Source organism: Sphingobium phenoxybenzoativorans (assembly GCF_018286635.1).
GTDB lineage: Bacteria > Pseudomonadota > Alphaproteobacteria > Sphingomonadales > Sphingomonadaceae > Sphingobium > Sphingobium phenoxybenzoativorans.
Genome location: NZ_CP073910.1, coordinates 3165455 through 3221903, shown reverse-complemented (window position 1 = coordinate 3221903; position 56449 = coordinate 3165455). Strand labels below are relative to the sequence as shown.

Here is a 56449-nt window from a genome sequence, read left to right as displayed (position 1 = left end):
AGACAAGAAACCAGAAAGCGATGCTTCCTGCTGTCTCCTTCCTCCCGAGGCGCCGCAAGGTAACGGTTACAGCGCCCTGCAAGACGGCCGATGTCATCGCAATCGCCACTGACCCTGAAGATATATTCGTTGCCCCCGGATTGCTCGCGATGGCGATGCCGGCAAAGCCTATCGCAACCGCAAGCCAATGGTGGAGTGCCACACGTTCGTGTAATATCAGCGCGGAAAGCAAGGTCGCGAAGATCGGCGCCGTGAAGCTAATGGTGACGGCAAGCGGTAGTGGGAGGAGAATGAAGCTCTCATAGGTAAAAAGTACCGCCAGAACGCCAAGTGCTGATCGACATAGGTGCGCGATCGGGCTTTTCGGAATCAGTGTAGCGATGCCCGATCGTCGCGCCGACCAAGCGAACACGAGTGGCAGCGCAAAGAGTGCGCGATAAAACAACATATCGACGGGGCCGCTGCCGCCATGTTGATTGGCGAGCTTGAACAGCATCGCGTAGATGACATACGTGAGTGCGAAGCCGGCGCGCAGTAAGAGCCCATATCCGACGCTCACGGCCGGATCGACATGGCGATCGCGGCCGGCCTGTTTCATATCGCGCTCTTTGACGGTCACCTCCGCGGGTGTCACCGCATCAGCACCAATTCTTCTGCCATGCTGGGATGAAGGGCTACGGTATCGTCAAAGGCGTCCTTTGTGAGGCCTGCCTTCACAGCGACGGCTGCTGCCTGGAGGATTTCCGGAGCGTCGGGCCCGATCATATGAAGGCCAAGAACCCTGTGCGTTTCCGGGTGGCAGACCATTTTATAGAGGGCGCGCTCGTTGCGGTCCGCGAGAACGTTGCGCATCGGGCGGAAATCCGAAGTGTAGATCTTGGCCCCTCCGAACTGTTCGCGTGCCTGTGCCTCGGTAAGACCGACCGCTGCAAGAGGCGGATGGCTGAAGACCGCGGACGGGATGCAGTCATAGTCCACCGAGCGCGGTTTGCCGCCGAATTCCGTGTCTGCGAACGCGTGCCCCTCGCGGATCGCGACGGGCGTGAGTTGAACGCGGTTGATGACGTCACCGACTGCGAAGATTGACGGGACCGCGGTGCGGAAGCGCTCATCTACAACGATCGCACCGACCGGGTCGAATTCGACCCCAAGGTCCTCCAGCCCCATACCGGCGCTGTTGGGCAATCGGCCCGTTGCGAACAGCACGCAGTCGGTCGGTATCTCTTCGCCGTTCGCGATCATGACGTTAAGTGACGCATCATCGGCCTTTTCGATGCGTTCAATCTGCGCCTCGAAGCGGATGTCGATGCCCTTCAAGGTCGAGATCTGGATCAAGCGATCCCTGATCTGCTCGTCATAACCCCGCAGCATCGTCGACGTTCGATTGAGGAGGGTCACCTTCGAGCCCAGCTTGTTGAAGATGCCAGCAAACTCGTTGGCGATGTAGCCACCGCCCGTGATGATAATCCGCTCGGGCAGGTGATCGATGTGAAAGACCTCGTTCGACGTGATTCCGAGATCCGTTCCGGGGATGGGCGGGAGCGCCGGGCGTGCGCCTGTCGCTATGAGGATTTTGGCGGCGGTAAGGACCGTCCCGTCGTCGAGGGTCACTTCATGTTCGCCGCTCAGCGTTGCTCTCTGGCCGTAGATGGTGACTCCTGCATTTCCGAGCGTCTGACGATAAAGGCCCTCGAGACGCATTACTTCGCTCAGGACGTTGTCCCGTAAGGTAATCCAGTCGAACTCCGGTGTCGGTACCCGCCACCCGAAGCGTCGAGCGTCACGGAGGTCCTCCGCGAAATGGGAGCCATAGACGAAAAGCTTCTTTGGGACGCAGCCTCGGATGACACATGTCCCGCCGAGAAGATGCTCCTCCGCGAGCGCCACACGCGCGCCATGACCAGCGGCGATGCGCGCGGCGCGCACTCCGCCGGAGCCGCCTCCGATGACGACAAGATCAAAATCAAACGTTGCCAAGCGAACTCACTCCTAAATTCAAACTGCGCCAGGTCTGTCGAAGCGGCGTGGAGCCCGATAAATCAGGCCGAATATCCTGTGCGGCGGGCGATCACGATCTGGAGGGAAGGTCTGCGAAGGCGGGCGCCCGTCCTTCGAGGTTGGCAGCGATCGCTTCAAGGTTCTCTGACCTGCCGAGAAGTCCGAGCTGTTCCTCGGCCTCCTGTCGAAGGAGATCGGCTGTCCTTCCATCGGCCATCGCGTTCATCAGCCGCTTAGCGGCTCGCACCGCCTGAGGGCTCTGCTCCGTAATATCCTTCGCGACTGCGGTAGCTGCGCGAAGCGGGTCTTCGTCGAGTTGCGTGACCAGACCGATAGCAAGCGCTTCTTCGGATGAGATGATGCGCCCGGTATAGACGAGCCGGCGGACAACATCGTCGCGCAGGAGCCCGCGCAGGAGAGCGATGCCTCCCATGTCCGGCACCAATCCCCACTTCAATTCCATGACCGATAGGCGGGCAGTCGGGGCCGCCACCCTCATGTCCGCGCCTAGCGCAATCTGCAGGCCGGCTCCGAAGACTGATCCATGAAGCGCAGCGATCACCGGCATAGGCAATGTCCGCCACGCCATGGCCGCGTGCTGAAAGATGTTCGAAGCGCCGTGTGATCGGGTAGCGAGCAGCTTTCGGTTTTCCTCCCGCGGGAGCGCCTGGAGGACGTCCAGGTCGATGCCGGCGCAAAAGGCTCGGCCTTCGCCGGACAGAACCACCGCGTGGACGTCGGCGCTCTCGGCCAAGGCCGACGCGACGCGGGCCAACGCCTCGAACATCTCCATGTCCAGAGCGTTCAGCTTCGCCGGCCGGGCGAGGGTGACCGTAGCAATTCCGCCCGCAACGTCTGTGCGAACCCGCTCACATCGAACGGTCATTTCCGACCTCGGGTTAATGTTCGCGGGTCCGGCGCCAAGTCAGAGTTCCATGGGATCGCGGAAGTGCTCCTTGAAGATCCGGTCCCTATGCTCCAGCAGGATCGGATCGAGCGCTTCGAGCACGACTGGATCGCTCGCGGTGAAGGTGGGGCGGAAGTCGTCAGGCATTGGGCAGTGGGGGCTTGGAAGCGGGTCGAAGAAGTTACCAAACGCAGTCCAGTAAATATCGACGGCGCTCAGCTGATCACCCACGAAATAGGGATTGCCTGCCGCATATTGCGCTTTGAGTTGGGTCGTCAGCGCACGCAGGGATTTGGCAACCCTCTCCCCGGCGTGGGCGACCTCTTCATCGGCATAGCCGTATTTGAGTCCCATCGTAGCGACCGGATTGGGCCCAGCTTCGTCGGCAAAGGCGGGCTGCACCATCTGAAGGCGCCTGTTCCAGGCGAGCCCCCCGCGACCGCAGATCTCGTTCGACAGGCCGATCGCCTGCGCGCGCAGCATGACCTCCGACGGAAGAAGCGCCGGAGACGGCTTGATGCGCTCGACGAGGAGCAGAATGTCTAGCCAGCTGTGAATCGGGCGCTCATCACGCCACGCGACGATCGGCGCGCTGTCGGCTGCGCCCCAGGCGCGGATCGGATCGTTCGGCTCGAAGACCGTCCAGGGCGCGGCCACATAATCGAGACCCTTGATCTCGAAGAACGTCTTCGCGGCCTGGCCCCATGGGCTCGGCATTCCCTGAACGAGCACGATCCTCAGCCCGGGGTGATTAACGATCTCGTCAAAGCTACGGTATTCCAGCATTATTCTGCCCTCTCCACGGTGGCTGTACGTTAGCGCTGCAAGAGGCTCTTGGCGGCCTCGACATGCTTGTTGGTCGTGTCCAGGACTCCCGCCGGTTCCGGGACTTCGATTCCGCGAATGCAGGCGGGACGGGCCGCCATTCGCGACTCCCATGCCATCAAATTGTCGAGGCCGGTGACGTCGACGCCCGCCCAATCGTAGAGACGAACCCAGCACCAGTGCGCGATATCTGCGATGCTATATTCGTCGCAGATAAATTCGCGGCCCTGCAACTGACGGTCGAGCACCTCGAAAAGGCGACGGCATTCACTCTGATAGCGTTGGATCGCGACCGGGATCTTCTCGGGCATATACCGGTAGAAAACGTTGGCCTGGCCCATCATCGGACCAACGCCGGACATCTGGAACATCAACCACTGGATGACGCGCGATTCCTCGTTGGCGTCGGTCGGGAGGAGTCTGTCGTACTTGCGAGCGAGATAGATGAGGATCGCGCCCGTTTCGAAGACCGCGAAGTCGCCGTTCGACCGGTCCACGATGGCGGGGATGCGTCCGTTGGGGCAAATCTTGAGATATGCCTCTTCCTTCTGCTCCTTGGCCGCGAGATCCATCGACTTCACGTCGTAGGGAACGCCGAGCTCCTCGAGCATAACGGAGGCCTTCCAGCCGTTTGGCGTCGAGGCGGTGTAGAGCAAGATATCGGGCTCGCTCATGGCGGCACTCCTTGGTTCGAGACGGCACGGCGAATGATCGCGTGTCGTCGTGTTTCATGTCGCCCGATCTACAGCACGCTGCCTGGTCACTTGGCACGCGATTGAAGCGCTTCATTCGCGACGCTCACGTCGGGCTCGGAATGATGGCGTCGGAGGACTCGTCAGCGCTCCGTATCGGTTGGTTGATGTCGTCTCCCTTTCTTGGTCGGGATGCTTGGCGCAGACAACCGTGGTCGAGAAACATTAGATTCGTGATGCGCTTTCGAGTGCGCTGGAGTTGTCGCCGCGGCAACGAGCACGCCGGCATGAGCCCGCAGATGCTACAGTGTGCATGTGTCTACGCGGCCAGCGGTAACGCGGAGGTGGCCAGCCTTATCCTTGTTGGAAGCGCCTGCGGTCGCGCTCCAGCTTGTCCAGTTCGCCGCGCATTTGCTCGACGATAGTCTTCTCGGATCGCTCGAGAACTTCGAGGCGCCCGCCTATGCCGAAGACGAGCGGCCCTTGGCTGGAGGTGAGTGATGCGGGCAAGCGCATCGAGATTGTCCCCATGCCTTCGGTCACCATACCGCGGGAGAAGAAATAGCCCTGCTGTTCAGCTTCCCGGACCATCTTCAGAACCTCCTCGAACTTAATCTGGTCGACCAGCGGATCATCCTGAGCGCGCGTGATCGCCACGAGCTTTTTGATCTCGGTTTCAGATCGACCGACGAGCAGGGAGATGCCGGCGGAGCTCCAGACGATATAGCGGCGCAGGGCCAACGAGAGGTGAAGCGCCTGATTGTGAGATTGGATGACGTGCAGGTAGCGCACGTAAATATCATTGCCTTGCGACAAGCTGACCAAGCCCGAAGTCTCGTCGGCGACGCGTTCGAGCATCTGCAGCATCGAGCCGTCCCGGAACGGCCCGGTGTCGAGCCATGCCCCCAGCATCGCTACCCTTAGCGTCGGTTGGTAGGTGTGCGTCGTATAATCGAAATCGAGGTAGTTCAGCTTGACCAGGCTGGCCAGCAGCACAGAGGTGGACGACTGCGGCATCTCCAGCCGTTCGGCGATTTCGTTCGCCCTCGCGCCGCGGCGTATTTCTGCAAAGAACTCCAATACCCTCAGGGCGCGCGCGGCAGACTTGATTGCGCTCGGCACGCCCGAGCCTACATCCTTGGGGGTTAAAACCGACGACCAGAAATTCTGTTTGCTCATCGAAAAGACCCAGGGTTCGGTGGTGAGCCCGGGACGATCATCAATCGATTTTCAGGTCCGTAACGGTGCTGCATGGCGGTAACAATCTCACCTCGACGCGTGGGTATTGCAAGCGGCTAAGTGAGAGTGGGATAATCGGAATAGCCGGCGTCGGAGCCGCCGAGGAGCGTCTCAGGATCGAGCTTCGCCAGAGGCAGTCCGCGCTTGAATCGTTCGACCAGATCGGGGTTCGCGACGAACGAGCGCGCGAAGGAGATGAGGTCCGCGTTGCCGGTTTCGATGGCATGTCGTGCCAGCTCAGGGTCGTAACCGTTGCTGCCGATATAGGTACCTTTGAAGAGGCTCCGAAGCCGGGAGTAATCGAACGGTGGCGTGTTGCGATCTCCCATCGAGGTGCCTTCAACGACATGGAGATAAGCGATTTGCAGGTCGTTCAGCTTCGCGGCGATATATTCGAAGAGCTCCTGGGCATCGTCGGTCGAGCTGTCGTTGGTTGGATTGACGGGAGCGATCCGAATTCCCGTTCGCATTCTCCCGACCTCCGTTGCGACGGCCTCGGTCACCTCCAGCATCAGCCGTGAGCGATTGGCGATAGATCCGCCATAGGCATCGGTTCGGGCGTTCATCCCCGTTTTGGCGAAGGCATCGAGGAGATAGCCGTTGGCACCGTGAAGCTCGACGCCGTCAAAGCCCGCCTCCAGCGCATGCGCGGCGGCTCGCCGGAAATCATCGACGATTCCGGGAATCTCGGTCAGCTCGAGAGCGCGGGGCTCGGCAGGGCGGACCATTTGCCCGCCGATCTTCATCTGCTGGTTGGGAGCGGGAATGGCCGACGGGGCGACGGGCGGCGGAAGGTCGTGCAACCGCGCGACATACGATATTCGACCGACGTGCCAGATCTGGATGAAGATACGGCCGTCTTTTTGATGGACCGCGTCAGTGACGGCCTTCCAACCCTTGATCTGGTCGCGGGTGTAGATGCCCGGCGCGTCGGGATAGCCGCGTCCCTGTTCGCTGATGGGGCTCCCTTCGGTGATAATGAGCCCGGCACTCGCGCGCTGCGCGTAATATTCCACTGTGCTGGCGAGTGGGACGAAACCTGGCCCTGAGCGCCACCGCGTCATCGGGGCCATGATCACCCGATTGGGGAGCACGATTTCCCCGAGTTGATACGGACTGAAAAGCGGGTTTGAGGCTTCTGCGTCGGTCATCGCGCGCTCACAAGGTTTGCGTATCAGGAACTTTTGGATCGGATTCGCACAGAGCGTCGGAAATCTCGCTTTCGGTCAATCCCGCCTCGAGAAGGACTTCTCGGCTGTGCTGCCCGAGCATCGGAGCGTGGTATCGCAGTTCGAACGGTGCGGCGCTGTAACTCGCAGGGCGCCTGATCGAATGATACTTGCCGGCGTACGGATGTTCGACCGTTTCAAAAAGCCCCACGGCCTTGACGTGCGGGTCATCGCCGATATCGGCGAGATCGATGACAGGCATGCACGGGATGTTGGCCTCATCGCAGAAGGCGACCCATTCGTCTGTCGTATGGAGCGGAGCTGCTTCAGCAATGAGTCCATAGAGAAACGGAAACCACGACGACCGTTCGCTAAGCAGAAGAAAACGGGCGTCTCCTATCAGGTCGTGACGCCCGATAAACGCGAAGAAATCCTGCCAGTTTTTGTCGGAATAGGGCATGATGCACGCAAAGCCGTCGGCGGTACGAAAGGGCTTTCGCTCACGCACCTGGATGCGAGCATATCCGGGCTTGCCGAGCGGAGGCTCGAAGGCTGCGCCGGCGAAGGTTTCCATGAGGTTGAATTCGATCGCGGTCTCGAACATCGGGACCTCGATCTCTTGCCCTTCGCCGGTCCTTTGCCGATCGAACAGGCCGGCGAGAATAGCGTTGGAAATCGCCAACCCGGAGATCTTGTCGCAAATGACGGACGGCGCGTAGCTCGGAGCGTCGGTGATAGGAATCGAGAGCGCGGCAAACCCGGATGCGGCCTGGATCAGGTTGGACTTGTAACGGTTTTGCGCCGGTCACTTATCTCATTATGCCACCTTGGCTTCGAATGCGAGCGGACTGATGCCACCCAGATATGAATGGCGGCGACGGGAATTGTAGAAGCCGTTGATGTACTGGAAGATGGCGGCTTCTGCCTGTCGCCGGGTTGGCCAGTTCCGCCGCCAGATCATCTCCGCCTTCAGGGATTTGAAGAATGTCTCGACGGCGGAGTTGTCGTAGCAATTACCCTTGCCGCTCATCGATGGACGCAGGCCGTAGGCCTGCAGCTTCTTCTGATAGTCATAAGAGCAATATTGGCTGCCGCGATCGGAGTGAAAAATGCAGCCCTTGGGTGGCTGGCGCAGGCGCACCGCCATATCGAGCGCCCGGATCGCCAGATCCTTTTTCATTCTGTCGCTGACCGCCCAGCCCACGACCCGACGGCTGTGCAGGTCGAGGATGACGGCAAGGTAGAGCCAGCCTTCCTGTGTCCAGACATAGGTGATGTCGCCCGCCCATTTTCGGTTGGGCGCATCGGTGGCGAAATCGCCGTCCAGCCAGTTCGCTGCGACGCCCAGGCGATGGTGGCTGTCCGTCGTGATCTTGTGCTTGCGGGTGCGGACCGGCTTGATCCCGTTGATCCGCATGAGGCGGCCAACCCGGCGTTCGCCAACGACGAGGCCTGCTTCCTTGAGCTCCATCGTCATCCTGGGGCGACCGTAGCTGCCAAGGCTCAGGCTATATTGTTCCCGGATATGAGCCAGCACCCTCATGTCTGTCCGTTCCCGATGGCTGATCGGGCGCGACCGCCAGGACCGATAGCCGCGCTCACTCACCTGCAGGACACGGCACATCAACTCCAAAGGCCAGCGATGCCGCCAGCTGTGCACAAAGGCGAACCTCACGGCCTTTGGCTCGCGAAGAACTGAGTGGCCTTTTTTAGGACTTCCCTCTCCTCCCTGAGAATACGGTTCTCCAGGCGGAGCCGTTCATTCTCCCGGGCCAGATCGGCCTGCGGCGCGGACACCAGATCCGACGGACTATAATGCGAAACCCATTTGTTCAGGGTCGATTTGCCGATCCCCAAATCCAACGCGACCCTTTCGCGCGGCAACCCGCTGGTCAGCGCAATGCGCACCGCCTCCTGCTTGAACTCTTCGCTATGCTTGATCATCTCGTCGATCTCCTTGAACGAGCCTTAAACTCTCAAGTGACCGGCACAAAACCGTTACAAGTCCAATCCAGCCGAGCAGATAGAGCGCCTGTGCGCGCCGGAATTTGAGCTGGACGATGTCGGGTATGCGCGCGTCGATGCCGAGCCCGACGATGAATCGTCGCCATTCGTCGGGTTCGTTGAACTGGATCATTCCGCCGGGGAGCCCGGGTGATGGCCATGGCATCACCAGCGGCGCGTCGCGCGCGGCGAGTTGAATGTGATCAAGGTCCAGATGTGCCTCCTGTCGGCGAGAACTTGGTGTTTCTGCCGATAATACCCGATCGTAGTCAGTCGTTTGAAGTCGTGCGGCGCTCACGCGCCGCCGAACTTCCAGACTGGGATGCCGAGCTTCTTGGCCTTGTCGGCAAGGTTGTCGTGGATGCCGGTGCCGGGGAAGTGCATCACGCCCTTCGGCACGATCTCCAGGATGTCGTCGTTGCGCTTGAAGGGTGCTGCTCGGCCGTGCTTCGTCCAGTCGGGCGCGAAGCCGATCTGCGGGACGTTGCGATTCTTTGCCCAGAGCGAGGCGATCTTCTCGGCGCCCTTCGGCGATTTGCCGTGGATCAGCACCATGTCGGGATGCTTCTCGTGGACCTGATCGAGCTTGGCCCAGATCAGCCGGTGGTCATCGAAGTCGAGCCCGCCGGTGACGACGATCTTCGGGCCCGGCGGCAGGAGTACCTCCTGGTCTGCGCGCTTCTTCGCCATCAGGAAGTCGCGGCTGTCGATCATCGCCGAGGTGAGATTGCGATGGTTGACCTTCGATCCGCTGCGCGGAAGCCAAGTCTTTCCGACGTGGCGCTCGTAGTGTTCCGCGGCTTGGTCGCGCATTAGCTCGAAGGCGTTCCGGCGCTCGATCAGCGTCATGCCCTCGGCGATCAAGCGCTCCAGTTCGACGGATTTCACCTCGCTGCCGTCCTGTTCGCGCTGCCCCCGCTTCTGGGCCTGCTCGTTGTCGTCCAGTTCCCGGCCGATCCGGTCGGTGGCGCGGTGGAAGACGTTAACGGTCGACCAGAGGAGATCGTCGAGGTCGGGTTCGAGGCGCGTGTCCTCCAGGGTGCCGATCAGGGCGTCGAAGATGTCGGCGACAGCGCCCGCGACCTGGTTGCCGTCGGGCAGTAGCCGCTGGTCGGGCTCGTCGGTGAAGGGTCGGTAGCCGTGGAGCTGGAGTTCGTTGAGGACATGGTCGGTGGGTGAGGATTCGTGGTGCGGTTCGAAGTCGTCGTGATCGCGCATGGGATGCTCCGTCGGTGGGACCGCGACCGTCGCGGCCTTCATGGCGACGAAGCCCACGGGCCGGACGGCCGGGCACCCGGAGCGCAAGCGCAGGGCTCGATGGCTAAGGCCGGCTATTTTGCCTCGCGATGGAAAGCGGCCATCAGGCCGCGCCGGAAAATAGTCGGCCGCCGCCATTGCCCGGCTGGCCGGCTTGTGGGCCGATCGCCCTCTCGAAGGCCGAGGCGCGGTCCCCCTCCGACGGATTGACGCATCCTCCGGGCACGGCGCCGAACCGCAGGCCCGTTCGCCTGCCGGCTATGCCGCCAACGCCATGAAGCGGGCGACGTCCTGCGGTGCGACCTGCAACCGGGCTTCCATGCGCAATGTGTCCAGGCCGAGGGTGCGCAGATCCTCGTTGAAGTCGCCCAGCTCAGGCGAGATGACAATCGCCTCGATCCCGACCGCGTTCGCCCGTTCGATCAAGCTATCGCGCGCCCCGTCGCCGGCCGGATCGTTGTCGCGGACGATGTAGAGCCGCCGCAGCGTGTCGGGGAACAGGATGGCGGCGAGATGCGCCGCTGAGAGCGCCGCCAGCATCGGCATTTCGGGAAGGACCTGGCGGAGCGACAGGACGGTCTCGATGCCTTCGCCGGCCGCCATCACCTCGCCGCGGAGGCCGAAGTGAACAGCGTTGCCGAGAAGATCGCCCATTGCCCGCCTCGGCGTGTCGATCGGCGCCTTGTCGCGTCGGCGGGGATCGAGCCAAGTGCGATGCGCCCCGGTGATCTTGCCGTCGAGGTCGGTGACGGCCGCGATCATCGCCGGCCAGGTCTCGGTCGGCGATTGCTCGTCGGGCCGATAGTAGCAGCGCGGGTGGAAATGCAGGCTTCCGGTTCCGCGTAAATTCGTAATGCCGCGTTTCCGTAAATACGCCTGTACGAGCGTGCCGTAGATTGGCTGCGACATGTGAACCAGCCGGCGCGCCGCTTCGGGGGAGCCCTGCGGGGTCGGGCTTTGCCGCGGTTGCTGGTGCGATTCCGGCTCCGGCGGTGGCATGCTGAGGAAGGTCCGCGCCTCGTGCGTGACGTCCTTGAAATCGACCAGGCCGCAGCTTTCGCGGATGACGTCGAGGAGATCGCCATGCTCGCCGGTCGCCGCGTCGGTCCATTTGCCGGCTGGGCCTTTGGGCGTGTCCTTCAGCCGGACGTACATCGAGCGGCCGGGCGTGTTACGCACATCGCCAACCAGCCAGTAGCCACCCTCGCGGCGTCCGCTGGAGAGGTAGTGCCGGCACACCGTCTCGGCACGATCGGCAAGGCGACGTGCAAGATCATGCGGATTTTGGGTCATGGTCGTTTCCCATGCGAAAAGGCCCGCCGTCTCCGGCGGGCCAGTCTCGCAAGTCGTTGACGTTATTCGGCCGCGACCGCGTGGGGAGCGGCGTCGGCGATCTCATCTTCCGCGAGCGGCTCGTCTTCGACCATGGCCGTTTCGCCGCCGATTGCCGTCGATTGTTCGTCCGCCTCAACAGATTCGTTGCTCACGGTGGGCTCGACATTCGACGCGCCCCGATCGGCGGTGCGCAACGGTTCGGGCAACCAGCCGGTATCGGCGAGCAGCGTCTCCGCCTCGGCCGCCATGTCGCCCTTCTTCAGATGCTCGATCCGATCGGCGGCGCGTTGCCCCTTCGCCTGGGAAACCGCCTGAAGGATGCCAGCCTTCGTCACCCTGCCGAGGAAGTTGTCCACGGTCGGCTTCCACCCGGCCGCCGCCATGTCGAGGTCGACCGACTGCGCCAGCCGGTCGGCATGGGTGGCCGCACGGGGCCGCCGGTTCCAGGGCTCGTACACCGCGTTGACCGAAAGGCTGACGATATGGGCGAACAGGCCCGCCTGGCTGTCGCCGTCCCATTCCTGCAGCGCGTCCCACAGGTCGGCCGATTCCTTGGGAAGCGCCTTCGACCAGCCTTCGTGCCGAGCCCGGATCTCCTCGGCCGATGCGCTGTCGTTGAGCCCCGGCGCCTGCGTCCCGAAGCTGACGCTCTTCAGATCGAGTTCGAGGCAGCTATCCGAGCCGTAGTGGTAGAAAGTCTTCAGCGTCAGGACGTGCAGGGCTGCGACGAAGGCGACGTCCGGTCGCTCGCCGAGTGCGTTGCGCAGGCCAAGCGTCCGGTGCGAGGTCAGCTCGGTCATCAGGCGGTCGGATATGGGCGAGAGACCCTCATCCTCCTCCGGCTCGGCGTCGGGCTCCGCCGTCGCGACGGCATCATCGCCCTCGTAGCTGGCGGCCATAGCCCGTTCGTCGTCACCGTCCGCGTCCGGCTCGGACCCAGGCTCGGCCGGCAATTCGTCTTCCGGTCGGACATAGCCGCGCTCGACGCGAAGCTGGCCGTCGGCGCCGATGCTGACGAAAGCACCCGCGCGAGCGATCTCGGCGGCGTCGAACACCGCGGGACGGTTGTCGAAACCCTCGATCAGCGTCTCCAGCTCCGACAGGCGCTCATCCACTTCATTCGGAAGCTCGGAGGCGTCCTGGTATTCCTCGGACAGCCGGTCGAACTCGGTCTGCAGCGCGTCGCGGCTCGCTTCCTCCTCGGCCGACAGCGGCATGGCCTCGCCGCGAAGCTGGCGCAGTCCGAAGGCGTGTCCATAGGCGAAGTCCGGCGCGACTTCGATCCACTTCCAGCCCTGGGCGGCGATCGCCTCGGCGTCCGCCTTCAGCTTATCGGCAACCATCTGGTCGATCAGCGGAACATCCTGCAGCCAGCCGCCATCATCGCCCTGGAACAGGTCGCGCAGCACCTTGCCGCCCGCCGCCACATAGGCGTCGAGGCCGATGAACTGCACCCGCTTGTCGGAAGCGCGGACCGCACCCTCGGTCAGCATGCGGCGGATGACGTAGGGCTGCTTGTCGTAAGAGGCTTTCAGCCGGTCGAACACCTGCTCCTGACGCTCATGGTCACCGGAGACGGTGAAGGCCATGAGTTGGTCGAGCGTCATGCCGTCGTCGACATAGACGTCGAGCAAGGCTGGCGAGACCGACGCAAGCTTCAGGCGCTGCTTCACCACGTTGACGGAAACGAAAAACGCGGCGGCGATCTCTTCTTCGGACTGCCCTTTCTCGCGCAGCGCCAGGAAGGCCCGGAACTGGTCAAGCGGATGCAGCGGTGCGCGCTGGACGTTCTCGGCGAGCGAGTCCTCCTCGGCGATGCCGCTTTCGCGAACGATGCACGGCACCGGCGCGGTCTTGGCGAGGCGCTTCTGCTTCACGAGCAGCTCCAGCGCCCGGTAGCGCCGGCCACCGGCCGGGATCTCGAACATGCCGGTCTCAACGCCGGCCTGGTCGACGACAGCGCGCACGCTGAGGCCCTGCAAGAGGCCTCGGCGGGCGATATCGTCGGCTAGCTCCTCCACCGAGACGCCGGCCTTCACGCGCCGGACGTTCGACTGGGAGAGCAAGAGCTTGTTGAAGGGGATGTCGCGCGAGGGCGAGAGGGTGATCTTCTGAACAGGGGTAGCCATCGGGATGTACTCCGCGACGAGCGCCGAAAGCCTCTCTCTCAGCACCAACTCGTCACGAAGCGCAGCGCCGCACTCTCACTCTGGAGCGCAGCGCCGCAGAACCGACGATCAGGAAAGACAGAAAAGCACGAAGCCGGAGACACGCTTTTCCGCATCTCCGGCTTTCCGGGAGTCAGGCCACCCGGTCGAGCAGCTTCTTCGCGCGCGCCTCCAGGTCGAGCCGGGCGTCCTGGTGGGTCTTGTCGCGCGCGACGGCGGTGATGCCCTGCACGAAGTCGAACACGCTCTCAGGTTTGCGCCCTTCCTCGGCCAAGACGGTCTCGATGATCTTCGCCGTCTCGGTCTTCGAGAAGCCGCGCTTGCGCAGAAACTCACTACGATCGTCGTCGGTGCGGGCCACGATCTTATCCCGCGCCGCTTTGATGCCGTTGACGAAGGCCATCGGCGAGGAATTGGCGAAGCGGGTTAACGCCGGCGCCGCTTCGTGGGCGAAACGCGAGGCGGCATATTTCGAGTGGCGGATGGTGATCTCCTCGAAATCCTCGACGCCCCAGAGATTGCGGTTCTGGCAGACGGCGCGGAGATAGAAGCTCGCCATGCCGAGCGTCTTCGCGCCAACCTCCGAGTTCCAGCAATAGAAGCCACGGAAGTAGAGGTCGGGCGAACCGTCGGGCAACCGCCCAGCCTCGATCGGATTGAGATCGTCGACCAGGAAGAGGAAGACGTCCCGATCGGAGGCGTAGAGCGTCGTCGTGTCCTGGGTGATGTCGACGCGCGGGTTGTAGATGCCCGTCGACCAGTCGAGCACGCCGGGCACCTTCCAGCGCGTGTCTCCGGTGCCGTTGCCGGCGATCCGCTGCACGGCCGCGACCAGCTCGTGGTCGAAGATGCGGCCATAGTCAGGGCCGGTGACGGCGCGCAGCTCGACGCGACCACCTTCGATCTCGAGCGTCTTCACCTGCTCGGCGCGATGGGACGTCAAGCCGTATTGCAGATTGATACCGGCCAGCGGCGCCGGAAGCTGCCGCAGATAGGCCGCAGGCGCGCCGACCAAGCCAGCGAGCTGGCCGAAGCTCCAATGGGTCGGGGCGATCGGCACGTCGGAGCCGGGCAGCATCAGCGCCAGGCGCTCGGCGTTGTCGCGGCTGGCCTCCACCCGGATCGCGGCGCTCTCGACGGTTCGGGTGCGGCTCCGCTCGGTCCGTCCATGCACGAAAGCATAGAGGTCGGACAGGGAGAGGAAGCGCTCGTCCGCCGGCCGTGAAAACCATTCGGAGGACACGCGGCCGATCTGCTCGCCGCGACTCACATCCACCTTGTAGCCGCCAGCGCGGTCGCGAGCGGCGTCCAGAATCTCCACATGGGTCATGGCTAATCTCCATGACGGGCGCCGGAGGCCTCTCCTCCAACCTTCAACCCGTCACGGAAAATCGGTCCGCACTCTCACTCTCGGGGCGTTGCGGGGTCTCCCCGCAGAAGGGGTCGGCCGAGACCTAGGGCTCGACCGCAGGGGAAGGCTTTCCCCTCAAGGACCAGTCCGGAGGCTTCGTCTATGCGTAAGGCGACACCGTCCCGACATGCTTGCGCGGTGCGTTGAACGGACCGTCGAGAAAAAAGGCGAGATATTCGGCCACCAAGCCCAGTTCGCCATTCTCCTCGCCAACGGGCGCTCGTGTAAAAATTTCCAGGGCTGTCGCCAGCAACCGGTCATAGGGCCGCGGATGAATGGCGAAGCGTGCAGAGAGCGGGTAGCCGAATTCGGTTGCCATCGCCGCGAAGATGGCGCGCTGCACATGCCCTTTGCCATCAAGAAACGGGTGGATATTCCCGAACCAGCAGAAGGTGTAGGTCAACGCTATCAGCTTGCCGAAGTCGTCAGTGCTCTCATCGCCAATCAGGTCGCGGGTTTGTCGCAGAAGCTGATCCATGCGGGCGGGCACCTCGCCCGGCAGGCAGAATTCATACTGGTTTCCAGGCTCCATTTGGCTGTCGGCGGAAATCCTCCGATTGGCCAGCGAGGTTCCAGCGGTGCCGCGATAGGCGCCGGCATATTCGCCGTGGTCCGGTGGTGCGAAAGACGCGAACAGCTCGCGATGAAGATCGCGCGGATCGGAGAAGATGGCCTGTCGGCGTTTGGGATCGGCTCCAATTTCCGCCAACAGCGCCGTGCATCGGGTCGTCATCGTGGAATCATAGGAGGGCGCGTTGTGAGCTTGCCAAAGCGGCGGTAGTGCAGTCATTCGATCTCTCCGGCGCGCGCGGCGCCTGCGTTTTTGACGGTGCAGCGCTGTCTAGTGCGAGGGCGCAGAGCTTTCACCGAAGGCGGCCTCGGCCTCCTTCAGGCAGCGATCCCAAAAGGCCATCGCGGCATGAAGGTTCGGTAGAACCGGTCTGCCCATGAGGTCGCGAACCTCGCGCGCATCGAAACCAGCGACGTGAGACACGCCACCCGGCACCGACGGATCGGCGACCACCGCAATCGGACCGAAGGCCTCGCTGCGCAGTTGCAGCCCACCCTGGAATTCCTTCAAGAGGGCATTGCGCGTCGGCTCGATGAAGTCGCCGAAGATCGGATCCCGCTTCCAGGCCGGCCACTGCACCTTACTCCAGGCACGCCGGTCGGTGTCGGCGCAGTCCACCTTCTCGAACACATGACCGACCGAGCGGAGGAGGGCTATGATCGCCACATATTGGGATTGATAATCGGCGACTGGCCGCATCATGCTATCGTCGCGCTGGAAACGGGCGACAAGGTCGCGGACGAAGTTGAGCTGGGCGCGTGCGACGAGCATCGTTCAAAGCGCCCGAAAGGCCGCTTCGATATCAGCGGCCGTGTTGGTGTCGTCGAATGCGTGCAGCACCGCACCAGTCTGAGTGCGGCCGCGGATTTCGATCTTCTCGGTCTCATGGTTGTAGGCGAAGACGTAGGTCTTACCCGCGATGTTCACCCACAGCATATTGGCGGGGCTCCCGGCGAAGCGGCGGATCCGGATGGAATCGGGCTCGCCGCGCCAGATGATTCCGCCGAGCAGCGCCAGGGCGATACCCTTCACCTTGCCGGCATGATGATCGGCACGCCCCATCACGCCGGCAGCGTATGTGTGCAGTTCTTCGACGTCCTTGGCAGTGATCGCCATGTTTCCTCCCCTGTAACGCGCCGTGCTCAGGCTCGGCGGAGCATGCGTTCGATCCGCACGCGCTGATAGCCGTGTGAATGGACCTGCTGGCGCAGTTGCCGAATGTCGCCGATATTGAAGGCCACGGCTGCTTTGAGCGGGCTGGCGAAGGTCGCATAATAGGTCCAGCGGGTGTCGGCAGGCAGCGGCGCGTTTTGCCTGCGGTCGGTTATAGCTACGTCGCGCGGGTCGCTGGTGCTGCGGAAAGCGTGGAACGTGACCCAATCTGGTCGCCGATAGCGCGCCGCCTTGCTGAAGGGCACGGACTGAACCTTCACGTCGGCTTGGTCGAGCACCCAGCCCTGCTGCTCCAGGATCTGGCGAACCATGTGACCGACCATCTGCTTGACGCGATCGGCCAGGATGTCCTCGCGGAATTCGGCGAGGAGCTGTTCCTCGATGCCTTCGACCGCGGGCTTACTGAGTTCGGACGCCGTCTCTAGCCGGGCGACGTTTTCGGGCAGGGTAACAAAGGCCCAGATGCGCTGACCAAGTTCGGACGCATAGAGCGACGCAAATTTCTCGGGGCTATAGGCAAACATGACAGGCCCTCCTTTACCGGGCAAATATGGACGGTTATAAACTCATGTCAATGGCGGGGCGACGAGCGCCCGCTGGTTCCGCCGGGGAGGCTGGGTTGGACTTCGAAGATCTCGTGACGGCCCTGGCGCCACCACCGAACCGGGTCGGAAAATCGGACGGTCCCGACGAACATCATCTTTACGAAGGCGCAGTCATGCTCGCCTACGCGATGCATCTGCTTCGCACGCAAGGCGCGCGAGACGTCCGCATCCATCCCGACGGCGAACACGGAAAGCAGTTCGACTTCGCGGCCTGGCTTGAACGGCGCGAGTTCGCGAAGATCTCCAGCCTCGGCAGCACGGTCTACGGCGGGGTTTATCGAAACCCGGCTGGTCGGACGATCACCGTCCATCCCAAGTCTGGGCTCGGCGACGTCGTCGCCGACGTCGGCAACGGCGTCATTTCGGCCGAGTGCAAAGGCGGCATCATCAACACGCGGCACCCCGGCCAGGTCTCGCGGCTCTATCGCGGCCTTTGCGAGACAATTGGGCTGCTGATGGCGACGCCATCGCGGGGCCGCCAAATCGCCGTTGTGCCGCTGACCGACAGCACCTTGCGCTTGGCCGAGCGGCTCGCGCCCCGCTGCGCATTGGCCGGCATCGAGATCGCCCTTGTCGGTAGCCGCGGCGAGGTCATAGACGTCAAGCCGGAGGTGAGTGTCGAACTGGCGGGCGAAAGGATCGCCTGATGAACGAGGCGGCGACGGGTCCCAGCAGTGCGATGATCTCCGCGATGTCGGACCTGTGGCGGTTACGCCCACCAGGGCCCAACAACATCCTGGCGCATCCGGCCTTCGAGCGGTTGCGCGAAGCGTGTCGTGACGGTTATTCGAACGCCGGCAAGAAGGGGCCGGCCTTTGCGCTTTCAACCGCTTTGCGGGCTCTCGGCCTTCCCTGTGGTCTGCAAAAGGAGACTGCCCATTTGGCCTTGCCGGTAGCAGAGGCGGCAAAGGGCCTTGATGCAGCACTGCGCGCGACAAGCGCCAAACGCGTCCATCTCGTACCGCTCGATCTGGCCGCCGATCTGCCATCGATCGCATTCGGTCCGGCGAAGCTCGGCCGGCTGACCGCGGACGAACTGCGGACCCTCGTTGATGCGGCCAGGCTGAAGCGGCTCTATCCGCGGCAGGATTTCGACGCCGAGCGCTTTTCCGAATTTCACTGGCTGGTTGTCGAGGAAACGGTGGCGCTCGAAGAGGAGCCCGAGGCTCGTGCCGTCCCGGTGCTGTTCATGGACCTGAGCCGAGATCTGGGCCAGATCGAGCCGCACAAGGGGCGATTTCCCGGCGCGGTCGAAGAGGCGCTGTTCTTCCTGCTGCTAGCGCCGTGGGAGAGCTGGTCGACGATGGCGGAGGTCGACTGGCGCGGCTTCCGTGTCCCGTGGGTCTACACCGTCGATGGCGACATCTTTGTCCACCTGAACACTCCGCCGTCGCCGGATACGCTGAGCTGGGAACCTCATATCTACGACGACGGCTATGGCGAGACCATCGAGGAGGAGCGGCCGGTCGAGCTGCGCCTCGAAGACGCCGCCGCAACTGAGTTGCCGGTCTGGGATCAGAGCCGCTGGGCGATTGTCGAACAGGCGAAGCAATCGGTTCTGTTCGAAACACCAATCGTTCACTTCCTGGTCCGCGCGTTCCTGGCGGAGGGCGTTGACGAGTTTCTGGCGCATGTCACGACGATCGAAGCCGCGTTGGGCCTGCGCGCCGACTATCAGAAGAACTTCCGCATGGCGCCCGATCGGCACAAGGGAATGAGCCCCACGAAAAGGATGCGGGGCCGTGTCGCCGGACTGCTGGGCGGCCGTCGCTACGCCGATCAGTATGAGCAGCTCTTCGACGTGCGCAGCGCCTTCCTGCACGGCCGCGCGATGGCAGCCATTTCGACCAAGGAACGAGTGATGGCCCGATCGCTAGCTCGGGAGGTGGTGGAAGCGCTGATCCTCGCCACCCAGGCCGGCCCTATCTCTTCGCGCGAGGACTTTCTCGACGACCTTCTCGATAAGGGCGCGCCGCTCCTCTAGCCGACAAGCCACGCCAAGGTTGAAAACTGTCAGAAAACTGTGTATATTTCTGACAGGAGAATCGCCATGCAGCGCCTGACCGAACAGATTCTTGAGCACGCGAAGCGGTTGCCGGAGGGCACGCCGGTCGCGGCTAAGAGCTTGCTCCACCTTGGCAATCGCGCCGCGGTAGACCAGGCCTTGTCGCGTCTGACCGAGCGGGGCCACCTGCTTCGGGCTGGGCGCGGTGTTTATCTGCTGCCGGTCACGAGCCGGTTCGGCACCCGGGCGCCGTCGGTGGAGCAGGCGGTCGAGGCGCTTGCCGCCCAGCGCGGCGAGGTCATCGTCTCAAGCGGTGCGGCGGCGGCCAACAGCCTCGGCCTTACGACGCAGGTGCCGGTCCGGTCGGTTTATCTAACCTCGGGGCGCACCCGGAAGATGAGCCTCGGCAAGCAGATCGTCGAGCTTCGCCACGCTCCGCGCTGGCAACTCGCCATGGCGCATCGGCCGGCGGGACAGGCAGTTCGAGCGCTGGCCTGGCTCGGCCCGGAAAGGGCCGAGTCGGCCCTCCAGACCCTGAAGCGCAAGCTACCGCCCGCCGCTTTCAGCGAGTTGGTGGCGGCCGCGCCTCAGCTTCCGACCTGGCTCGCGCGCAGCGTAGGGAAGGTCGCCCATGGCTGAAGCCTTCCTCCTTCTTGCGGCCGAGGATCGCCGAGAAGCCCTGAGCGTCGCTGCCGATCGCTCAGGCAGACCGGCGCACCTGCTTGAGAAGGATGCGTGGGTGGTGTGGGCGTTGGCGACGCTCTACGGTTCGCCGCTCGGCGAACATCTAGTCTTCAAGGGCGGCACTTCGCTGTCGAAGGCCTATGGCGTCATCCGGCGGTTCTCCGAGGATGTCGATCTGACCTACGACATTCGCGCGCTCGCCCCCGACCTTGTCGGCGACAATGGTGAAGCGCTGCCGAAAACTCGAAGCGAGGAAAAGCGCTGGACGAGCGCCGTGCGGGAGCGCCTGCCGGATTGGGTGGCGGGGACGGTTAAGTCGGTCATCGCCGAAGCGCTGGCGGGCAGCCCACTGTCAGCGGCAATCCGAGTCGATGGCGAGAAGCTCTTCATCGACTACGAGGCGACAACGGCGGGTTCGGGCTATGTGTCGCCGAGCGTCATGCTCGAATTCGGCGCGCGCTCGACGGGCGAGCCAGCGAGCCTGCGCGATGTCGTCTGCGATGCTGCCGGGCTGGTGGATGGCGTGGTCTTTCCAACCGCTCGGCCAAAGGTCATGCATGCCGAACGGACCTTCTGGGAGAAGGCGACCGCGATCCACGTCTTCTGCCTGCAGGAACGACTCCGTGGTGATCGTTTCGCGCGGCACTGGCATGACGTTGTGCGTCTCGATGAAGCCGGCTTCGCGGCCGCTGCCTTCGCAGATCGTGACCTGGCCAACGCCGTAGCCCGTCATAAGACGATGTTCTTTGCCGAGAAAGCCGCAGACCGCTCTCAGATTGACTACGCCGCAGCCGTGAACGGCGGCTTGCGGCTCGTCCCAACCGGCGACGGCGCCAATGCTCTCGCAGAAGATTACGCGCAGATGGTCGACGATGGGCTCCTCCTTGAGGAAGCCGAGCCTTTTGAGACGCTCATGGAGCGGTGCGCAGATATAGCCGCGCGAGCGAACAGCGCGGCAGCATAAGAAAAACGGGGCTGGGAGGCGGCGGTGTACATTTCCGAAATCTATGCGAGCGGCTTCCGGTGCTTCAATCCGACCGCTCCGTTGCAGCTTAAGCTCTCGCCTGGTCTCAACATTCTCGTGGGACCGAATGACGCCGGAAAGAGTGCCATTATCGACGCTGCTCGCTACGTATTGTGGACGCGTGGCGACGACTATATCCGCCCGGACGAGCACGATTTCCATGTCGACGCCGATGGCGCACGGGGTTGCGACTTCGTCGTTCGCTGCACCTTCGACGATCTCAGCGCGGATGAAGAGGCTCGGTTCCTCGAATGGTGCACCAACGAAAAGGGGAAGCTCCGTCTCCACGTCTGTATGCGGGGCGCTCGGCGCGTTTCTCCTGGCGGTGGCAGCATCATCTCCAGCCAGCACCGCGCTGGCGCCGAGGGCGATGGCCTGCCGCTCGACGGGGAACTGCGCGAGTATCTGAAGGCCACCTATCTCAAACCTCTGCGAGACGCCGAGCGCGAGATGCGAGCAGGGCGCCGGTCGCGCCTGTCGCGAATCCTCGGCGCCATGCCCACGATGGGGCCGCAAAGCAAACCCGCCGCGCAGGGCGGCGATGCAACGCTCCATGACACGCTCACGGCGGCTGATGTGGCTGTCCGAAACAACGCCGCGGTTGGCGGCGTCGCCAGCAGCGTCAACACGGATTTCCTCGACAAGCTTTCATTCGTGGACGATCGCCTCGTCGCGACGCTGGACCTCGGCGCTGGCGGTTCGTTCGATCAAATTCTTGAGCGGTTCGAACTCTACCTGAATGCCAAGGCGGGCACCGAGCGCATCCAGCGCGGCCTGGGCTACAACAACCTGCTATTCATGGCGGCCGAGCTGTTGTTGCTCCAGTCCCATCCCGATCAGGTACCATTTCTGCTGATCGAGGAGCCAGAGGCGCATCTACATCCGCAACACCAGACCCTCTTCATGGAAGTGCTCGCGGCCCGTGCTGCCAAGCCGGACCCCGACAAGGGCGAGACCCATCAGCAGGTCCAGGTGCTACTCACCACCCATAGTCCTCAGCTCGCGGCCGGCGCCGAGCTTGAGACCATGACGATGATCGTCGGCCACCGCGCCTTTCCGCTGGGCGCGACCCATACCCGGCTCGAAGTGGACGATTATGAGTTCCTTCGTCGGTTCCTCGACGCGACGAAGGCCAACCTGTTCTTCGCCCGCGCGCTGATTGTCGTCGAGGGCGACGGTGAGCACCTGTTGCTGCCGGCAATCGCTGAGAAGCTCGACCGTCCGCTCAGCCGTCACGGCGTGTCGATCGTCAATGTCGGCCACCGTGGTCTGTTTCGCTACAGCCGGATTCTGCAGCGTAAGGCCGAGAACGCTATCCCGGTGCCCGTGGCGCTGATCCCCGACAGGGACATCCCGCCGCCCGAAGCGAAAGTGGACTTGTAACGGTTTTGTGCCGGTCACCTATCTCATTATGCCACCTTGGCTTCGAACGCGAGCGGGCTGATGCCGCCTAGATATGAATGGCGGCGACGGGTGTTGTAGAAGCCATTGATGTACTGAAAGATGGCGGCTTCTGCCTGACGCCGCGTCGGCCAGCTCTGCCGCCAGATGAGTTCCGCCTTCAGGGATTTGAAGAAGGTCTCGACGGACGCATTGTCGTAGCAATTTCCCTTGCCGCTCATTGATGGACGCAGGCCATAGGCCTGCAGCTTTTTCTGATAGTCGTAGGAGCAATATTGGCTACCGCGATCCGAATGGAAAAGGCAGCCCTCGGGAGGCTGGCGCAGGCGCACCGCCATATCCAGCGCCCTGATCGCCAGGTCTTTCTTCATCCTGTCGCTGACTGCCCAGCCTACGACGCGACGGCTATGCAGATCGAGAATGACGGCAAGGTAGAGCCAGCCTTCGGACGTCCAGATATAGGTGATGTCGCCGGCCCATTTACGGTTGGGCGCATCTGCGGCAAAATCGCCGTCCAGCCAGTTCGCTGCGACACCCAGGCGATGGTGGCTGTCAGTCGTAACCTTGTGCTTGCGCGTGCGGACTGGCTTGATCCCGTTGATCTTCATCAGCCGCCCGACCCGGCGCTCGCCAACATCGAGCCCTACCTCCTTCAACTCCATCGTCATGCGAGGACGGCCGTAGCTGCCAAGGCTCAGCCTGTACTGTTCCCGGATATGGGCCAGCACTTTCATATCTGTCCGCTCCCGCCTGCTGATCGGGCGCGAGCGCCAGGAACGATAGCCGCGTTCACTGACATCCATGACACGGCAGAGCAGTTCAACGGGCCACCGGTGCCGCCAGCTATGCACAAATGCGAACTTCACGGCCTTTGGCTCGCGAAGAACTGCGTGGCCTTTTTTAGCACTTCCCTCTCCTCCCGCAGCACACGGTTCTCAAGGCGAAGGCGTTCATTCTCACGCGCCAGATCTGCCTGCGGCGCTGAAACCAGATCACTGGGCCGATACTGCGATACCCACTTGCCCAGCGTCGACTTCCCTATCCCCAAATCCGATGCAACCCGATCGCGCGGCAACCCGCTGGTCAGCGCGATCCGTACCGCCTCTTGCTTGAACTCTTCTGTATGCTTGATCATCTCGTCGGTCTCCTGTTGCGAGCTCTAATCGCTCAGGTGACCGGCGCAAAACCGTTACAAGTCCAAAAGACCTTGTCGGCGACCGCAAGACCGAGAACGAGTTGACCCAGGACGGCATCGCAGCGCGGCTGAAGACGCTGCGGCGCGACGTCGGAGACCCTGTCGACGCTTTCATCGCTGATAGCTGGACTCTTGAGTTCGATCTCGCGCTCCGGCCCGAGCTTGCCGAGAGCGTTCACCAGGCGGTCCAACTCGCAAAGACCAGCAGTCGCAAGCCCGAGCGGCTTGCGAAGATTGTGGAGAAGGCCAGCGAGACCTACGCGGGTTGGAAAGAGGCGAGCCTCTCTGCGACCGAGATTGCCGTCAAGATCTACCAGCCCGTCCATGACAAGGAGGCCTCCAAGGCCGAAGTCGCCGAGCAACTCGCCGCAATACTGCGCAAACGTAGCGATACGCCGGAGCAGATGCGCGATCGACTCCCGCCCTATCTGGTGCGCGCGATCGACTACGTGACCGGTGGCTATGTCCCCGGGGCACCGGCGATCGCTGCCGATCCGGAAGACGAAGAGGTTGGCGTCGCTGGTATGCACGGCGCCGCCGCGGCGGGGGCATAGCGCAATGTTCGAGATCCTGCCGCTCACGCCTGAACTGCTTGCTGAACTTGGTGACGAGCTGGGCGGCTGCGATTTCACCGATCCTAGCCAGATCGACTTCTTGGCCAAGGCCGCTCCCTGTGACGTGCAGGCGGCACCGGGCAACGGCAAGACGACACTGTTGGCGGCGAAGCTCGCGCTGCTGTCGCGCAATTGGACGACCCGCAGGCGCGGCGTATGCGTCATCTCGCACACCAACGCGGCGCGGACCGAGGTCGAAGATTTGATCGCCAGCCATCCGACTGCGGCGCGGCTGATGGCCTATCCTCATTTCACCGGCACGGTCACGGCATTCATCAACCAGTATCTCGCCTTGCCCTATCTTCGAGGCCTGGGCTGGCACGTGCGCCAGATTGACGACGATGCTTTCGCGGCTGAGGCCTTGCGGCGCTATCCGTCGTTCTGGGCACTGAAAAAGCAAGCCGAGAGGGCCAGCGCAACTGTCGCCAAATGGGTTGGTAATCTCACGCTCGATCCAGCCTTCGATGACGTAAGGCAAGAACCCGAAAGCCTGATAGTGCAGCGGCAAAAGGGTCAGCATGGTGCTGATACAGATTGCGGCAAGGCGCTATCAAAGCTCAAGGCCGCGATGGTCAAGAGTGGGATCTATCGCTATGCCGACATGACTGCGCTCGCGTGGCGTGCGCTCCGTGAAAACCCGGGTCTGGCCGAGCGGCTTCGCGATCGGTTTCCGCTCGTCATTCTTGATGAGGCGCAGGACACGCATGGCGACCAGCTCCGGCTGCTGGAGCACGTGTTCAAGCAAGGCGGGGCGGCGTTCCAGCGTCTCGGGGACAGCAATCAGACGCTATACGAGGACGATGGAGCTGCACCGGCATATTGGACGCCGGGCGCCGACTGCATCCCTCTCGATACGAGCCGCCGGTTCGGCGGGGAGATCGCCAGTTTTGCAAGCCGGCTGACCGCGCGCCAGGCTCAGACCATTGTCGGGCTGGGCCCACGGCCGGCGTCGCGGGTGATGTTCCTGTTCGATGAAGCTTCGATCGGTAGGGTTCTTGGAGCCTTCGCCGAAGAAGCACGCGCGCTGTGGGGTGGCGATTGCAGCACGCGCGACGTTTGGGCGGTCGCGTCGCGCCACAATCTGGCCGGCAAGAAAGGGGCATGGCGGCCTAAAAGTCTCGTCGACTATCATCCCGCATATCGCAGTGAGGGCGGGTCTCGATCAAAAGCGAATCTCTTTTGCCGGCAGCTTCAGAAGGCTGCCGTGCACTATGCCGCGGCGCGACCGCCCGCAGAGGTCAGTGAGATGCTCGCCGCGGGGGTGTCGGGGCTGGCGCGGGCTCATGGTTGGAAAGCGGCGAATGATCGTCCGATCACCGCGCACAATGTCTGGGCGGCGATGGCGCATCGCGACCTCGGGTTGCCCCGCACTGTGCGTCGATTGTTGCGGGACCATGTGCTTACCGGCGCTGCGGTGTGGGAAGAGGCGGCATGGCTGGCATTTATGGCAGCGTTGCTACCACTGTTCAGTCCGGCTCCCCAGGGCTCCGAGGGCGAGATCGCGGACTTTTGCACCTTTGTCGCCGAACAGAAGGCCGATCTTGCCGACCCCGAGCGCCGCTCCACGAAACAGGTTCAATTCGACGATCTCACGTTGCGGCTGGGGTCGATCCACTCGGTTAAGGGTAAGAGCGTCGATGGCATTCTCGTCCTTGAGAGCGAGATTTGGAAAGGCAATAGCGCGGACGAGCAGTGCATCGACCTGACCACGGTGCTTCCGCGTGCGTTCGGCGTTACCAATGCGCCATTCACCGGGGTGGGGCTCACCGCCGCGACAAACGTCTTCGTTGGCGTCACCAGGCCCCGCGAGCTGCTCGGGCTTGCGCTGCGCAAATCCGAAGCAATGGCCTTGATCGGGCCCGCCACAGACCAGGGATGGAAACTCGTCGATTTGGTCGCGCAGGCCGCGGAGCTTGGGCAATAGCGGGCCAGTGTAGACCAGCGGATTGGAGGCGTCGGTGAATTTGGTTGGCTTAATCAAGTATATTAAAAGAAAAAAACGGCTGAGGCTGTGGCCCGCGTAATGTAGGCGAAGGGGGGAACTATGTTCTTGAACGATCAGGAGACGGCGACCGATCTCCTCTACTATGAGGCCATCGCAAAGACGGTCGTCACTCTGATCCGCAAGACGCCCGACGCGCCGGTGACGATCGGCGTCCACGGTGATTGGGGCGCAGGCAAGTCAAGCGTTCTCAAAATGCTGGAGGGCGCCTTCGCGGAGGACGATCGTGTCCTCTGCCTCTGGTTCAACGGTTGGACGTTCGAGGGCTTCGAGGACGCAAAAACGGTCGTCATCGAGACCATTGTCGACGAGCTTCGTCGCGCCCGTCCGACGTCGACGAAGGTGGCCGACGCCGCGAAGAAGGTCCTGAAGCGGGTGGACTGGCTGAAGCTTGCTCGCAAGGCTGGCGGCTTTGCGTTTACGGCGACGACCGGCATCCCGACCTTCGATCAGGTCAAGGGCCTCTATGATGTTGCCACCTCGTTCCTGGCCAAACCCCAGGACCATGTCTCGATCGAAGATCTGAAGGGGGTCGCCGAAAAGGCGGGCGAGTTCCTCAAGGAAGCGCCGGCCGAGAGCGATAATCTTCCCGAGCACATTCATGCCTTCCGCGAGGAGTTCAAGGAGCTTCTCGACGCCGCCGACATCGACCAGCTCGTCGTCATCATCGACGATCTCGACCGGTGCTTGCCGAAGACGGCGATCGCGACGCTCGAAGCGATCCGCCTTTTCCTGTTTGTCGAACGCACCGCCTTTGTCATCGGCGCTGATGAACTGATGATCGAGTATGCAGTGCGCGAGCACTTCCCCGACCTGCCGCCCAGCTCCGGCCCGGTAAGCTACGCGCGCAATTACCTAGAAAAGTTGATCCAGGTTCCATTCCGAATTCCCGCGCTGGGTGTCGCCGAGACGCGCGTGTACGTGACCCTTCTGCTGGCGGAGAACGCGCTCGGCTCGAAGGACCCGCGATTCCTCAATCTGCTCGCATCGGCGCGGGAAGATATGCGACGGCCGTGGAAGAGCCGTGGCCTCGATCGAAGGACCGTGGAACAGGCCATGGCAGGCAAGATGCCGCCCGACGTAGATCAGGCACTCGTGATCAGCGCCCACGTGACGAAGATCCTAAGCGAGGGCACGCGCGGCAATCCACGCCAGATAAAACGCTTCCTCAATTCCATGATGTTGCGACACGCCATTGCCGAGGAGCGCGGTTTCGGTGCCGACATTCAGCGCCCGGTGTTGGCCAAGATCATGCTCGCCGAGCGGTTCTATCCGGATTTCTACGAACAGATTGCACGCCTCGCGGCTAATCACCCTGATGGCCAACCCGAGGCGCTGCGGCGTTTCGAGGAGCACGTCCGGGCGCCCGCGCCGGAGGAGGACGACGACGAGAAGCCTGCCGCGAAGGGCGGGCGTAAGGCTGCGCGCTCGGCACCTGCACCTCTCCCGGCCGAAGCCATGGAATGGGAAAAGAACGAGTGGGCGAAGGGCTGGGCGGCAATCGACCCACCGCTAACGGGCGTAGACCTGCGGCCTTATGTGTTCGTTACGCGTGACAAGCGCAGCTCGTTGGGCGGGCTGGCCGCCGCAAGCCATCTTGAGAGCCTCGTCGAGAAGCTGATGGGGCCGACGATGATGGTCCGGGGCGCCGTCGGCGAGATCGCGAAACTCACAGGGCCAGAGCCCGAGGAGGTTTTCGAGGCAATCCGTGGCCGGATCCTTCAGGACGACAACTTCGCGGCCAAGCCCAAGGGGGCGGACGGCCTCGTCCGTCTGGTCGAGGCGCATCCGGCGCTGCAACGCCGGCTTTTGGAGTTCATCCGTGAGTTGCCGGTGGCCAAGGTCGGGAGCTGGGCGGCGTCGAGCTGGGGGGCGTGCTTCACGGACACGGGCATCGCGGCGGAATACCAGACGACGCTGCGATCATGGGCCGAGCAGACGGAAAACTCGATTCTGCAAAAGGCCGCGCAGGGCATCAGCAAACTGCAGCGGGGTTGATCGGATGGGCACGTCAAAAAGCTACGGCGGACCCTCAAGCGGCCTCGTTCCATCCTTCGTGGACGACCCGACGCCGCCGACCCAGCCTCGACCTCCGGCAACAGCGCCGGTGAGTCCGAACGCACCGGGCGCGCCCGGCGGACCGTCATTCCCGCAACCGGGACAGCCGGCAGCGCCTGCTATTCCGGGCGCTCCGAGCACGCCGTCGCGTCCGGATACGAAGGGCACCGGTAGCCTTGGTGGCGCTCGCGGTAATTTCACGCGTTTCGCAAGGACCGGCAGCCGTAGTGCGCTCGGAAGTGCGCTGTCGGGCTATGTACGCGGCAGCACCGGCGGCGCCCGACGGGCCGCGCGACGCATGGGCTCATCCCGCGCCACAGCCAGCGGATTGTTGGGCGTTGTTCGTGACTTCCAACGTCTCGGACCGACCGAAACGCTTCGTCAACTCAACTTGGCCGGATTGGCAACGCAGCCGGCGGCAGATGTCTTCGTAGCGATTCTGGAATTTATCTGTCCACCAGGCGGCGCGGTCGACGACGCGATCGCGCGGCAGGCGATGCTGGAGACGATCGGCGATCTTGCCGAAGCGGGACTGGGCAGCTTCGATACACTTACGCCGGAGCAGCTCCAGGACGTCTTCCTGGACTTTATCTCGCGTTCGATCGAAGGGCGGGTGATGGCAGACCTCGGCAGGCGGGGCATTACCTTCCCTGATGACATCGCTGCCGTGGAAAGCGCCCAGGCGCAGCTTCATGATTTTGTCGAGGGCGCAACGCGCGGTCAGCTCGCCGGAAGGCTCGAAAGCCTGGAGCGTCTGTCTGACCGCGATATCGAGAATGTCGTCAACCAGATTTACGAGACGGCTTTCGAGCTGGTTGCCGTCGCCGGGGAGGCCGCAGCATGAGGCATCATACGATCATTGCGCGGCTTGGTCCGGGAGACGGCACAAGCATTTCTCCGAGCCGTGTGGATACACAAGAGACGGAGATCAACTTCGTCGATGGCGAGTTCCGTTTGGGCTATGGGCTGGGCCAGGCGTTGGATCAACTCTGTGAGCTTGGCCTTCGCCCCTCAGAAACAGCGGTCGATCTGGCGCTTTTGGCCGCGGCGATCACTGCCGCCGATACGCGTATCTCGCGTGCCGCTGACGCACAGGACGCCTGGACCCGCGAGATCGACCTCCACTTGCCGGTATATGATGCCGCTCGCTGGCAAGGGCTGGCGCCATTGATCGCGACAACGCTTAATTTCCTGACCGGCGACCGCTGGGGCGTCTATTTTCGTTCTCGCGCCGCCGGCGCTCGCGATCTGGCGCCCAGACCGACGAAGCTGCGCACAGCTAACCCGACAACGGTCTGCCTGTTTTCGGGCGGGCTGGACAGTTTCATTGGTGCGATCGATCTGCTCGCGCGCGGTGAGGCGCCGATGTTGGTGAGCCACTATTGGGACGGCATCACCAGCACGCACCAAGCCTATTGCGCCGAGGTGATGAAGCGTCGCTTCGGCGGAACAACGCTTCATCACATCCGGGCAAGAGTGGGATTTCCGACCGACACGGTGGAGCATTCTGCGGTCGAGGACACGCTGAGGGGGCGTTCATTTCTGTTCTTCTCGCTGGCGGTCATGGCGGCCGACGCGATCGGCGGCGACATGGTCATGCATGTGCCGGAGAATGGCCTGATCTCGCTCAACGTGCCCCTGGATCCGCTCCGCCTCGGAGCACTTAGCACTCGCACGACACATCCGTTCTACATGGCGCGTTTCGAGGATCTACTCAAAGGCCTCGGCCTGAGCGTCCGACTGGAAAATCCCTACGCCTTCATGACGAAGGGCCAAATGGCGAAAGAATGCGCCGACATCCCGTTCCTCCGGAAAGAAGCGAAGCACACGATGTCGTGCTCGTCGCCTGGAAGTCGCCGCTACGATCCGGACCCGAATGAGAGGACCCCCAAACATTGCGGACGTTGTGTGCCGTGTCTCATCCGGCGCGCTGCGATCCTCGAGGGTTGGGGCACCGACGATACGTCGTACCGCATTCCCGATCTTCGAGCGCAGGTCCTCGATACAAACAAGGCGGAGGGCGAGCATGTGCGCTCCTTCCAGCTTGCGCTATCGCGCCTCGCACGAAAGCCTGGGCGAGCCCGTTTCGATATTCATCGACCGGGGCCATTGATCGATCATCCTGGCAAGCTCTCCGATTATGAGGCCGTCTACGTCGCCGGCCTGCAGGAGGTCGGCAGACTATTGCACGGCGTCCAGGCCCGTCCGCTATGATAGAGACATCCAATCAATCGGCCGCGCGCTGGGTCGATTTCCACTGCCACGTCGATCTCTACAAAGACCATTCGGCTCTTATTGCCGAATGCGATCGAGAACGCGTGGCGACGCTTGCGGTCACGACCACGCCGAAGGCTTGGCCGCGAAACCGGGAGCTTGCGGCGAAGTCGGCGCATGTCCGGATCGCCTTGGGGCTACATCCGCAGCTCGTCGCCGAACGCGAGAATGAGTTGCCGATCTTCGAGCGCTACCTCTCGGATGCACGCTATGTAGGCGAGATTGGCCTGGACGCCGGCCCTCGCTTCTATCGGAGTTTTCCAGCACAGGAGCGGGTGTTCGAGCGCATCCTCCGCGCCTGCGCTGAACAGGGCGGGAAGATACTAACCGTCCATAGCGTCCGCGCAGTCGGTAAAGTGCTGAATCATATTGAAAGCTCCCTGCCGCAGGACCGGGGACGCGTTGTCATGCATTGGTTCACCGGCACGTCGGCCGAAGCCCGTCGGGCGGTCGCGCTCGGCTGCTATTTCTCGATCAACGGAGAGATGCTGCGCTCACCCAAGCACCGACAACTGGTTGGGAGTCTTCCGCTCGACCGTTTGCTGACTGAAACCGACGGGCCGTTTGTGGAGAGGGATGGGCAGCCACTCAGGCCACGCGATGTCGGCCACACGGTCGCCGAACTGGCGGAAGCTCGGAACGTTTCGGCGAAGGCCATGGAAGACGCGGTTCTCCAGAACCTAAGACATCTGGTGAGCGCGTGAACGTGCAAGGCAAACCAAACAAAGAAGGCGAACTCGTGCTGCATCTCTTAGTTGATACTTGCGTGTGGCTCGATATGGCCAAGGATTATCGCCACCAGCCGACGCTCGCCGCTTTGGAGCAAATGATCGAAGCCGGCGAGGTTGACCTGATCTTGCCGAAGCAATCAGTTGATGAGTTTGCTCGTAACAAAGACCGTATCATCCGGGAGAGCGGGAAGAGTCTCAGTAGCACCTTCAAGCGGGTCAAGGAGGCCGTGCGGCAATTCGGCAAAGAAGAAGGCCGCGAGGAGGCCCTGGCCAGCTTGGATGATGTCGACCACCGCATCACCATACTTGGCGAGGCCGTTCACGAGAGCGTCCAGAGGATCGAGAAAATCTTTGGCCAGGCAGAAGTTATCGAGACGAGTGACGCGGTAAAGCTTCGAGCTGCAGAGCGTGCGGTTGAAAAACGCGCACCCTTTCACAAAGATAAGAATAGCATCGGCGATGCTATTCTCATCGAGGTTTATCGCGAAATTCTGTCTGGAGCTGACAAAAACTCGAGATACGCGTTCGTAACGCATAACAAGCACGACTTTTCTGACATGGCGCGCGACGAGCGTGAGCCGCATCCAGATCTTGCCGACCTGTTTACAACGGGACAGTCCAGCTACTCCTTGGCCATCGGTGAAGTGCTGAACGCGTATGCGCCGGACTTCATGGAAGAGGTGAAATGGGAGTTCGAATACCGTGAGGAACCTCGCCTGCTGAGCGAGATCATGGAAGCCGAAAACCTGCTATTTCGTCAGGTGTGGTACAATCGTCATTGGAATCTTAGATCGGCGATTGAAAGCGGTAAGCACAAGGTCGTCAGCGAAGCGGAATGGAAAAAGCACCCCGAACGCCATCAGCGGACGACCGTCGATACCGTCTGGGAAAAGGCGTTGGCTGCTGCAAAGCGAACGGAGGACGAGGTCGGCTTGGAAAACCTTGGACCCTGGAGCGATTTTGAGTGGGGCATGCTGAACGGCAAGCTAAGCGCTTTGCGGTGGGTGATGGGCAGCGAATGGGATTTTCTCGATACGTGACGTCGAGACTCTGGGTGGACATGGCAATGGTGACGTGTGTCTGATAAGGTTACCGACGGTACTTTTCGGTGCTGCGTGATTTGAGTGCTTGGGCGAACGAAACTGAAAATTCGCGCGGCTGATCTCGATAGATGCCGAAATCACGCAAAAAATTTTTCGATCAAATTTACCTGAAAAATCAACATCGTAGCTTTTTGACGGCCCGCGAGTCGGCTTTCCACTCGCCTCCCAAAGAAAAACCTATATAGATCAATGCGTTAACTTGGTTTTGAACAATTGAGTGGGAGTGAGCCGGATCAAATGAACGCGCGGGGCGCGTTCATCCGATTTACCCGGCGCTGCAAAGCGCCGCCTCATGCCAGCAATTGTGTCGGCACTCCAAGCGGCGGCCCCGCGTCGGCGAGGCGCTGATCAAGCGTATGCACGGTTGCGCCATGGTCCGACGCTACGGCCAAATGCAGTGCATCTCCCGCACGAAGTCCAAGCATATGCTGATCGGCAAATTTGCCGGCGGTTCGGAAGTGCGCGCCCGTCACGCCGAGCGTGGTAAGGCTTTCGGCGATCAGCAGGTTAAACATGGCCAGTGCCGCGGCGCGCTGCTCCAGATTTACCTGACCGGTTCGCAGTTTGATCGCCAGGGCGGAGGATATTTCGGTAATCGTCCATTCGCTGATCAGGAGCTGGGCGGGGTCCTGTTCCGCCAGCCATGCCTGTACGCGCGGTGTCATTGCTTCATTGGAGAGCGCCGCAACGATAAGCGACGTGTCGAGATAGAGCATCAGTAGCGATCGCCATCCCGCATCGCGCGCACCAGACTGGCGGCGTTTTCCGTTTGCGGCGGCATGGAGGCCGTCAATGCCGCAAGTCGCGCGGCGTCGATCGCCTTGCGCGGCTTGGCCACAGCGGTCAGCCGCGCGACCGGCTTGCCGCGCCGGGTGATCTCGATGGATGCGCCCGCTTCCGCCTGATCGACCAATTCGCTCAGATGGGCCTTTGCTTCCGCCAAACTGATCGCGTCCATATTGTGCTCCTGACCATCTAGTTGGTCATATAGCCTGCCGGAAGCGAAAATTCCAGAGTGGCCCTCAAGCCGCGCTTTCGATCCCCAGTTCCGCGAGTTTGCGGTAGAGGGTTGAGCGGCCGATGCCGAGGCGGCGGGCGACCTCCGTCATGCGGCCGCGATAATGGCCGATGGCGAGGCGGATGACGTCCGCTTCGATATCCGCAAGCTGGCGGACATGGCCGTCGGCTTCGAACAGGGTGATGCCGGCGGCGTCGTCATGGGTGTGCGACGCGGTGCGCGATCCGGCTCCCTGGCGTGTCGTGATCTGCGCGGAAATCTGCGGGAAGTCCTGCGGCGTCAGGGCGTCGCCCTCGCACAGCACGGCGGCGCGGAACAGGGCGTTCTGCAACTGGCGGACATTGCCGGGCCAGTCATGCTGCATGAGAAGGGCGACGGCCTCCGCCGTGATGCCCAGGCTGCGCAGGCCCGGCTGGGTCGCGATGCGCGCCAGCAAATGGCGGGAAAGGGCGGGAATGTCGCCAATCCGTTCGCGCAGCGGCGGAATGGTGAGCTGGACGACATTGAGGCGGTAATAGAGATCCTCGCGGAAACGCCCGGCCTCCACTTCCTCGATCAGCTTGCGATTGGTCGCGGCGATGACTCGCACGTCGACATGGGTCGGCATGCGCGCGCCGATCGGCTGGACTTCCCCGTCCTGCAGGACGCGCAGCAGCTTGACCTGGGCGTCGAGCGGCAGTTCGCTGACCTCGTCGAGGAAGATGGTGCCCATGTCGGCGCTGACGAAGCGGCCGACCTGCCGTTCGAACGCGCCGGTGAACGCGCCGCGCTCATGACCGAACAGTTCGGATTCCACCAGATTTGTGGGCATAGCGCCGCAGTTCACCGTGATCATTTCCTGGCGGAAACGGGGTGAGGCGGCGTGGATGGCGCGGGCGATGACGTCCTTGCCGACGCCGCTCTCGCCTTCGATCAGGACGGGAATGCGGGCGCGGGCGGCCTTGGCCGCGATCGCCAGCGCGGCCCGGAATTGCGGAGCCGAGCCGACAATTTCCTCAAAGGCGAGCGGGGCGGAGATTTTTTCCGTTAGGGGACGAAGTTCGCCATCCTCCTCGCTGTGATTGAGCGTGGCGTTCAGCGCGGCGAGCAGGCGATCCGGGGCGACCGGTTTGGACAGATAGTCGGTAGCGCCCGCGCGCATGGCGTCCACGGCGACATTGACGCTGTTATGGGCGGTCAGGATCAGGACAGGCAGGTTCGGCCGTAGCACGCGGATGTCCCGGATCAGGTCGGCCGGTTCATAATCCGGGCTCCAATGGTCCAGGATGATCGCATCGAGGCGCATGCCGTCCTGCGTGCCCAGAGTCGCGAGCGCGGTTTCGCCGTCATTTGCAAAGATCGTGCGCCATCCGGCGCGGGACGCCAGAGCGCCCACCAGGCGGCGCTGTGCCGGTTCATCGTCGATCAGCATGACGATTGGCGTACCGTTATGTGCCATTTAACCCCCGTGAATCCCGAATGGGCACAGTTCTAACCGGGCAGGGTAAAGACCCGCTTAATTGCGGCGATTTTCGTGAATCATAGTTTTCTCCTGTCGAATTAGTGGGGTTGAGGGGAGGTAATCTTGCTTATAAGAGGGCCGTGATAGCATTTTATTGAGGGGAAATGACGTGGCGTCCGGCATGGATATGAAAAGCGCAAACCAGACCTATGAGGGCTTTATCGGTTTCATGAAGTGGGGAACGATTGCATCCCTGGTTGTCGGCGCGATCGTCGTTCTGCTGATCTCATCCTGAACCCGCCCGTCTAGGAGGGGACAATAATGAAAATAGCCGTGTTGAAGGAGCTTGCCTCCGGCGAGCGCCGCGTCTCTGCATCTGCGGAGACCGTGAAGAAGTTTATTGCGCTTGGCGCAACGGTTGCGGTGGAGGGCGGGGCCGGCCTGCAGGCGTCCGTTGCCGATGCCGATTATGCGGCCGCCGGCGCAACCATTGGAGACCGCGCCGCAACGGTGAAGGGCGCGGGAATCATTCTGGGCGTGCAGGCCCCTGACGCCGCGACGCTGGCGGGCGCAGCGCCCGGCGCGATCGTGGCCGCATCGTTCAACCCGTTCGGTGAGCGCGCGAAGGTTGACGGCTATGCGGCCGCGGGCCTGGAGGCGCTGGCGATGGAGTTCATGCCGCGCATCACCCGCGCGCAGTCGATGGATATCCTGTCGTCGCAGTCGAACCTTGCCGGGTACAAGGCCGTGCTCGACGCCGCCGCCGAATATGGCAGGGCTTTTCCGATGATGATGACCGCCGCTGGCACGGTTTCGGCCGCGCGCGCCTTCATCATGGGCGTGGGCGTCGCCGGACTTCAGGCGATTGCGACCGCACGCCGCCTTGGCGCGCAGGTGTCGGCGACCGACGTGCGCGCCGCGACCAAGGAGCAGATCGAATCGCTTGGCGCCAAGGCGATCTTCGTCGAGGCCGTGAAGGGCATTGAGGGCGAGGGCACGGGCGGTTACGCGACCGAGATGTCGGACGAATATAAGGCGGCGCAGGCCGAACTCGTTTCCTCGCACATCGCCAAGCAGGACATCGTGATCACCACCGCGCTGATCCCCGGCCGGCCCGCGCCGCGCCTGATCAGCGACGCGCAGATCGCGACGATGAAGCCGGGCAGCGTCATCGTCGACCTGGCGGTGGAGCAGGGCGGCAATGTCGAGGGCGCCGTCGCAGGCGAAGTCGTTGAGCGTCATGGCGTCAAGATTGTGGGGCACCGCAATGTTCCCAGCCGTCTTGCCGCCGATACCTCCGCCCTGTTCTCGCGCAATCTCTACAACTTCCTGTCCGCCTTCTGGGACAAGGAGAAGAATGCGCCGGTGCTCGACGAGGAGATCGGCAACGCCATCCGCCTGACGCAGGGCGGGAAGGTCGTCAACGAGCGGTTGCTCTGATTTTTCCAGTCGCTCCGGGCAGGGCCTTGGGCGACGACTAGGGGGTCAATATGGACTTCGTATCCGTTCTATCCATCTTCGTGATGGCCTGCTTTGTGGGCTATTATGTCGTCTGGTCGGTGACGCCGGCCCTGCACACGCCGCTGATGGCGGTGACCAACGCCATTTCGTCCGTCATCATCGTCGGCGCGCTGGTGGCTTCGGCAGAGGCGATTGGCGCGACGGCCAAATATCTGGGCCTGCTGGCCGTGGTGCTGGCGTCGATCAATATCTTCGGTGGTTTTGCCGTCACCGAGCGCATGCTTGCCATGTATAAGAAGAAGGAGCGCAAGTGATGGTGCGGCCCTTCTCTTTGCTCGTCATCCCGGACTTGGTCCGGGATTCCGCTTTCTCTTCTCCCTCAACCGCAGTCAAAGTTAGCGGGACCCCTGCTTTCGCAGGGGTGACGGAACATATCCTATTCGCCGGGGGGCACGTCCATGCATGAAGTCGCCGCAGTTCCGCCCTTCGTGGCGCTCGCCTATCTGATTGCAGGCGTCCTGTTCATCCTCGCCCTGCGCGGACTGTCCAGCCCGGCGTCCAGCCGCACCGGCAACCGTTTCGGCATGGCCGGCATGGCCATCGCCGTCGGTACGACGCTCTACACGCATGAGATTGCGAACCTGCCGGAAATCATCGGCGCGATCGCCATCGGCGGCGTGATCGGCTTCGTCACCGCGCGCAAGATCGCGATGACGGACATGCCGCAGCTCGTCGCGGCTTTCCACAGCCTCGTCGGCCTTGCCGCGGTGCTGGTGGGCGCGGCGGCTTATCTGACGCCCGAAGCGTTCGGCATCGTCGACGCGACCGGCCAGATCCACAACGCCAGCCGGATCGAACTGGGCCTGGGCGTCGCCATTGGCGCGATCACCTTCTCCGGCTCGGTCATCGCGTTCCTGAAGCTTAACGGCAATATGTCCGGCAAGCCGATCATGCTGCCCGCGCGGCATGTCATCAACCTGGGCACGCTGGTCGCGATCCTTGGCCTGATCGCCTGGTTCTACGCCATGGCCGCGCCGACGATCGATGCGCCCTGGCTGTTCTGGACGGTCATCGCGCTCAGCTTTGCCATCGGCTTCTTGCTGATCATCCCGATCGGCGGCGCGGACATGCCGGTCGTGGTGTCGATGCTGAACAGCTATTCCGGCTGGGCGGCGGCGGCGATGGGCTTCACGCTGGGCAACAGCGCGATGATCATCACCGGCGCGCTGGTCGGCTCGTCGGGCGCGATCCTCTCCTACATCATGTGCAAGGCGATGAACCGCGGCTTCATCAGCGTCATCGCGGGCGGCTTCGGTGCGGACGCCGGGCCTGCGGGCGCCGGTGGTCCGGTCATCGACCGCGCCTACAAGCGGGGCAGCGCCGAGGATGCGGCGTTCCTGATGAAACAGGCCGACAGTGTGATCATCGTGCCGGGTTACGGCATGGCGGTCAGCCAGGCGCAGCACGCGCTGCGCGAGATGGGCGACCTGCTGAAGAAGGAAGGCGTGAAGGTCAAATATGCGATCCATCCGGTCGCAGGCCGCATGCCGGGGCATATGAACGTGCTGCTGGCCGAGGCCAACGTCCCCTATGATGAGGTGTTCGAGCTGGAGGACATCAACGGCGAGTTCGGTCAGGCCGACGTCGCCTTCGTCATCGGCGCGAATGACGTCACCAATCCGGCCGCCAAGACCGACAAGTCCTCGCCAATCTACGGCATGCCGATCCTGGACGTCGCCAACGCCAAGTCGGTGCTGTTCGTGAAGCGCTCGATGGGCGGCGCGGGCTATGCCGGCGTCGACAATGAGGTTTTCTACATGGACAACACCATGATGCTCCTCGCCGACGCCAAGAAGATGGTCGAGGAAATCGTCAAGGGACTGGCGCACTAAGCGTAGCGGCTTTTTGACCCGTCATTCCAGCGAAGGCTGGAATCCCGCTTTCCTTTCGGTTTAAAGGAAGAAAGCGGGATCCCGGATCAGGTCCGGGATGACGAGATTGGGAGTTGCATGAAAAAGATCGGTCTGATTGGTGGTCTGAGCTGGACGTCCACCGCCCGCTATTATGAGATCATCAACCAGGCGATCCACAAGGCGAAGGGCGGCTTTCACAGCGCGCCGTTGCTGATTGAAAGCCTGGATTTCGCCGAGGTCGCGCGCTGCGCTACGCAGGACGATTGGGACTGCGCCTCGTCACAACTGATCGGCGCGGCGATGCGGCTGGAGGCGGCGGGCGCCGAAGCGCTGCTGATCTGCGCCAATTCCATGCACAAGGTCTATGAGCGCGTGCAGGATTCGGTGAAGATTCCCATCCTGCATATCGCCGAAGTGGTTGGCGCGAAAATGAAGGCGGACGGGATCAGGACCGCCGCGCTGATCGGCACGCGCAACGTCATGACCGAGAAATTCTATCGCCAGCGCCTTGTCGCGCATGGCGTGTCCCTGCTGCCCGCCGACATGGAACTGGCCGACCGGATCGACCGCATGGTCTATGACGAACTGGTCGTCGGCAAGGTCAGCCGGGATTCGGAACGCTATATGAAGTCCGAACTGACCGACATTGCGAAAGAGGATGTGCAGGCGGTGGTGCTGGCGTGCACGGAGCTGGAGCTGATCGTCGATGTGAAGGCCAATGTGCTGCCCATCTATGATTGCACGTCCATCCACGCAAAGGCGGGCGCGGATTTCATTCTGTCGGCATAGGGGCTGGCGGGGCGCTTCGCCGTCCGGCCCTCCCATCCCCTAGGCCGCGGTCCGCACGCCAAATCTCTTGCGATAATCCCCCGGTGTAAGCCCGACGATCTTGTGGAAGATCTTGCGGAACGCCGCAGCGTCCTCATAGCCGGAGGACCAGGCGACCTGATCAATGGGGCGGACAGTAAATTCCAGCAATTCGCGGGCCTTGCCCACGCGCAGATGCTGGGAATATTCGAGGGGCTTCAATCCTGTCGCGGCGCGGAAGCGGCGCAGGAATGTCCGCTCCTCCATATGCGCCTCCGCCGCCATGTCCCGTACATTGACATGCACCGCGCCCTTGGCCTGCAGCCAGTGCTGCACGCGCAATATGGCCTCGTCGCCATGGGTGAGGCGGGGGGAGAAGCTGCTATAATGCTGCTGTTCCCGGCCTGCGGGATCGACCAGCATGAACCGGGCGGTCTCCATCATCACGGATGGGCCGAGCAGCCGGTCGACGATCCGCAGTCCAAGCTCCATCCACGCTGTGATGCCGCCAGCGGTGATGATATCGCCATCGTCGATCACCAGGCGGTTGATGTCCAGCTTCACATCCGGGAAGCGGGCGCGGAACGCCTCCTCAAAATACCAGTGCGTTGTCGCCGGCCGCCCGGCAAGCAGTCCGGTCGCCGCGACCAGAAAAGCCCCGGCGCATACGGACGCGAGAACCGACCCGGCGGCGTGTCGGTCAAGCAGCCAGCGGGCATAGGGCGCGGTCTGCTCCGCATCGGCCGGGTGATCGAGACGGGGCGGGGCGATCAGCACGGCCGGTACGGCGTCGCCGCATTCGGGGTGACTGTCCCGCGTGCGCACGACCTGTCCATCGCCCTGCGCTTCCCAGAAACTGACCCGGACAGGCTCAGCGCCATATCGCGCGGCATGCTCATTGGCGATCCAGAACAGGTCGCTCAGACCAAAAACCGCTCCCTGCTGACAACCCGGATAGATGAGGATGCCGACCTCCGCCCTCGGGGTTTGATCTCGTCCTGATCCCATTCCCGTCATTGTCACTTTTGCCTCGTAAAATGTCAGAACCGCCAATCCCGATCCTGCGCATCCCCGCCTAAATATACAAGCACAGGCCGAGAGCCTCACGACATCGAATGACTGAACACTGGATATGAAGGATAAGATCATGAGCACCATCACCACAAAGGACGGCACCGAAATTTTCTACAAGGACCAGGGTCCCAAGGATGCGCAGCCCATCGTATTTTCGCACGGCTGGCCGCTGTCGTCGGACGCCTGGGAAGGCCAGCTGGTATTTTTCGGCAAGCAGGGATATCGCGTCATCGCCCATGACCGCCGCAGCCACGGCCGCTCGGCTCAGGTCTGGGACAATAATAATATGGACCAATATGCCGACGATCTGGCTGAGCTGATCGAGAAGCTGGACCTGAAGAATGTCATCCTGATCGGACATTCCACCGGCGGCGGCGAAGTCACCCGCTATCTGGGCCGTCATGGCACCGCCCGCATCGCAAAGGCCGTGCTGGTCGGCGCTGTCCCGCCGCTGATGCTCAAGACCGAAGCCAATCCCGGCGGCCTGCCCATCGATGTCTTCGACGGCATCCGCAAGGGCACCTATGACAATCGCAGCCAGTTCTTCAAGGACCTGACCATTCCCTTCTACGGCTATAACCGCGATGGCGCGGCAGTGTCCGAAGGGGTGCGCGAGGAGTTCTGGAGGGAAGGCATGATGGGCGGCCTGAAAGGGCAACTGGACTCGATCCGCGCCTTCTCGGAAAGCGACTTCACCGAGGATCTGAAGAAGATCGATGTGCCGACGCTGGTCCTGCATGGCGATGATGACCAGATCGTGCCAATCGGCGCTTCGGCGCTGATGACGGCGAAGCTGGTCAAGGGATCGGTGCTGAAAATCTATGAAGGCTCCAGCCATGGCCTTGCCCAGATCGAGGCCGACCGGTTCAATGCCGATGTGCTGGAATTCATCAAGGGCTGAGACAGCCTCGATGGCAAGGAAAACGCCGGCGGTATCCGCCGGCGTTTTTGTTTCAGAAAGCCTTGCTGATCGAGCAGGCCGCCGGGCCGAGAATGACCACGAAAAGCACCGGCAGAATGAAAAGGATCAGCGGCACGGTCATGATCGCGGGCAGGCGCGCGGCCTTTTCTTCGGCCCGCATCATACGTTCGTTGCGAAATTCCGCCGAAAGGACGCGCAGGGCGGAGGCGAGGGGCGTGCCATATTTTTCCGTCTGGATCATGGTCGTCACCACGCCGCGCACAGCATCCAGCTTTACGCGCGTCGCGAGATTCTCAAACGCCATGCGCCGCTCGGTCAGGAAGCTGAGTTCGATGGCGGTAAGCTGAAACTCGTCACCCAGTTCGGGATAGGCGCGGCCCAGTTCACGCGCCACGCGGTTGAATGCGGCGTCGACGGTCAGACCGGCTTCGGCGCAGATGACGAGAAGGTCCAGAGCATCCGGCAGGCCCTTTCGGATCGCGGCGGAGCGCTTCGAAACCTTGTTGTCGATGAAAAGGTCGGGCGCCTTGTAGGAGAGGAGCAGCAGGACCGCGAAGCAGCCGAAGCGCTTGAGCGGACCCCATTCGGGCGCGCCGCCAAGCGCATAGAGGTACAGCGCAGCGCCGCCGCCGATGACGATCGGCATGATCATGCGTCCGAAGATGACCGCGACAGCCCAGTCCTTTGACCGGATGCCGGCCTGGGAAAGCTTGATCTGCGCAGCCTTCAACTGATCGTCCTGCAGCACCTTGAGGCTGCTGAGGAAAGACCGCATCTGGTCAGTCGTCTGGTTCTTCTGAACCAGTTTCGCCCGGCGCTTGGCCGTGGAGGCGGTGATGCCGGCCTTCAACTGTTCGCGCCGCTCGGTCAGCGCCTTGACGCGGCGCGCCATCGGGTTGCGGACCGTCGTGGCCGCATAGAGCGCGACGAGCACGGCGAACATCGCCGCCGCCGCCATCAGCGTGCCGATGTCGGACGAAGTGAGGCCGAAAAGCTTGGCTCCGGTTTGCGGGACGGCTTGCATGATTTCAGGCTCTCCCGCTCAAATCTCGAAGTTGATCATCTGGGCCATGATGAAGGCGCCGATGCTCATCCAGCACAGTCCCCCCAGGCCGATCATCTGCATCAGGCCCAGGCCGAAGATGCGTTCCGGGTCCGGCGTGAAAAAGGGTTCCATATAGCCGTAGTTGATCCAGCAGATCAGGCCGAACACGACGAAGGGAAGGACGCCGATGATATAGGCGGAAGCCTTGGATTCCGACGACATCGCCTTGATCTTCAGCTTCATCTGCGCACGCTGGCGCAGCACGGTGGCGAGGTTCGAGAGCGTTTCGGCGAGGTTGCCGCCAGTCTCCCGCTGAATGGCGAGGGTGATGACGAAGAACTGGATTTCGGCAGTGCCCAGCCGCTCGGCGGTTTCGATCAGGGCCTGATCCATGGTCTTGCCGATCTTGATCCGCTCCGTCACCAGACGAAATTCCTCGCCGACAGGGCCGGGGACTTCCGTCGCGACGACGCCGAGCGTTTCCGTGATGGGAAGGCCGGACCGCAAGCCGCGCACAAGCAGTTCGAGCGCGTCGGGGAATTTGGCGGTGAATTGAGCGATCCGCTTGGCGATCATGCTGCTGATGACCTTGTGCGGGATGCCCAGGCCGCCCGCGACGCCAAGCAGAATGGCGGTCAGCGGAGAAAAGCCGCGAAGAACCAGCAGGGCTATGATGCCCAGGCACAGGAAGGCGCACACAGTCATATACTGCGCCAGCGTCCACTTCCTGCCGGTCATGCGGATGCGCTTGGCAAGATTTTCCGGGTTAGGGATCAGGGAAACGAGAAGCTTCATCTCATTCCCGGTCTGGCGGGTCGAGATGGCCTTGCGCATGCGCGCTTCCATCATCGCCTCGGCCGAATCCGTGTGGCGTCCGCGGATCAGGGCGAGACGCCGCGTGCTGGCCTTGTCCGCCGACGGACCGGCAAAGGCGAAAAAGACGAGCGCCACCATCGTCGTCAGCAAGCCAGCCAGCAGGATAAGGTTCATGTTCATCTGACGGCCCGTCCCATTATCCGCAGCGCCCCGTCAGCGGGGACGTCGCGCATTCAATCAGTCTGCGGCGACCTTCTTGGCCCCTTTGCCCTTGGGCATCATGGCCTTCAGGTCGAATTTGCCCAGGAGAGAACCGCCGCCCTTGCCGGGCTTGGCCGCTCCGTCGCTTTCCTCGACAGCGCCCTGCACCTCGGTCATCAGCGCGGTGCAGGCGATGCCGACCTTGCTGCCCTTGGCGACTTCCGCGAACGTCTTGCCCAGCTTCGCCGCCTGCGAGGCGATCCGCGTGTCGAACGGGATCACGATGTCGACCTTGCGTTCGATCGACTGTTCGAAATCCTTGCGGCTGATTTCCAGCGCATTGGCATGCACCCGGTTCGCCACCACCAGAACGCGAGTCTGGGGCGTGTTGCTTTTCAGCCAGGACAATATGCGGATCGAATCGCGCGCTGCCGCAAGGGTGAGCTCCGTCACCACGATCGCGACATTCACCTCGTTCATCAGGTGCGGATGCTGGATCAGCATGGCGCGGGGCAGGTCGAGGACGCTGCATTCAAACGCGCTGCGGAATTCCTCCTGCAACTGATAGAAAGCGCCGCCGTCCGTCATCATCGGCTGGCTGATCGGCGCTTCCGCCGACAGGATGGCCAGCTTGTCGCTGGCGCGCACCATGGCGCGCTCAATGAACAGGCCGTCGATGCGGCTGGGATTGTCGATGGCGTCGGTCAGGCCGCGGCCCGGCTCCAGATCCATCGCCAGCGCGCCGGTGCCGAAATGGACGTCCAGGTCCAGCAGGGCGGTCAGCCGCTTGGCCTTGTCGCTGAGCATCCATGACAGCGAGGTCGCAATGGTGGATGCGCCAGCGCCGCCGCGCGTGCCGATGACCGCAACCGCCAGGTGAGCGCGCTCTGCGCCCGCGTCGGTACGGGGAGCAAGGAACACGGCCTGCGCCTGCGCAACGGCGTCGCGAAGCTGATCGGGGCCGAAGGGCTTCAGCAGATAATCCTGAATGCCGCTGGCGACCAGATCGCGATACAGGCGGACGTCATTGACCTGGCCCGCCGCGATAACCACGGTGCCGGGTTCGCAGACTTCCGCGAGGCCGTTAATGTCGTTCAGCGGATCGCCGCTTTCCGACATGTCGACGAACAGGATCTGCGGGCTGGTGCTGACGGACAGGGACTGCACCGCATTGCGCAGGCCGCCCTTGTTCACTTTTTCCGGCGGCCAGCCCATTTCGATGGCGATGCTGCGCACCACGTCAAAGCTGTGCTCGTCGCAGACGAAAGCCTGAAACGGATCACGCAGCGCATTGCCGGCGGGTTTCCAGGGTGCGTTCATGATCAGTTACCCCCCTTGGCCGAGACTTCGATCAAGCCGCCGGAGCCGGTCGGGATCTTCTCGCGATAGACCTGGATCGCCTTGTTGGATGTGGCCGTTCTCAGGTCGCTCGAACCGCCCTGGCCAAGGACCAGGTCATTGGGATTGGCGACCATGGCGGCGATGTTGGAGTTCACGCCGCACCCGAAGTTGGACGACACTTCCGTCATGCCGGTGCTCTCATCCTTGATTGACCAGTCGGGGCAACCAGGCACTTCGGCCTTGGCGCGGCGCACGATCAGGCGGACGGAGCCCTCCAGAGCGCGGCCGGCCTGCGCCGTATTGTCTTCCTGAAGCAGCAGGCTGCGGCGCTCGACGATGGCGGCGATGCCGTTCCGGACGCCCTTGCTGAAATAGCCGCTTTCGGTGGCGATCGCGACCGTGTCGCCATAGCTGGCGCCGATCGAGTCCAGCCAGCCTTCCAGCCGCTGACGCTCCGCGACGGTCAACTCTCCGCCAGCGGCGTTGACGTCAAAGACGTAGCTCGTGTGGCTGACAACGGGCTGATGAACCGAGGTCAGGCCGCGGTTATAGGTCGCCATGTCCGTGGAGCAGGCCGAGAGAGCCAGCGCGAGAGCGGCGGGGCAGGCCAGGTGAACGATCTTGTGCATCATGTCCTTGATCCCATCAGAAGCTGAAGCCGGGTGCGGCTGCATCGGCGGACTTGGTCGGTTTGCGGCGATCCTGAATGGCGGGCGCGGCGGGCGCATTGCTGCGCGCGACCGGACCCGGCGCGGAAGGAGCCAGCGTTGGCTCCGGCCGCTTGTCGCCGCTTACGCCGTCAGAGTTTTGCTGATTGAAAAAACCCTGCGCTTCGGTCGCGGTGCGGAAGCCATCGGTAGGCAGGCGAACGTCGCCCGCGTTCATGGGCTTCACCAGATATGGCGTGACCACGATCACCAGTTCGGTTTCGTTGCGCTGGAAGTTGCGCGACTTGAACAGGCTGCCGAGAATGGGGAGATTGCCCAGTCCAGGCACTTTATCGATATTGTTGGCGGTGTCGCCGGTGAGAAGGCCGGCGATCATGAATGCTTGACCAGACCCCAGTTCAACCGTTGTTTCCGCGCTACGGGTTTTGAGCGCTGGAATGGCCGAGTTGATCGAGAAGTCCAGCGACGAAACGGTCGGACGAACGCGCATCGAGATGCGGCCATCGGAAAGAACCGTAGGCGTGAAGGAGAGCTGCACACCATATTGCTTGAACTCGATGCTGTTGCCCAGCGTGCCGTTCGTCACCTGATAAGGATATTCGCCGCCCGCAAGGAAACCAGCGGTTTCGCCCGAAAGCGATGTCAGGTTGGGCTGGGCGAGAAGCGTCGCAAGACCTGACGTTTCGGCAAGGTCGAGCGCGCCGGCCACGTCCACGCCGAACATCTTGGCCACAAATCCCAGGGTCGTGGTGTTATCGGCCGGCTGGCTGTTGAATCCGAGGCGGCCGTCGGTGCCCACAGACACAAAATCCCTGCCGCCGCGCGCGATATGCCCCCTAAAGCCGGATGTGCCGTCAAGGCCATAGATGTTCGTGCCTACCTTATGCAGCAGGTTGCGGCTGACCTCAGCGATCTTCACCTGAAGGTTGACCTGCAGCGGCGTCGCGGTGCGCATGCGGCTGACGACGGTCACTTCCTTGCCGACGAAGGCCTGGACCAGACGCTCCGCCTCGGCGGCGTCCTCAGGGGCCTTGATCGTGCCGGTCAGCAGGACCATGCCGTTCATCGTCGCGGTCTGAATGTCCGCTTCCGGCATCGCCATCTTCAACATCTGGTCGATGTTGGTCAGGTTGTTGCCGACCCGGATCTTGCCGGAATACAGGATCTTGCCGTTGGGCGCGGTGGCGAAGACGGTTGTCTCGCCGGGCGTCTTGGCAATGATGTAGAGCTGCTTCTGCGACCGGACATGGACGTCCGCCACATTGGGGTTGCCAACGATGACGTCCGACATGCTCGTCGAAAGGTTGATCACCCGGCTGTCGCCGACCGACAGTTCCAGCGCATTGTCCGTGCTGGCGGACCCAGGCGCCGCCTGCAGGGCGTTGGCCGGGACCATGCCAGCGCCGATGACCAGCGCAAGGGCGGCGGCAGAGGCGAGGCGGCGCCCAGCGGGCATCCGGCGCGCCATGATATTGGCCAGCGTCATGTTATTTCCCCCCCAGAGGAACTTCGGTAACATTGGTTCCGCGCGCGACGCGGACCATGGGTCCCACGATTACGGGCGCGCCCTCAACCTTCGTGGCGGGCACGGTGCTGCGCTGATAGCGCGAGACGTCGGCGCCCGTGACATAGGTCGATTTCTTGTCCAGCGGCCGCGCGGAGAGCGAAGCCAGCGCCTTTTTCTCGGCGGCCGGGTCGCTGCCATCGGGCAGGTCGCCATTGTCGCCAGCGATGGCCGCATCCAGCTCCGACGCATTGTCGGCGAGCGAACGGAGCGACAGCGAAAGCGCGCCGACGGTCTGCGCAACGGCGACCTTCTCTGCGATCTTCGGCGTCACTTCCAGCGTGACGTTGGTGAACGCCTGAACCTGCGGTTTGCCGTCAGGGCCAAGGACGTCGGTGCGCTGGTCCGTCGCCAGGACGCGGACATTGCGGACGATCGTTTCGGAAACCTTCAGCGGTTCGCCGTCGCCGCCGCCGACCACGGACTGGGTCAGCACCATGTCGACGCGATCGCCCGGAAAGATGAAGCCGGAAACGGAGCTTTGCGCGTTCACCGGGACGGTGATGGCGCGCATGCCGGCGCCAAGCGCGGCGGCAAGGAAGCCGCGATCGCCCGGATTGATCAGCGCGCCCTGGGTGAGCGGCTGTCCCGTGGTGATCGGGTTGCGGATCACGCTGCCGGCGAGCGACTGCGGATTGACCTTGCCCTGAAGATAATAGGCTTCCTCGACCAGATCCTTCGGCCAAGGCTGGAAGCGGAAGCTTTCGGCATCGACGATGGTGCCCACCGGCAGCGCCTTTACGGCGACAAGCACATGGGGCGTGTCCGGGCCATCCGGCATGGCCGCGGCGTTGACCAGCGGCGAACCCGATGCGCTGAACATGTTGCGGGCGATAAGGGCCGTCGCGATTGCGATGACCAGGGCTCCTACCAGCAGCGCTACTCTCTTAGCATCCATGACGAAATTCGCCTCCTTGACGCGGGTTCGACTTTCCCGATCCCGCCCTCATCATACAAAATGGTTAATATATCGTTCGCCAACCAGCCAAAGGGCGGCCAGCGATATGGCCACGCCATAGGGAACTTCGGGTTGGCCCAGCCGTTGGCTGACGCGATGGTGGATGACCGTGACAACGGTCACGACGCCGCCGATCAGCGCCATCAGCACCAAAAGGGTCAGCAGCGCCTGCCACGGGAACCAGAGGGCGAGGGCGGCGAGCATCTTCACGTCGCCGCCGCCCATCATGCCCAGGGCGAAAAGGCTGGCGAACAGCGCAAAGACGCCAAGGCCAAGCGCCAGTTGGATGCCCGCATCAGGCCAGAAGCTGATGCCGCACGCCCACCAATAGGCGGGGGCCAGCAGGGCGATGGCCAGGTTCAGGCGGTTGGAGATGATCCGGGAGCGCAGGTCAGTGACTGCGGCGGCGACCAGCATGCATGCCAGCGCCCCAAGCAGGACCATTCGCAAATATTCCCCCGTCATGGATAAAGGGTGTAGACCCCATGCCTTACTAAAACGTAACCATGCCCCTGATGGACCTTTCTGCTTTCGATCGCCGCGCCTGGCCTGCCGGCGGCACATTGGACACCTGGCTCACCCCCGATGGTTGGCCGCTGCGGCGTTTCCGAATGGGAAGCGGCGTGCGCGGGCGCATGCTTGTCGTCGGCGGGCGCGGCGACATGATAGAGAAGTATCTGGAGCCTGTGGCGCACTGGGCGGAGCAGGGATGGCGGGTCACGACGTTCGACTGGCGCGGGCAGGGCGGCTCCGGCCGGATGACCGACGATCCTCTGCTCGGCCATATGACCGACTTCGGCGCGCTGGTCGGCGATCTGGAGGCGATATATCGCGCATCTTGCGACAGCCGGGGACCCAATGTCATCGTCGCGCACAGCATGGGCGGGCACCTTGCCCTGCGCGCCATGGTGGAAGGCGCGATCAAGCCCGACGCGGCGGTGCTGACCGCGCCGATGCTGGGCCTGAAAAGCGCGCCGATACCGGAGAGCGTGGCTCCCTGGATTGCGCAGGCGATCGGCGGGGCGGGCCTGTCGGGCCGGGCGGCCTGGAAGGACAATCCCTATTCGCCCTTCCGCGCGGCGCGGCTGACGCACAGTGCGGAACGGTTCGCCGATGATCTGTGGTGGCGTGAAAACACGCCCGACATAGCGCTGGGCGCGCCGAGCTGGGGGTGGATCGGCGAAGCCTACCGGTCGACACGGGCGCTGGAGCGGTCTCCGGCGGTCGAGAAGATGCGCGTGCCGACACTTATTCTCGCCGCCAGTGCGGACCGCCTGGTGTCGCCTGCCGCCATCAACAGGGTGGCGGCGCGCTTGCCGGATGTGCGGCTTCATACCTATGGCCCGGAAGCGGCGCATGAGATATTGCGCGAGGCCGATGGCGTGCGGCTCGACGCCTTCGCGCGGATCGACAGCTTTCTGGATGAGCGGGCGCCCGCGGCATGACATCTTTTGACATTGTGATCGTTGGCGCAGGGATGGCGGGCGCAAGCCTTGGCGCGGAACTGGCGGGTTCGGCGTCCGTGCTGGTCCTGGAGATGGAGGAGCAGCCGGGATATCACGCCACCGGCCGGTCGGTCGCTTTCTGGGAGGAAAGCTATGGCGGGCCTGTGGTGCAGCCGCTGACGACCGCATCCGGCCCGCTGATGCTGAAGCCGGACGCGGACCTGTCGGATCGTCCCTTCCTTGGTCCGCGCGGAGCCATCCATATCGGAAGGGCGGAGAGCGCTCCGGCGCGCGACGCCTTGCTCGATACGTTCGGACGCAGCGTGGGGTTGAAACCGCTCGATGCCGCTGCGCTGAGGGAACGGATAAAGGGCCTGCGGCATGACTGGACCATCGGGATCGAGGAGCCAAGCTGCGCCGACATCGACGCCGCGGGGCTGCATCAGGCCTATCTTGGGAAATTGCGCCGGTCCGGCGGGAAAATCCTGACCAATGCCGCCTTGTTGTCCGCGCAGCGGTCAGGCGACGGGTGGCTTCTGGAAACCGGCGACGGCGCGATCCATTGCGGCATCCTGATCAATGCGGCCGGAGCATGGGCGGACGTGGTGGCGCGCAGTTGCGGCGTGGCCCCGGTCGGCATAACGCCCTATCGCCGGACCGTCGTGCAATTGCGCGTCGATCCTGCGCCGTCCGCCGATTTGCCGGTGATCATGGACCTGGAAGGGCAATTTTACTTCAAGCCGGATGGCGCTGGCAGGATCTGGCTCAGCCCGCATGACGAAGCGCCCTCCGATCCATGCGACGCCGCGCCGGAGGAACTGGCGGTGGCCGAGGCGATCGAACGCTTCCAGAGCGCGGTCGACTGGCGCATCGCGGCGGTTGAACGGAAATGGGCGGGCCTGCGCAGCTTCGCGCCCGACCGGTTGCCGGTCTATGGCTTTGATCCGCTGGCGCGGGGCTTCTTCTGGTTTGCGGGGCAGGGGGGCTTCGGCATTCAGACGGCCCCCGCCGCCGCCAAGCTTGCCGCTGCGCTCATCACGGGCGCTGCGCCCGATCCCGCCGTGGCGGCAATTGACACCGCGCTTTTTGATCCCGGCAGGTTCGAATGAGGCTGGCCTTAATCAAAATCGCGGGTTAACCTGGGTTTACCACGATCGGAGGGTAGACCATGGCGCACAAGTTCGTGATCGAAAAGAACAAGGCCGGAGAGTTCGTCGCCAAGTTCAAATATAATAGCGAAGTGATCTTCTGGACCGAAGGGTACAGCAGCAAGGCCTCCGCCAAGAACGCCATCGAATCGATCCTGAAAAACGGGCCGGGCGCTCCCGTCGAAGAAGTCTGAGGCCCCGCCAAGGGGATATGCTTCTCCCAGCATTGCAAAATATTCGGGCGTCATCTGCACGCTCGAAGAATCTGCGCGCTTGTCGTCCGGCCTGATAGGCCGCGGCTGGGCCGGTCTGACTGGTGGGAAACGCACTGTAGTCCTGCGCGGGACCATGTCCCGGCCGAGCAGAGCAAGCTCCAATCCAATGTCAGGATGTTTCCGTAACGATTATTCCGGGACTATTACGGGCGTTGCCGGATAATGCTCACATTCTTTTGAAATGTAACAATTTATTGCGTCTGCCTTAACGGGCGCGCTTTTGATTGACGCCGCATACCACCCCGCGCAACTCGCGCTCAGAGTTTGATAAGCATTATCATTAGCGGGGAAATTCATGACCTACGGAACTTCTTCCGTGCGCCTTTTCGGGCGCACGGCGACGCTTGGCCTTTGTCTTGCGATGGGCGGTGGCGTGTTCGCCCAAACGGCAATCCAGCCTGATGCGGCAGCGGACGCGGGCGCTTCCGGAGACGAGATCGTGGTGACCGCCGCAGGGTTCGAGCAGAAGATCGTCGACGCGCCCGCCAGCATCAGCGTCATCAGCCGCGAGGAATTGCAGGAGCGGCGCTTTGGTAGCCTCGCCGAGGCATTGAGCAATGTGGAGGGCATTGATGTCGGCCAGACGGCGGGCAAGACCGGCGGCCTCAACATCTCGATCCGCGGCATGCCGAGCGACTATACGCTGATCCTGGTCGACGGCAGGCGGCAGAATGCGCCTGGCAACGTGACGCCCAACGGCTTTGGCGAAACATCGACCAGCTTCCTCCCGCCATTCTCCGCGATCGAGCGGATAGAGGTGGTGCGCGGGCCGATGTCGACGCTCTACGGGTCGGACGCGATGGGCGGCGTCATCAACCTGATCACCCGCAAGGTCGGCAAGCGCTGGGCCGGAACGGTGACCGCCGAAGGCACGTTGCAGGAGGATGGCGATTTCGGGAATATGTATTCCGCCAACGCCTATCTGCACGGGCCGGTCGTGCCTGACCTGCTGGGCCTTGCGGTGCGGGGAAGCTATTTCAAGCGCGAGGCGTCGGGCCTGTCCTATACCGACGCCAATGGAAATCCGGTCGAGGTCAGCACGCGCGGACCCAGCCCGGTGGAATCGGAAATCTATACGCTGGGCGGCCGCCTCACCCTGACGCCGCATCCCGACCATGACATCTGGTTCGAGGCGGACGTCAACCGCCAGTGGTACGACAATTCGGAATCCCAGCTCGGCACCGGGACGGTGGCGGGTGGATACGGCCCGGAGATGAAGTTCAACCGCGACAATTATGTGCTGGCCCATAGCTGGCGCGCCGGCTTCGCGCAGATCGACACCACATTGACCCGCAACATCACCGAGACGTTCGGCCGGACCATTCCGCCGGGCACGCCGGGGAAGGTCGCGGGCGATCCGCGCACCCTGAAGGCGACGAACAGCATCGCGGACACGCGGGCCGTGATCCCGCTCGGCCCGGTGAACGCGACGGTCGGCGGCCAATATTGGAAGGCGGAGATGGTCGATGCGGTCGCCGTCGACAAATATGAGTTCGTCCAGTGGGCGCTGTTCGCCGAGGCGGCCTGGAGCATCGTGGACCGCTTCACCCTGACGCTTGGCGGGCGCTATGACGATCATGAGACCTTTGGCGGGAAATTCTCGCCCCGCGCCTATGCGGTATGGAACGTCACTGACGCAGTGACGGTCAAGGGCGGCGTCAGCCGCGGTTTCAAGACGCCAAGGCTGGACCAGATTGCGCCCGGCATCGTCGGTTTCGGCGGGCAGGGCACCATTCCCCAGATCGGCACGCCCGGCCTGAAGCCGGAAACCAGCACCTCCATGGAACTGGGCCTTTACTATGACGATGGCGGCATCGTGTCGGGCAACGTCACCATCTTCAACAACAAGTTCAAGGACAGGATCGCGGCGGGTGCGCCGATACCCAACTGCACCTGGTCTGTGGCGCCGAACCTGCCGGGCTGCCTTAACCTGGGCAATTTCCCGCGCGCGGAGAATTTCGGCCAGACCGTCAATGTCGACAATGCGGTAACGCGGGGCGGCGAAGCGGCGGTGAAGTTCCAGTTCACGGAGGCCCTGTCGCTGGGACTGAACTATACCTACACCGAAAGCGAGCAAAAGAGCGGGGCGGAAGCGGGCGAGCCGCTGGTCAACACGCCCAAGCATATGCTGAACGGCAATCTGCGCTGGAAACTGAACGATCGCCTCGCAACCTGGGTGCGCGCGGAGATACGGTCGAAGCGGTATCGCGGCGCGGGCGCGGCGCAAAACGCGCTGGGCAGTTTCAAGGGGTATGAACTGTTCCACCTGGGCGCCAATTATCAGCTAACCGACAATTTCCGGCTGGGCGCGGCGGTCTATAATATCTTCGACACCGATTTCGTGGGTTATCTGCCTTATGCGAGCAGCCCCACGGCGACGGCTTATGCCTCCGAATATGCCAATCTTGAGGAACCGCGCCGCCTCTGGATATCTGCGACGGTGGATTTCTAAGGGGGCTTATCCCTGCCGCCGTTTCAGCAACTTCATCCCCGCCCCGAATCGCGATAGGGTGGGAATGAAGCGAACATCCGGCGGCAGGGGCGAAGGGTATGAAGGCGCAAGGCATCTCTATGTTGGCGGCGCTCTCCCTTGGCCCAGCCTCCCTTGGCCCAGCCTCCCTTGGCGCAGCCTCCCTTGCCGCACCTTCCCACGCCCAGCCCCGTCTGCCGCCAATGGACAATGGGACGGGCTATATCTGCACCAGCGTCTCGGGCGAGGTGCGGCGTCTCAACATAGATGTGGCGGGCATGCGATATCAGCGCGAGGGCGAAGCGCCCTACAGCCTCGCCAGGGTCAGCGAGACCAGCCTGGTCCTGACCGAAAAGACCGAAGTGGATCTGCAGGACCCGACGACCGGGCCTATATCAATGGGCGAGGAGATGGACAGGCGCACGCTGATCCTCTCCTCCGAGGTCAGTGTTCCGGCGCATAATATGTACCGGAAAACCGACTATAAATGCGTGTCCGGTCCGATGATAAATCTGGCTTCAGGCCGCTGAGGACAGTGATCAGCCCGAAACGCTGGCGTGCTCCTGCTTTCGCAGGAGCACGCATTTATACATGCGGCGGAAACCTAACCCCGGAAACTTTCCGCCGCGGCGCAGGCCAACTGGTCCGCGCGCTCATTTTCCGGGTGGCCGGAATGGCCCTTCACCCATTTCCACTCGATGCGGTGGCGGCGCGTGGCTTCGACCAGCGCCTGCCACAGTTCGGCGTTCTTGACCGGCTTCTTGTCCGCCGTTTTCCAGCCATTCTTCTGCCAGCCGAATACCCATTTGGTGATGCCGTCCATCACATATTTGCTGTCGGTGGACAGGATGACATGGCAGGGACGTTTCAGGGCGTTCAGCGCCTCCAGCGCCGCCATCATCTCCATGCGGTTGTTGGTGGTCAGCGCTTCGCCGCCGGAGATTTCCTTCTCATTCCTGCCCGCCCGGATGACCGCGCCCCAGCCGCCGGGGCCGGGATTGCCCTTGCACGCTCCATCGGTGAAGATTTCGACCGTGGTGAGTTCGCTCATGCGCCAAGCAGTTCGGCAGGACTGGCGCTTGCGTAGAAGTCGAGGCGGCGGAGGAAGGCGAGGGGGTCCTTGCGGGTCACGAGCGCATCGGCGGGCGTGTTGATCCAGTCATAGGCGCGCGTCAGCAGGAAGCGCAGGGCGGCGCCACGGCACAGCGCCTGGAATCCGCGCCGTTCCGCGTCCGACAGGCCAAAGCTCTCCACATAGCCCTGGACAAGCGCGGCCGCCCGGTCCGCATGCCATGCCGACCCGTCATTCGAGAAGCACCAGGCGCTCTGCGTGACGGCGAGGTCATAAGCGCGGATGTCAGTGCAACTGAAATAAAAGTCTATCAGGCCCGTGACCTGATCGCCCAGCATCAGCACATTGTCGGGGAAAAGATCGGCATGGATGACGGCGCGGGGCAGATCGGAAGGCCAGTGCGCATCCAGCCATGCAAGTTCCTGCGCCACACGGTCGCCAAGGCCCGGCGCAATCTCGTCGAAATGATCGCCGCATTTCCCGGCAAGGTCATGCCAGCCGGGCAGGTCGAGCGCGTTGCGGCGCTGGCCGGAGAAGCCTTCCGCCGCGCGGTGCATCTGGCCGAGCGCCGCGCCGGCCGCCTTTGCCTGCGCGGGCGTCGGCTCCGTCACCGAAATGCCGGTCAGGAACTCGATAAGGCAGGCAGGGCGGCCGGAAAGCTGCTGCAGCCTTTTGCCCGTCCGGTCGGGAATGAAGCGCGGCACAAGGCATCCGCGCTCGCCCAGATGGTCCAGCAGATCGATGAAGAAGGGCAGGTCCGCCTCATCCACCCGCTTCTCGTACAGGGTCAGGATATAGCGGCCATTGGTGGTTTCCAGCAGGTAATTGCTGTTCTCCACGCCCTCGGCGATGCCCTTGGCGGACACAAGCCGGCCAGCGTCATAGCGGGTGAGGAAGGCGTCGATCTCCTCCGCGGGAACATGCGTATAGACCGCCATTGAGGTTCAGGCCGCTTCGAGGCCGCGAGGCAGTTTGAACGCCATGCGCTCCTGCGCGGTTTCCACCTGCCGTTCCTCTATCTCGAAACGCTCTGCTAGGCGGTCGACGACCTCGCGCACCAATATTTCCGGCGCGGATGCGCCGGCAGTGATGCCCAGCGTCGCCACGCCCCTCAACCAGTCGAAATCAATATCGTCCGCCCGTTCGATCAGGCGGGCGGGCGTGCCCTCGCGCTCGGCCACCTCGACCAGCCGGAGCGAGTTGGAGCTGTTCGGCGCGCCGATCACATAGACCGCGTCGCAGGACGAGGCGATCGCCTTCACGGAATTCTGCCGGTTCGACGTCGCGTAGCAGATGTCCTCGCCCTTGGGTGCCGTGATGGCCGGAAAGCGGCGTTTCAGCGTCGCGACGACGGCGGCTGTGTCGTCCACCGAAAGGGTCGTCTGCGTCAGGAAGGACAGATTTTCCGGGTCGGCGGGCGTGAACGCCTCCGCGTCCGCCACGGTCTCGATCAGCGTCATGGTGCCTTCCGGCACTTGGCCGAAGGTGCCGATGACTTCCGGGTGGCCCTTATGCCCGATGAAGATGATGTGCCGCCCGGCCTCGACCTGCCGCTCCGCCTGACGGTGGACCTTCGACACCAGCGGGCAGGTGGCGTCCAGATAGGAAAGGCCGCGCTCCTCGGCCTTCGCCGGGACAGCCTTCGGCACGCCATGCGCGGAAAAGACCACATGCACGCCGTCCGGCACCTGATCCAGTTCCTCGACGAAGATCGCGCCCTTCGCCTTCAACTGGTCGACGACATATTTGTTATGGACGATCTCATGCCGGACATAGACCGGCGCGCCATATTTCTCGATCGCCCGCTCGACGATGATGATGGCGCGGTCCACCCCGGCGCAAAAACCGCGCGGCGCGGCGATCAGCAGCAGCAAAGGCAGCTTGCGCCCGTCTTGTGTCATGTCGGCGTCTGTCATGCTTTGGGCTTTAGGCGAAGGGCGCGCCCGATGAAAGCGGCTTCCTTTCGGTTGCGCGCTTCATGGGGGATGGATAAGAAGCCCGGATGTCCGATCCAGGGACCATATCGAGGGATTGCCCGTGAACCTTGCCAAGTCGTTGACCTTCGCCGGTCTTTCCCTTCTCGCCCTGTCCGCATGCTCGCGCCGTGGCGAGATTGACGCGACCGGCGGCATCGTGGCGGTGCGCTCCGCATGCCCGGTGGCGGCGATCCCCGCCTATACGGGCGACATCACCCTGTTCGATCCGGCGTCAAGCCGCGACGCTTCGGCCATCGATGTGGTGGCCACCGTCACCAACCTGAAATCGACCTGCGCCGATGGCGCGCAGCTTTACACGGAAGCGACTTTCGATGTGCAGGCGCGCCGCCGCGACGCGACCGCTGCGCGGCAGGTGACGCTGCCTTATT

Annotated in this window: 57 protein-coding genes (2 of these 57 cut by a window edge); 24 read left to right on the top strand and 33 right to left on the bottom strand. The window is 62.9% G+C overall.

Going from position 1 to position 56449, the window contains the following annotated elements; all coding sequences use genetic code 11:
* From KFK14_RS15920 to KFK14_RS15835, 18 genes are all read right to left on the bottom strand, one after another.
* Positions 1-619, bottom strand: partial view of a DMT family transporter gene (locus KFK14_RS15920; RefSeq protein WP_212608332.1) — the 5' portion only. The gene continues 329 nt to the left of window position 1, outside the view; 619 of the gene's 948 nt are visible here — the first part of the coding sequence; its start codon is at positions 617-619; its stop codon lies beyond the left edge, outside the window.
* A gap of 11 nt (positions 620-630) precedes the next feature.
* Positions 631-1977, bottom strand: coding sequence for a glutathione-disulfide reductase (gorA, locus tag KFK14_RS15915; RefSeq protein ID WP_212608331.1), 1347 nt, complete (start codon positions 1975-1977; stop codon positions 631-633).
* A 91-nt stretch (positions 1978-2068) separates the two neighbouring features.
* On the bottom strand, positions 2069-2884 hold the full coding sequence (locus KFK14_RS15910) for a crotonase/enoyl-CoA hydratase family protein (RefSeq protein WP_212608330.1): 816 nt from the start codon (positions 2882-2884) through the stop codon (positions 2069-2071).
* 39 nt (positions 2885-2923) lie between these two features.
* Positions 2924-3691: a glutathione S-transferase C-terminal domain-containing protein gene (locus KFK14_RS15905; protein ID WP_212608329.1), complete on the bottom strand. Its 768-nt coding sequence runs from the start codon at positions 3689-3691 to the stop codon at positions 2924-2926.
* A gap of 29 nt (positions 3692-3720) precedes the next feature.
* Positions 3721-4404 carry a glutathione S-transferase family protein gene (locus KFK14_RS15900; protein WP_212608328.1) on the bottom strand — a complete coding sequence of 228 codons (684 nt, stop codon included), beginning with the start codon at positions 4402-4404 and terminating at the stop codon, positions 3721-3723.
* A 372-nt stretch (positions 4405-4776) separates the two neighbouring features.
* Complete coding sequence (locus KFK14_RS15895; RefSeq protein WP_212608327.1) at positions 4777-5601, bottom strand: IclR family transcriptional regulator; 825 nt, start codon at positions 5599-5601, stop codon at positions 4777-4779.
* Positions 5602-5717: 116 nt separating this feature from the next.
* Positions 5718-6812 (bottom strand): alkene reductase, encoded by a 1095-nt coding sequence (locus KFK14_RS15890; RefSeq protein ID WP_212608326.1) that lies wholly within the window; start codon positions 6810-6812, stop codon positions 5718-5720.
* Between the two features lie 7 nt (positions 6813-6819).
* Positions 6820-7605 carry a CoA transferase gene (locus tag KFK14_RS15885; RefSeq protein WP_281417190.1) on the bottom strand — a complete coding sequence of 262 codons (786 nt, stop codon included), beginning with the start codon at positions 7603-7605 and terminating at the stop codon, positions 6820-6822.
* Positions 7606-7647: 42 nt separating this feature from the next.
* Positions 7648-8774, bottom strand: a protein-coding gene (locus KFK14_RS15880) for an IS3 family transposase (protein WP_212608325.1) whose coding sequence is annotated in 2 segments (ribosomal slippage) — positions 7648-8543 and positions 8543-8774 — 1128 coding nt in all. Because the reading frame shifts where the segments join, the coding sequence is not laid out codon by codon here.
* Entirely contained in the window at positions 8761-9132 is a 372-nt protein-coding gene (locus KFK14_RS15875) for a hypothetical protein (protein WP_212608324.1), read from the bottom strand. Before KFK14_RS15875 ends, KFK14_RS15880 begins: the two co-directional genes overlap by 14 nt.
* Positions 9129-10052 (bottom strand): DUF2493 domain-containing protein, encoded by a 924-nt coding sequence (locus KFK14_RS15870; protein ID WP_212608323.1) that lies wholly within the window; start codon positions 10050-10052, stop codon positions 9129-9131. Before KFK14_RS15870 ends, KFK14_RS15875 begins: the two co-directional genes overlap by 4 nt.
* A gap of 297 nt (positions 10053-10349) precedes the next feature.
* Positions 10350-11384 (bottom strand): DUF7146 domain-containing protein, encoded by a 1035-nt coding sequence (locus tag KFK14_RS15865; RefSeq protein WP_212608322.1) that lies wholly within the window; start codon positions 11382-11384, stop codon positions 10350-10352.
* A 62-nt stretch (positions 11385-11446) separates the two neighbouring features.
* Positions 11447-13555, bottom strand: coding sequence for a ParB/RepB/Spo0J family partition protein (locus KFK14_RS15860; RefSeq protein ID WP_212608321.1), 2109 nt, complete (start codon positions 13553-13555; stop codon positions 11447-11449).
* A 172-nt stretch (positions 13556-13727) separates the two neighbouring features.
* A complete protein-coding gene (locus tag KFK14_RS15855) occupies positions 13728-14924 on the bottom strand; it encodes a DUF932 domain-containing protein (RefSeq protein ID WP_212608320.1) in 1197 nt (398 codons plus the stop codon).
* Between the two features lie 181 nt (positions 14925-15105).
* Positions 15106-15738, bottom strand: a complete 633-nt coding sequence (locus KFK14_RS15850) for a Fic family protein (RefSeq protein WP_246524667.1) — start codon at positions 15736-15738, stop codon at positions 15106-15108.
* Positions 15739-15846: 108 nt separating this feature from the next.
* On the bottom strand, positions 15847-16347 hold the full coding sequence (locus tag KFK14_RS15845) for a hypothetical protein (protein ID WP_212608318.1): 501 nt from the start codon (positions 16345-16347) through the stop codon (positions 15847-15849).
* Between the two features lie 3 nt (positions 16348-16350).
* Complete coding sequence (locus KFK14_RS15840) at positions 16351-16692, bottom strand: hypothetical protein (protein ID WP_212608317.1); 342 nt, start codon at positions 16690-16692, stop codon at positions 16351-16353.
* Between the two features lie 26 nt (positions 16693-16718).
* On the bottom strand, positions 16719-17273 hold the full coding sequence (locus tag KFK14_RS15835; RefSeq protein WP_212608316.1) for a hypothetical protein: 555 nt from the start codon (positions 17271-17273) through the stop codon (positions 16719-16721).
* A 95-nt stretch (positions 17274-17368) separates the two neighbouring features.
* Here KFK14_RS15835 and KFK14_RS15830 point away from each other — a divergent pair, with 95 nt between their 5' ends.
* The 5 genes from KFK14_RS15830 (at position 17369) to KFK14_RS15810 (ending at position 22450) form a co-directional block, all read left to right on the top strand.
* On the top strand, positions 17369-18001 hold the full coding sequence (locus KFK14_RS15830) for a hypothetical protein (protein ID WP_212608315.1): 633 nt from the start codon (positions 17369-17371) through the stop codon (positions 17999-18001).
* Positions 18001-19338: a hypothetical protein gene (locus KFK14_RS15825; protein WP_246524666.1), complete on the top strand. Its 1338-nt coding sequence runs from the start codon at positions 18001-18003 to the stop codon at positions 19336-19338. The genes KFK14_RS15830 and KFK14_RS15825 overlap by 1 nt, the downstream gene beginning before the upstream one ends.
* A gap of 66 nt (positions 19339-19404) precedes the next feature.
* Positions 19405-19998 (top strand): DUF6088 family protein, encoded by a 594-nt coding sequence (locus tag KFK14_RS15820; protein ID WP_212608314.1) that lies wholly within the window; start codon positions 19405-19407, stop codon positions 19996-19998.
* Complete coding sequence (locus KFK14_RS15815) at positions 19991-21007, top strand: nucleotidyl transferase AbiEii/AbiGii toxin family protein (RefSeq protein WP_212608313.1); 1017 nt, start codon at positions 19991-19993, stop codon at positions 21005-21007. The genes KFK14_RS15820 and KFK14_RS15815 overlap by 8 nt, the downstream gene beginning before the upstream one ends.
* 24 nt (positions 21008-21031) lie before the next feature.
* Positions 21032-22450: an ATP-dependent nuclease gene (locus KFK14_RS15810; RefSeq protein ID WP_212608312.1), complete on the top strand. Its 1419-nt coding sequence runs from the start codon at positions 21032-21034 to the stop codon at positions 22448-22450.
* 26 nt (positions 22451-22476) lie between these two features.
* Here KFK14_RS15810 and KFK14_RS15805 read toward each other — a convergent pair.
* Positions 22477-23603 (bottom strand): IS3 family transposase gene (locus tag KFK14_RS15805; RefSeq protein ID WP_115288562.1). Its coding sequence is split into 2 segments (ribosomal slippage): positions 22477-23372 and positions 23372-23603, totalling 1128 coding nucleotides; the frame shifts between segments, so codons are not numbered across the junction.
* Between the two features lie 101 nt (positions 23604-23704).
* Here KFK14_RS15805 and KFK14_RS15800 point away from each other — a divergent pair.
* The 7 genes from KFK14_RS15800 (at position 23705) to KFK14_RS15770 (ending at position 32382) form a co-directional block, all read left to right on the top strand.
* Positions 23705-24217 carry a hypothetical protein gene (locus tag KFK14_RS15800; protein WP_212608311.1) on the top strand — a complete coding sequence of 171 codons (513 nt, stop codon included), beginning with the start codon at positions 23705-23707 and terminating at the stop codon, positions 24215-24217.
* A gap of 4 nt (positions 24218-24221) precedes the next feature.
* Positions 24222-26201 (top strand): UvrD-helicase domain-containing protein, encoded by a 1980-nt coding sequence (locus tag KFK14_RS15795; RefSeq protein WP_212608310.1) that lies wholly within the window; start codon positions 24222-24224, stop codon positions 26199-26201.
* A gap of 120 nt (positions 26202-26321) precedes the next feature.
* Entirely contained in the window at positions 26322-28277 is a 1956-nt protein-coding gene (gene qatA, locus KFK14_RS15790) for a Qat anti-phage system ATPase QatA (RefSeq protein WP_212608309.1), read from the top strand.
* A gap of 4 nt (positions 28278-28281) precedes the next feature.
* Positions 28282-29181: a Qat anti-phage system associated protein QatB gene (qatB, locus tag KFK14_RS24315; protein ID WP_343227760.1), complete on the top strand. Its 900-nt coding sequence runs from the start codon at positions 28282-28284 to the stop codon at positions 29179-29181.
* Positions 29178-30551 (top strand): Qat anti-phage system QueC-like protein QatC, encoded by a 1374-nt coding sequence (gene qatC / locus KFK14_RS15780; protein ID WP_212608307.1) that lies wholly within the window; start codon positions 29178-29180, stop codon positions 30549-30551. Before qatB ends, qatC begins: the two co-directional genes overlap by 4 nt.
* Positions 30548-31315 carry a Qat anti-phage system TatD family nuclease QatD gene (qatD, locus tag KFK14_RS15775; protein ID WP_104679217.1) on the top strand — a complete coding sequence of 256 codons (768 nt, stop codon included), beginning with the start codon at positions 30548-30550 and terminating at the stop codon, positions 31313-31315. Before qatC ends, qatD begins: the two co-directional genes overlap by 4 nt.
* A complete protein-coding gene (locus KFK14_RS15770; protein WP_246524665.1) occupies positions 31312-32382 on the top strand; it encodes a PIN domain-containing protein in 1071 nt (356 codons plus the stop codon). Before qatD ends, KFK14_RS15770 begins: the two co-directional genes overlap by 4 nt.
* A 353-nt stretch (positions 32383-32735) precedes the next feature.
* On the opposite strand, the gene KFK14_RS15765 is transcribed toward KFK14_RS15770, so the two are convergent.
* From KFK14_RS15765 to KFK14_RS15755, 3 genes are all read right to left on the bottom strand, one after another.
* The gene (locus tag KFK14_RS15765) at positions 32736-33161 is read right to left on the bottom strand and encodes a type II toxin-antitoxin system VapC family toxin (RefSeq protein WP_246524664.1); all 426 of its coding nucleotides are present in this window, start codon (positions 33159-33161) and stop codon (positions 32736-32738) included.
* Entirely contained in the window at positions 33161-33403 is a 243-nt protein-coding gene (locus KFK14_RS15760; protein ID WP_212608306.1) for a type II toxin-antitoxin system Phd/YefM family antitoxin, read from the bottom strand. Before KFK14_RS15760 ends, KFK14_RS15765 begins: the two co-directional genes overlap by 1 nt.
* Positions 33404-33467: 64 nt before the next feature.
* A complete protein-coding gene (locus KFK14_RS15755; RefSeq protein ID WP_212608305.1) occupies positions 33468-34901 on the bottom strand; it encodes a sigma-54-dependent transcriptional regulator in 1434 nt (477 codons plus the stop codon).
* A 172-nt stretch (positions 34902-35073) separates the two neighbouring features.
* Between KFK14_RS15755 and KFK14_RS15750 the strand changes: the two genes are divergently transcribed.
* The 5 genes from KFK14_RS15750 to KFK14_RS15730 all read left to right on the top strand — a co-directional run bounded on the left by KFK14_RS15750 (position 35074) and on the right by KFK14_RS15730 (position 39067).
* The gene (locus tag KFK14_RS15750; RefSeq protein ID WP_070155252.1) at positions 35074-35199 is read left to right on the top strand and encodes an aa3-type cytochrome c oxidase subunit IV; all 126 of its coding nucleotides are present in this window, start codon (positions 35074-35076) and stop codon (positions 35197-35199) included.
* 26 nt (positions 35200-35225) lie between these two features.
* Positions 35226-36344 (top strand): NAD(P) transhydrogenase subunit alpha, encoded by a 1119-nt coding sequence (locus KFK14_RS15745; RefSeq protein ID WP_212608303.1) that lies wholly within the window; start codon positions 35226-35228, stop codon positions 36342-36344.
* A gap of 50 nt (positions 36345-36394) precedes the next feature.
* Positions 36395-36679: an NAD(P) transhydrogenase subunit alpha part 2 gene (locus tag KFK14_RS15740; RefSeq protein WP_070155257.1), complete on the top strand. Its 285-nt coding sequence runs from the start codon at positions 36395-36397 to the stop codon at positions 36677-36679.
* 144 nt (positions 36680-36823) lie between these two features.
* Complete coding sequence (locus KFK14_RS15735; RefSeq protein ID WP_212608302.1) at positions 36824-38257, top strand: NAD(P)(+) transhydrogenase (Re/Si-specific) subunit beta; 1434 nt, start codon at positions 36824-36826, stop codon at positions 38255-38257.
* 117 nt (positions 38258-38374) lie between these two features.
* Positions 38375-39067, top strand: coding sequence for an aspartate/glutamate racemase family protein (locus tag KFK14_RS15730; protein ID WP_212608301.1), 693 nt, complete (start codon positions 38375-38377; stop codon positions 39065-39067).
* Positions 39068-39106: 39 nt separating this feature from the next.
* Here the strand turns inward: KFK14_RS15730 and KFK14_RS15725 are convergent, their stop codons facing one another.
* Positions 39107-40102, bottom strand: a complete 996-nt coding sequence (locus KFK14_RS15725; RefSeq protein ID WP_246524663.1) for a GlxA family transcriptional regulator — start codon at positions 40100-40102, stop codon at positions 39107-39109.
* 130 nt (positions 40103-40232) lie between these two features.
* Between KFK14_RS15725 and KFK14_RS15720 the strand changes: the two genes are divergently transcribed.
* Positions 40233-41060, top strand: a complete 828-nt coding sequence (locus KFK14_RS15720) for an alpha/beta fold hydrolase (protein WP_212608300.1) — start codon at positions 40233-40235, stop codon at positions 41058-41060.
* A gap of 52 nt (positions 41061-41112) precedes the next feature.
* On the opposite strand, the gene KFK14_RS15715 is transcribed toward KFK14_RS15720, so the two are convergent.
* Genes KFK14_RS15715 through KFK14_RS15685 form a run of 7 tightly spaced genes read right to left on the bottom strand, consistent with a single transcriptional unit; the run spans position 41113 to position 48139 of the window.
* Positions 41113-42105: a type II secretion system F family protein gene (locus KFK14_RS15715; RefSeq protein WP_070155266.1), complete on the bottom strand. Its 993-nt coding sequence runs from the start codon at positions 42103-42105 to the stop codon at positions 41113-41115.
* Between the two features lie 18 nt (positions 42106-42123).
* A complete protein-coding gene (locus KFK14_RS15710) occupies positions 42124-43122 on the bottom strand; it encodes a type II secretion system F family protein (protein ID WP_212608299.1) in 999 nt (332 codons plus the stop codon).
* 57 nt (positions 43123-43179) lie between these two features.
* Positions 43180-44463, bottom strand: a complete 1284-nt coding sequence (locus KFK14_RS15705; RefSeq protein ID WP_212608298.1) for a CpaE/TadZ family protein — start codon at positions 44461-44463, stop codon at positions 43180-43182.
* Between the two features lie 2 nt (positions 44464-44465).
* A complete protein-coding gene (locus KFK14_RS15700; RefSeq protein ID WP_212608297.1) occupies positions 44466-45116 on the bottom strand; it encodes a CpaD family pilus assembly protein in 651 nt (216 codons plus the stop codon).
* 13 nt (positions 45117-45129) lie between these two features.
* Positions 45130-46638: a type II and III secretion system protein family protein gene (locus KFK14_RS15695; RefSeq protein WP_425516629.1), complete on the bottom strand. Its 1509-nt coding sequence runs from the start codon at positions 46636-46638 to the stop codon at positions 45130-45132.
* 1 nt (position 46639) lies between these two features.
* Positions 46640-47614 (bottom strand): Flp pilus assembly protein CpaB, encoded by a 975-nt coding sequence (cpaB, locus tag KFK14_RS15690; RefSeq protein WP_212608296.1) that lies wholly within the window; start codon positions 47612-47614, stop codon positions 46640-46642.
* Between the two features lie 51 nt (positions 47615-47665).
* Positions 47666-48139, bottom strand: a complete 474-nt coding sequence (locus KFK14_RS15685) for an A24 family peptidase (RefSeq protein ID WP_212608295.1) — start codon at positions 48137-48139, stop codon at positions 47666-47668.
* 50 nt (positions 48140-48189) lie between these two features.
* Between KFK14_RS15685 and KFK14_RS15680 the strand changes: the two genes are divergently transcribed.
* From KFK14_RS15680 to KFK14_RS15660, 5 genes are all read left to right on the top strand, one after another.
* Positions 48190-49119, top strand: a complete 930-nt coding sequence (locus KFK14_RS15680; protein WP_246524662.1) for an alpha/beta fold hydrolase — start codon at positions 48190-48192, stop codon at positions 49117-49119.
* Complete coding sequence (locus tag KFK14_RS15675) at positions 49116-50228, top strand: NAD(P)/FAD-dependent oxidoreductase (protein WP_212608293.1); 1113 nt, start codon at positions 49116-49118, stop codon at positions 50226-50228. Before KFK14_RS15680 ends, KFK14_RS15675 begins: the two co-directional genes overlap by 4 nt.
* 59 nt (positions 50229-50287) lie before the next feature.
* Positions 50288-50461 (top strand): YegP family protein, encoded by a 174-nt coding sequence (locus tag KFK14_RS15670; RefSeq protein ID WP_212608292.1) that lies wholly within the window; start codon positions 50288-50290, stop codon positions 50459-50461.
* 376 nt (positions 50462-50837) lie between these two features.
* Positions 50838-52994 (top strand): TonB-dependent receptor domain-containing protein, encoded by a 2157-nt coding sequence (locus KFK14_RS15665; RefSeq protein WP_246524661.1) that lies wholly within the window; start codon positions 50838-50840, stop codon positions 52992-52994.
* Positions 52995-53092: 98 nt separating this feature from the next.
* Positions 53093-53542, top strand: coding sequence for a hypothetical protein (locus tag KFK14_RS15660; protein ID WP_212608291.1), 450 nt, complete (start codon positions 53093-53095; stop codon positions 53540-53542).
* Positions 53543-53616: 74 nt separating this feature from the next.
* On the opposite strand, the gene rnhA is transcribed toward KFK14_RS15660, so the two are convergent.
* The 3 genes from rnhA to ispH are packed head-to-tail and all read right to left on the bottom strand — an operon-like array spanning position 53617 to position 56000.
* Positions 53617-54063: a ribonuclease HI gene (gene rnhA / locus KFK14_RS15655; protein WP_070155292.1), complete on the bottom strand. Its 447-nt coding sequence runs from the start codon at positions 54061-54063 to the stop codon at positions 53617-53619.
* Positions 54060-55022, bottom strand: coding sequence for a homoserine kinase (thrB, locus tag KFK14_RS15650; protein ID WP_070155294.1), 963 nt, complete (start codon positions 55020-55022; stop codon positions 54060-54062). Before thrB ends, rnhA begins: the two co-directional genes overlap by 4 nt.
* Before the next feature lie 6 nt (positions 55023-55028).
* Complete coding sequence (gene ispH, locus KFK14_RS15645) at positions 55029-56000, bottom strand: 4-hydroxy-3-methylbut-2-enyl diphosphate reductase (RefSeq protein ID WP_246524660.1); 972 nt, start codon at positions 55998-56000, stop codon at positions 55029-55031.
* Positions 56001-56121: 121 nt separating this feature from the next.
* Between ispH and KFK14_RS15640 the strand changes: the two genes are divergently transcribed.
* Positions 56122-56449, top strand: partial view of a hypothetical protein gene (locus KFK14_RS15640; RefSeq protein ID WP_246524659.1) — the 5' portion only. Its footprint extends 314 nt past the window's final position; 328 of the gene's 642 nt are visible here — the first part of the coding sequence; its start codon is at positions 56122-56124; its stop codon lies beyond the right edge, outside the window.

Coding starts and splice junctions, on each gene's coding strand:
- KFK14_RS15910 (WP_212608330.1), bottom strand. CDS start 2,884: ATGACCGTTCGATGTGAGCGGGTTCGCACAGACGTTGCGGGCGGAATT.
- KFK14_RS15905 (WP_212608329.1), bottom strand. CDS start 3,691: ATGCTGGAATACCGTAGCTTTGACGAGATCGTTAATCACCCCGGGCTG.
- KFK14_RS15900 (WP_212608328.1), bottom strand. CDS start 4,404: ATGAGCGAGCCCGATATCTTGCTCTACACCGCCTCGACGCCAAACGGC.
- KFK14_RS15895 (WP_212608327.1), bottom strand. CDS start 5,601: ATGAGCAAACAGAATTTCTGGTCGTCGGTTTTAACCCCCAAGGATGTA.
- KFK14_RS15890 (WP_212608326.1), bottom strand. CDS start 6,812: ATGACCGACGCAGAAGCCTCAAACCCGCTTTTCAGTCCGTATCAACTC.
- KFK14_RS15870 (WP_212608323.1), bottom strand. CDS start 10,052: ATGCGCGATCACGACGACTTCGAACCGCACCACGAATCCTCACCCACC.
- KFK14_RS15865 (WP_212608322.1), bottom strand. CDS start 11,384: ATGACCCAAAATCCGCATGATCTTGCACGTCGCCTTGCCGATCGTGCC.
- KFK14_RS15860 (WP_212608321.1), bottom strand. CDS start 13,555: ATGGCTACCCCTGTTCAGAAGATCACCCTCTCGCCCTCGCGCGACATC.
- KFK14_RS15855 (WP_212608320.1), bottom strand. CDS start 14,924: ATGACCCATGTGGAGATTCTGGACGCCGCTCGCGACCGCGCTGGCGGC.
- KFK14_RS15850 (WP_246524667.1), bottom strand. CDS start 15,738: ATGACGACCCGATGCACGGCGCTGTTGGCGGAAATTGGAGCCGATCCC.
- KFK14_RS15845 (WP_212608318.1), bottom strand. CDS start 16,347: ATGCTCGTCGCACGCGCCCAGCTCAACTTCGTCCGCGACCTTGTCGCC.
- KFK14_RS15840 (WP_212608317.1), bottom strand. CDS start 16,692: ATGGCGATCACTGCCAAGGACGTCGAAGAACTGCACACATACGCTGCC.
- KFK14_RS15835 (WP_212608316.1), bottom strand. CDS start 17,273: ATGTTTGCCTATAGCCCCGAGAAATTTGCGTCGCTCTATGCGTCCGAA.
- KFK14_RS15825 (WP_246524666.1), top strand. CDS start 18,001: ATGAACGAGGCGGCGACGGGTCCCAGCAGTGCGATGATCTCCGCGATG.
- KFK14_RS15820 (WP_212608314.1), top strand. CDS start 19,405: ATGCAGCGCCTGACCGAACAGATTCTTGAGCACGCGAAGCGGTTGCCG.
- KFK14_RS15815 (WP_212608313.1), top strand. CDS start 19,991: ATGGCTGAAGCCTTCCTCCTTCTTGCGGCCGAGGATCGCCGAGAAGCC.
- KFK14_RS15795 (WP_212608310.1), top strand. CDS start 24,222: ATGTTCGAGATCCTGCCGCTCACGCCTGAACTGCTTGCTGAACTTGGT.
- qatA (WP_212608309.1), top strand. CDS start 26,322: ATGTTCTTGAACGATCAGGAGACGGCGACCGATCTCCTCTACTATGAG.
- qatB (WP_343227760.1), top strand. CDS start 28,282: ATGGGCACGTCAAAAAGCTACGGCGGACCCTCAAGCGGCCTCGTTCCA.
- qatC (WP_212608307.1), top strand. CDS start 29,178: ATGAGGCATCATACGATCATTGCGCGGCTTGGTCCGGGAGACGGCACA.
- qatD (WP_104679217.1), top strand. CDS start 30,548: ATGATAGAGACATCCAATCAATCGGCCGCGCGCTGGGTCGATTTCCAC.
- KFK14_RS15765 (WP_246524664.1), bottom strand. CDS start 33,161: ATGCTCTATCTCGACACGTCGCTTATCGTTGCGGCGCTCTCCAATGAA.
- KFK14_RS15760 (WP_212608306.1), bottom strand. CDS start 33,403: ATGGACGCGATCAGTTTGGCGGAAGCAAAGGCCCATCTGAGCGAATTG.
- KFK14_RS15755 (WP_212608305.1), bottom strand. CDS start 34,901: ATGGCACATAACGGTACGCCAATCGTCATGCTGATCGACGATGAACCG.
- KFK14_RS15745 (WP_212608303.1), top strand. CDS start 35,226: ATGAAAATAGCCGTGTTGAAGGAGCTTGCCTCCGGCGAGCGCCGCGTC.
- KFK14_RS15740 (WP_070155257.1), top strand. CDS start 36,395: ATGGACTTCGTATCCGTTCTATCCATCTTCGTGATGGCCTGCTTTGTG.
- KFK14_RS15735 (WP_212608302.1), top strand. CDS start 36,824: ATGCATGAAGTCGCCGCAGTTCCGCCCTTCGTGGCGCTCGCCTATCTG.
- KFK14_RS15730 (WP_212608301.1), top strand. CDS start 38,375: ATGAAAAAGATCGGTCTGATTGGTGGTCTGAGCTGGACGTCCACCGCC.
- KFK14_RS15725 (WP_246524663.1), bottom strand. CDS start 40,102: ATGACGGGAATGGGATCAGGACGAGATCAAACCCCGAGGGCGGAGGTC.
- KFK14_RS15720 (WP_212608300.1), top strand. CDS start 40,233: ATGAGCACCATCACCACAAAGGACGGCACCGAAATTTTCTACAAGGAC.
- KFK14_RS15715 (WP_070155266.1), bottom strand. CDS start 42,105: ATGCAAGCCGTCCCGCAAACCGGAGCCAAGCTTTTCGGCCTCACTTCG.
- KFK14_RS15710 (WP_212608299.1), bottom strand. CDS start 43,122: ATGAACATGAACCTTATCCTGCTGGCTGGCTTGCTGACGACGATGGTG.
- KFK14_RS15705 (WP_212608298.1), bottom strand. CDS start 44,463: ATGAACGCACCCTGGAAACCCGCCGGCAATGCGCTGCGTGATCCGTTT.
- KFK14_RS15700 (WP_212608297.1), bottom strand. CDS start 45,116: ATGATGCACAAGATCGTTCACCTGGCCTGCCCCGCCGCTCTCGCGCTG.
- KFK14_RS15695 (WP_425516629.1), bottom strand. CDS start 46,638: ATGACGCTGGCCAATATCATGGCGCGCCGGATGCCCGCTGGGCGCCGC.
- cpaB (WP_212608296.1), bottom strand. CDS start 47,614: ATGGATGCTAAGAGAGTAGCGCTGCTGGTAGGAGCCCTGGTCATCGCA.
- KFK14_RS15685 (WP_212608295.1), bottom strand. CDS start 48,139: ATGACGGGGGAATATTTGCGAATGGTCCTGCTTGGGGCGCTGGCATGC.
- KFK14_RS15680 (WP_246524662.1), top strand. CDS start 48,190: ATGGACCTTTCTGCTTTCGATCGCCGCGCCTGGCCTGCCGGCGGCACA.
- KFK14_RS15675 (WP_212608293.1), top strand. CDS start 49,116: ATGACATCTTTTGACATTGTGATCGTTGGCGCAGGGATGGCGGGCGCA.
- KFK14_RS15670 (WP_212608292.1), top strand. CDS start 50,288: ATGGCGCACAAGTTCGTGATCGAAAAGAACAAGGCCGGAGAGTTCGTC.
- KFK14_RS15665 (WP_246524661.1), top strand. CDS start 50,838: ATGACCTACGGAACTTCTTCCGTGCGCCTTTTCGGGCGCACGGCGACG.
- KFK14_RS15660 (WP_212608291.1), top strand. CDS start 53,093: ATGAAGGCGCAAGGCATCTCTATGTTGGCGGCGCTCTCCCTTGGCCCA.
- rnhA (WP_070155292.1), bottom strand. CDS start 54,063: ATGAGCGAACTCACCACGGTCGAAATCTTCACCGATGGAGCGTGCAAG.
- thrB (WP_070155294.1), bottom strand. CDS start 55,022: ATGGCGGTCTATACGCATGTTCCCGCGGAGGAGATCGACGCCTTCCTC.
- ispH (WP_246524660.1), bottom strand. CDS start 56,000: ATGACAGACGCCGACATGACACAAGACGGGCGCAAGCTGCCTTTGCTG.